At 74.7% G+C, this 55,967-nt stretch carries 51 protein-coding genes and 1 pseudogene; 33 read left to right on the top strand and 19 right to left on the bottom strand.

Going from position 1 to position 55,967, the window contains the following annotated elements; translation table 11 throughout:
* Nucleotides 1-14 precede the first annotated feature (14 nt).
* The 4 genes from AQJ30_RS03430 (at nt 15) to AQJ30_RS03415 (ending at nt 2,190) form a co-directional block, all read left to right on the top strand.
* Nucleotides 15-326, top strand: coding sequence for a TraR/DksA family transcriptional regulator (locus AQJ30_RS03430; protein WP_067228365.1), 312 nt, complete (start codon nt 15-17; stop codon nt 324-326).
* 81 nt (nt 327-407) lie between these two features.
* The gene (locus AQJ30_RS39095) at nt 408-779 is read left to right on the top strand and encodes a TraR/DksA family transcriptional regulator (RefSeq protein ID WP_245726784.1); all 372 of its coding nucleotides are present in this window, start codon (nt 408-410) and stop codon (nt 777-779) included.
* On the top strand, nt 776-1,594 hold the full coding sequence (locus tag AQJ30_RS03420; RefSeq protein ID WP_067228362.1) for a rod shape-determining protein: 819 nt from the start codon (nt 776-778) through the stop codon (nt 1,592-1,594). The genes AQJ30_RS39095 and AQJ30_RS03420 overlap by 4 nt, the downstream gene beginning before the upstream one ends.
* Before the next feature lie 8 nt (nt 1,595-1,602).
* On the top strand, nt 1,603-2,190 hold the full coding sequence (locus AQJ30_RS03415; protein WP_067228360.1) for an Rv1733c family protein: 588 nt from the start codon (nt 1,603-1,605) through the stop codon (nt 2,188-2,190).
* Between the two features lie 10 nt (nt 2,191-2,200).
* Here AQJ30_RS03415 and AQJ30_RS03410 read toward each other — a convergent pair whose 3' ends face one another.
* On the bottom strand, nt 2,201-2,839 hold the full coding sequence (locus AQJ30_RS03410; protein WP_067228358.1) for an HD domain-containing protein: 639 nt from the start codon (nt 2,837-2,839) through the stop codon (nt 2,201-2,203).
* A 220-nt stretch (nt 2,840-3,059) separates the two neighbouring features.
* On the bottom strand, nt 3,060-4,049 hold the full coding sequence (locus tag AQJ30_RS03405; protein WP_067228356.1) for a GlxA family transcriptional regulator: 990 nt from the start codon (nt 4,047-4,049) through the stop codon (nt 3,060-3,062).
* Between the two features lie 70 nt (nt 4,050-4,119).
* Here AQJ30_RS03405 and AQJ30_RS03400 point away from each other — a divergent pair, with 70 nt between their 5' ends.
* A complete protein-coding gene (locus AQJ30_RS03400) occupies nt 4,120-4,560 on the top strand; it encodes an OsmC family protein (RefSeq protein ID WP_067228354.1) in 441 nt (146 codons plus the stop codon).
* 55 nt (nt 4,561-4,615) lie between these two features.
* Nucleotides 4,616-5,545: an amidohydrolase family protein gene (locus tag AQJ30_RS03395; protein WP_067228968.1), complete on the top strand. Its 930-nt coding sequence runs from the start codon at nt 4,616-4,618 to the stop codon at nt 5,543-5,545.
* A 54-nt stretch (nt 5,546-5,599) separates the two neighbouring features.
* On the opposite strand, the gene AQJ30_RS03390 is transcribed toward AQJ30_RS03395, so the two are convergent.
* The 4 genes from AQJ30_RS03390 to AQJ30_RS03380 all read right to left on the bottom strand — a co-directional run bounded on the left by AQJ30_RS03390 (nt 5,600) and on the right by AQJ30_RS03380 (nt 9,460).
* Nucleotides 5,600-7,312, bottom strand: coding sequence for a SpoIIE family protein phosphatase (locus AQJ30_RS03390; protein ID WP_067228353.1), 1,713 nt, complete (start codon nt 7,310-7,312; stop codon nt 5,600-5,602).
* 184 nt (nt 7,313-7,496) lie between these two features.
* The gene (locus AQJ30_RS03385) at nt 7,497-8,168 is read right to left on the bottom strand and encodes a DUF2278 family protein (protein ID WP_067228351.1); all 672 of its coding nucleotides are present in this window, start codon (nt 8,166-8,168) and stop codon (nt 7,497-7,499) included.
* 179 nt (nt 8,169-8,347) lie between these two features.
* The gene (locus tag AQJ30_RS38640; protein WP_168218056.1) at nt 8,348-8,494 is read right to left on the bottom strand and encodes a hypothetical protein; all 147 of its coding nucleotides are present in this window, start codon (nt 8,492-8,494) and stop codon (nt 8,348-8,350) included.
* 111 nt (nt 8,495-8,605) lie between these two features.
* The gene (locus AQJ30_RS03380) at nt 8,606-9,460 is read right to left on the bottom strand and encodes an MBL fold metallo-hydrolase (RefSeq protein WP_067228349.1); all 855 of its coding nucleotides are present in this window, start codon (nt 9,458-9,460) and stop codon (nt 8,606-8,608) included.
* Nucleotides 9,461-9,749: 289 nt separating this feature from the next.
* Here AQJ30_RS03380 and ctaD point away from each other — a divergent pair, with 289 nt between their 5' ends.
* From ctaD to AQJ30_RS03320, 12 genes are all read left to right on the top strand, one after another.
* A complete protein-coding gene (gene ctaD / locus AQJ30_RS03375; RefSeq protein WP_067228348.1) occupies nt 9,750-11,462 on the top strand; it encodes an aa3-type cytochrome oxidase subunit I in 1,713 nt (570 codons plus the stop codon).
* Nucleotides 11,459-11,812: a cytochrome C oxidase subunit I gene (locus AQJ30_RS03370; protein WP_174867738.1), complete on the top strand. Its 354-nt coding sequence runs from the start codon at nt 11,459-11,461 to the stop codon at nt 11,810-11,812. The genes ctaD and AQJ30_RS03370 overlap by 4 nt, the downstream gene beginning before the upstream one ends.
* Nucleotides 11,813-12,156: 344 nt before the next feature.
* A complete protein-coding gene (locus tag AQJ30_RS03365; RefSeq protein WP_067228346.1) occupies nt 12,157-13,377 on the top strand; it encodes an MFS transporter in 1,221 nt (406 codons plus the stop codon).
* A gap of 384 nt (nt 13,378-13,761) precedes the next feature.
* Nucleotides 13,762-17,481: a non-ribosomal peptide synthetase gene (locus AQJ30_RS03360; protein ID WP_245726782.1), complete on the top strand. Its 3,720-nt coding sequence runs from the start codon at nt 13,762-13,764 to the stop codon at nt 17,479-17,481.
* Nucleotides 17,478-18,773: an ATP-grasp domain-containing protein gene (locus AQJ30_RS03355; RefSeq protein ID WP_067228342.1), complete on the top strand. Its 1,296-nt coding sequence runs from the start codon at nt 17,478-17,480 to the stop codon at nt 18,771-18,773. Before AQJ30_RS03360 ends, AQJ30_RS03355 begins: the two co-directional genes overlap by 4 nt.
* Nucleotides 18,770-19,717 carry a peptidase gene (locus tag AQJ30_RS03350; RefSeq protein ID WP_067228341.1) on the top strand — a complete coding sequence of 316 codons (948 nt, stop codon included), beginning with the start codon at nt 18,770-18,772 and terminating at the stop codon, nt 19,715-19,717. The genes AQJ30_RS03355 and AQJ30_RS03350 overlap by 4 nt, the downstream gene beginning before the upstream one ends.
* A 2-nt stretch (nt 19,718-19,719) precedes the next feature.
* Nucleotides 19,720-21,513 carry an asparagine synthase (glutamine-hydrolyzing) gene (gene asnB / locus AQJ30_RS03345; RefSeq protein ID WP_067228339.1) on the top strand — a complete coding sequence of 598 codons (1,794 nt, stop codon included), beginning with the start codon at nt 19,720-19,722 and terminating at the stop codon, nt 21,511-21,513.
* 27 nt (nt 21,514-21,540) lie between these two features.
* Nucleotides 21,541-22,374 (top strand): hypothetical protein, encoded by an 834-nt coding sequence (locus AQJ30_RS03340; protein WP_067228337.1) that lies wholly within the window; start codon nt 21,541-21,543, stop codon nt 22,372-22,374.
* A gap of 9 nt (nt 22,375-22,383) precedes the next feature.
* The gene (locus AQJ30_RS03335; RefSeq protein ID WP_067228336.1) at nt 22,384-23,268 is read left to right on the top strand and encodes an aminotransferase class IV; all 885 of its coding nucleotides are present in this window, start codon (nt 22,384-22,386) and stop codon (nt 23,266-23,268) included.
* A gap of 46 nt (nt 23,269-23,314) precedes the next feature.
* Entirely contained in the window at nt 23,315-24,262 is a 948-nt protein-coding gene (locus tag AQJ30_RS03330; RefSeq protein WP_067228334.1) for an AEC family transporter, read from the top strand.
* Nucleotides 24,263-24,313: 51 nt separating this feature from the next.
* On the top strand, nt 24,314-25,285 hold the full coding sequence (locus AQJ30_RS03325; RefSeq protein ID WP_067228332.1) for a TauD/TfdA dioxygenase family protein: 972 nt from the start codon (nt 24,314-24,316) through the stop codon (nt 25,283-25,285).
* 140 nt (nt 25,286-25,425) lie between these two features.
* Nucleotides 25,426-26,802: a cryptochrome/photolyase family protein gene (locus AQJ30_RS03320; RefSeq protein ID WP_067228331.1), complete on the top strand. Its 1,377-nt coding sequence runs from the start codon at nt 25,426-25,428 to the stop codon at nt 26,800-26,802.
* A 55-nt stretch (nt 26,803-26,857) separates the two neighbouring features.
* Here the strand turns inward: AQJ30_RS03320 and AQJ30_RS03315 are convergent, their stop codons facing one another.
* From AQJ30_RS03315 to AQJ30_RS03305, 3 genes are read right to left on the bottom strand one after another with little or no spacing between them, the layout of a single operon-like run.
* Nucleotides 26,858-28,456 (bottom strand): FAD-dependent oxidoreductase, encoded by a 1,599-nt coding sequence (locus AQJ30_RS03315; RefSeq protein ID WP_067228329.1) that lies wholly within the window; start codon nt 28,454-28,456, stop codon nt 26,858-26,860.
* The gene (locus AQJ30_RS03310) at nt 28,453-29,202 is read right to left on the bottom strand and encodes a class I SAM-dependent methyltransferase (protein WP_067228327.1); all 750 of its coding nucleotides are present in this window, start codon (nt 29,200-29,202) and stop codon (nt 28,453-28,455) included. Before AQJ30_RS03310 ends, AQJ30_RS03315 begins: the two co-directional genes overlap by 4 nt.
* Nucleotides 29,203-29,219: 17 nt before the next feature.
* A complete protein-coding gene (locus AQJ30_RS03305) occupies nt 29,220-30,416 on the bottom strand; it encodes a lycopene cyclase family protein (protein ID WP_067228325.1) in 1,197 nt (398 codons plus the stop codon).
* A gap of 324 nt (nt 30,417-30,740) precedes the next feature.
* On the opposite strand from AQJ30_RS03305, the gene AQJ30_RS03300 reads away from it, so the two are divergent.
* From AQJ30_RS03300 to AQJ30_RS03285, 4 genes are read left to right on the top strand one after another with little or no spacing between them, the layout of a single operon-like run.
* Nucleotides 30,741-32,126, top strand: coding sequence for a polyprenyl synthetase family protein (locus AQJ30_RS03300; RefSeq protein ID WP_079083758.1), 1,386 nt, complete (start codon nt 30,741-30,743; stop codon nt 32,124-32,126).
* A complete protein-coding gene (crtI, locus tag AQJ30_RS03295) occupies nt 32,123-33,664 on the top strand; it encodes a phytoene desaturase family protein (protein WP_067228324.1) in 1,542 nt (513 codons plus the stop codon). Before AQJ30_RS03300 ends, crtI begins: the two co-directional genes overlap by 4 nt.
* Entirely contained in the window at nt 33,661-34,665 is a 1,005-nt protein-coding gene (locus AQJ30_RS03290) for a phytoene/squalene synthase family protein (RefSeq protein ID WP_067228322.1), read from the top strand. Before crtI ends, AQJ30_RS03290 begins: the two co-directional genes overlap by 4 nt.
* Complete coding sequence (locus tag AQJ30_RS03285; protein ID WP_067228320.1) at nt 34,662-35,666, top strand: DUF5914 domain-containing protein; 1,005 nt, start codon at nt 34,662-34,664, stop codon at nt 35,664-35,666. Before AQJ30_RS03290 ends, AQJ30_RS03285 begins: the two co-directional genes overlap by 4 nt.
* Nucleotides 35,667-35,846: 180 nt before the next feature.
* Here the strand turns inward: AQJ30_RS03285 and AQJ30_RS03280 are convergent, their stop codons facing one another.
* Entirely contained in the window at nt 35,847-36,971 is a 1,125-nt protein-coding gene (locus AQJ30_RS03280; RefSeq protein WP_067228318.1) for a MerR family transcriptional regulator, read from the bottom strand.
* Between the two features lie 146 nt (nt 36,972-37,117).
* Here AQJ30_RS03280 and AQJ30_RS03275 point away from each other — a divergent pair, with 146 nt between their 5' ends.
* The 3 genes from AQJ30_RS03275 (at nt 37,118) to AQJ30_RS03265 (ending at nt 39,167) form a co-directional block, all read left to right on the top strand.
* The gene (locus AQJ30_RS03275) at nt 37,118-37,639 is read left to right on the top strand and encodes a sigma-70 family RNA polymerase sigma factor (protein WP_067228317.1); all 522 of its coding nucleotides are present in this window, start codon (nt 37,118-37,120) and stop codon (nt 37,637-37,639) included.
* Between the two features lie 175 nt (nt 37,640-37,814).
* Entirely contained in the window at nt 37,815-38,342 is a 528-nt protein-coding gene (locus AQJ30_RS03270; protein ID WP_391881033.1) for a hypothetical protein, read from the top strand.
* A gap of 156 nt (nt 38,343-38,498) precedes the next feature.
* Nucleotides 38,499-39,167 (top strand): DUF4232 domain-containing protein, encoded by a 669-nt coding sequence (locus AQJ30_RS03265; protein ID WP_067228315.1) that lies wholly within the window; start codon nt 38,499-38,501, stop codon nt 39,165-39,167.
* On the opposite strand, the gene AQJ30_RS03260 is transcribed toward AQJ30_RS03265, so the two are convergent.
* Complete coding sequence (locus AQJ30_RS03260; RefSeq protein WP_067228313.1) at nt 39,164-40,078, bottom strand: oxygenase MpaB family protein; 915 nt, start codon at nt 40,076-40,078, stop codon at nt 39,164-39,166. The genes AQJ30_RS03265 and AQJ30_RS03260 overlap by 4 nt on opposite strands.
* 178 nt (nt 40,079-40,256) lie before the next feature.
* Here AQJ30_RS03260 and AQJ30_RS03255 point away from each other — a divergent pair, with 178 nt between their 5' ends.
* Nucleotides 40,257-40,670, top strand: a complete 414-nt coding sequence (locus AQJ30_RS03255) for an SRPBCC family protein (RefSeq protein WP_067228311.1) — start codon at nt 40,257-40,259, stop codon at nt 40,668-40,670.
* 10 nt (nt 40,671-40,680) lie between these two features.
* Complete coding sequence (locus AQJ30_RS03250; RefSeq protein WP_067228961.1) at nt 40,681-40,998, top strand: hypothetical protein; 318 nt, start codon at nt 40,681-40,683, stop codon at nt 40,996-40,998.
* 27 nt (nt 40,999-41,025) lie between these two features.
* Here AQJ30_RS03250 and AQJ30_RS03245 read toward each other — a convergent pair whose 3' ends face one another.
* Entirely contained in the window at nt 41,026-43,143 is a 2,118-nt protein-coding gene (locus AQJ30_RS03245) for a SpoIIE family protein phosphatase (RefSeq protein WP_067228310.1), read from the bottom strand.
* Between the two features lie 312 nt (nt 43,144-43,455).
* On the opposite strand from AQJ30_RS03245, the gene AQJ30_RS03240 reads away from it, so the two are divergent.
* The 5 genes from AQJ30_RS03240 to AQJ30_RS03220 are packed head-to-tail and all read left to right on the top strand — an operon-like array spanning nt 43,456 to nt 47,562.
* Nucleotides 43,456-43,641, top strand: coding sequence for a hypothetical protein (locus AQJ30_RS03240; RefSeq protein ID WP_067228308.1), 186 nt, complete (start codon nt 43,456-43,458; stop codon nt 43,639-43,641).
* A gap of 21 nt (nt 43,642-43,662) precedes the next feature.
* Complete coding sequence (locus AQJ30_RS03235; RefSeq protein ID WP_067228306.1) at nt 43,663-44,385, top strand: hypothetical protein; 723 nt, start codon at nt 43,663-43,665, stop codon at nt 44,383-44,385.
* 53 nt (nt 44,386-44,438) lie between these two features.
* Entirely contained in the window at nt 44,439-45,563 is a 1,125-nt protein-coding gene (locus tag AQJ30_RS03230; RefSeq protein WP_245726811.1) for a DUF6895 family protein, read from the top strand.
* On the top strand, nt 45,560-46,480 hold the full coding sequence (locus tag AQJ30_RS03225) for a DUF6895 family protein (protein WP_067228303.1): 921 nt from the start codon (nt 45,560-45,562) through the stop codon (nt 46,478-46,480). The genes AQJ30_RS03230 and AQJ30_RS03225 overlap by 4 nt, the downstream gene beginning before the upstream one ends.
* On the top strand, nt 46,477-47,562 hold the full coding sequence (locus AQJ30_RS03220) for a serine hydrolase domain-containing protein (protein WP_067228302.1): 1,086 nt from the start codon (nt 46,477-46,479) through the stop codon (nt 47,560-47,562). Before AQJ30_RS03225 ends, AQJ30_RS03220 begins: the two co-directional genes overlap by 4 nt.
* Before the next feature lie 138 nt (nt 47,563-47,700).
* On the opposite strand, the gene AQJ30_RS03215 is transcribed toward AQJ30_RS03220, so the two are convergent.
* From AQJ30_RS03215 to AQJ30_RS03185, 7 genes are all read right to left on the bottom strand, one after another.
* Nucleotides 47,701-49,083: an alpha-lytic protease prodomain-containing protein gene (locus AQJ30_RS03215; protein WP_067228300.1), complete on the bottom strand. Its 1,383-nt coding sequence runs from the start codon at nt 49,081-49,083 to the stop codon at nt 47,701-47,703.
* Nucleotides 49,084-49,325: 242 nt separating this feature from the next.
* Nucleotides 49,326-49,697 (bottom strand): peptidase inhibitor family I36 protein, encoded by a 372-nt coding sequence (locus tag AQJ30_RS03210; protein ID WP_067228297.1) that lies wholly within the window; start codon nt 49,695-49,697, stop codon nt 49,326-49,328.
* Between the two features lie 49 nt (nt 49,698-49,746).
* The gene (locus AQJ30_RS03205) at nt 49,747-50,679 is read right to left on the bottom strand and encodes a hypothetical protein (protein ID WP_067228296.1); all 933 of its coding nucleotides are present in this window, start codon (nt 50,677-50,679) and stop codon (nt 49,747-49,749) included.
* A gap of 186 nt (nt 50,680-50,865) precedes the next feature.
* Nucleotides 50,866-52,635: an nSTAND1 domain-containing NTPase gene (locus tag AQJ30_RS03200; RefSeq protein WP_067228294.1), complete on the bottom strand. Its 1,770-nt coding sequence runs from the start codon at nt 52,633-52,635 to the stop codon at nt 50,866-50,868.
* Between the two features lie 362 nt (nt 52,636-52,997).
* Nucleotides 52,998-53,996, bottom strand: a complete 999-nt coding sequence (gap, locus tag AQJ30_RS03195) for a type I glyceraldehyde-3-phosphate dehydrogenase (RefSeq protein ID WP_067228292.1) — start codon at nt 53,994-53,996, stop codon at nt 52,998-53,000.
* A 188-nt stretch (nt 53,997-54,184) separates the two neighbouring features.
* A complete protein-coding gene (locus AQJ30_RS03190; protein WP_067228290.1) occupies nt 54,185-55,147 on the bottom strand; it encodes a GlxA family transcriptional regulator in 963 nt (320 codons plus the stop codon).
* Nucleotides 55,148-55,156: 9 nt separating this feature from the next.
* Nucleotides 55,157-55,612 (bottom strand): MarR family winged helix-turn-helix transcriptional regulator, encoded by a 456-nt coding sequence (locus tag AQJ30_RS03185; RefSeq protein ID WP_211278917.1) that lies wholly within the window; start codon nt 55,610-55,612, stop codon nt 55,157-55,159.
* Between the two features lie 173 nt (nt 55,613-55,785).
* Here AQJ30_RS03185 and AQJ30_RS39090 point away from each other — a divergent pair.
* A pseudogene (locus AQJ30_RS39090) lies at nt 55,786-55,967 on the top strand (esterase); the annotation flags it as partial.

The raw sequence follows: 55,967 nt of genomic DNA, 5'->3' as shown, positions 1-55,967 counted from the left end.
GAAGAGGACCGACCATGACGCTCGATGCCACCCGCGCCGAACCCCACCCGCACCACGCCCGGCAGCGCCTCGAACACGCCCGTACCGCGCGCCTGGCGCAGTTGCGGGCCCTCGACGAGGCGGAACCGAACGCCGACGACCACCTGCTGACCGCGCAGCGGACTGCGATGGAGCAGGTGCTCCAGGAGATCGACCTGGCGTTCGCCCGGATCGACGACGGCACGTACGGGACGTGCGCGGGGTGCGCCAGGCCGATCCCCGCGGAGCGGCTGGAGATCCTGCCGTACACCCGCCACTGCGTCGCCTGCCGACGCCTCGCCGCCTGACCGCCCCTTGACCGCCGCCGCACCGGCCGTCTCCGGCCCCTGTCCGACCCCTCCTCCGCCCTGCCCTGAAGGGGTGCAGTGATGATCCACCACACCGTCGACCACCGCTCCACGCACCTGTCGGCCGAGGACCTCGCCGCGCTGCGCGAGAACCTGCACGAGCAGCGCCGGTTCCGCCAGGAGCAACTGGGCCGCCTGGCCCGGCCCGTCACCCCGCGGCCCGGGCCATGGGGCACGGGGCAGGCCGCCGCGCAGGTCGAGGTGCGGGTCGAACTCGCCGCCTCGGCCCGCATGGTCCTCACCGACGTCGAGGCGGCCCTGCGGCGCATGGCCGAGGGCTCCTACGGCGGCTGCCACCTGTGCCGGCGCCCGGTCGAGCGGGAGCGCCTGATGATCGTGCCGCAGGCCCGCTACTGCGCCCGCTGCCAGCAGGTCAAGGAGACGGCCCCGTGACCGGTGACGCGCTCCTCCCCCACCCGGCGGGACGGCACCGACCGTGCTCCACGGGCCGGCGGTGCCGCGGCGTGGCCCTGGACCTGGGCAGTGCCCGCACGCGGGCGTGGATCGCCGGCCGGGGTGTCGTGGTGGACGTGCCCACGGTGGCCTTCGCCGAGGACGGCGCGCTGTACCCGGTGCGGCGGGGTGCCAGCGTCGACGTCGCCGGGTGTGCGCGGATGCTGGGGCGCGCCCTCGGCCACCACCTGCCCCACGGTGCCCGGCCGCTGGTCGTCGTGGCGGCGCCCGCGCTGGACGCCGTGGCCTTCCGGACGCGGGTGCGGGCCGTGGTCGGGGCGCTGGGGGCGGGGAACATGCTGACGGTGCCCGGCGCCCGGGCCGTCGCCCTGGCCGCCGGCGCCGACCTGTCCCGGCCGCTGCTGGTCGTGGACGTGGGCGCGCACCTGATGGAGGTGGTGCTGCTGTGCGAGGGGGCCGTCACCGACGCCCGCCGCGTGGCCCTGGGCACCGGCGACCTCGGCGACACGGTCACGGCGCAGCAGGTCGCCGAGGCGGTGGCCACGATGCTGACGGCGATGCTGCGCCAGGACCGCGGCTCGCTGTGCGCCGAGGCCGTGGGGCGCGGGCTCCTGCTGGCCGGCGGGGGCGCCCTGCGCCCCGAGATCACGTACCGGCTCACCGGGCGGCTGCCCGCACCGGTGCGGATCGTCCCGGCGCCGCACACGGCGGCGGTGCGGGGCGCGGCGAAGCTGCTGGAGGCGGCGCACACCCACCCGTCGGCGGCGGGTCCGGTGCCTCCGGTGGCGCGGTAGGGGGACGGATGTCCGGCGGTACGGTCCTGTTCCGGCGGCTGCGGCGCAATCCCCTGCGCCGCCGCACCGACCTGTTCCGGGCGTGGCTCGGCCTCGGCCTGGTCCTGGCCGCGCTGGCGGCCACGCCCGCCGCCCTGTTCTGGGCCGGTGACACCGCCCACCGCCACTACGCCCGCACCGCGCAGCAGCAGGCGGCCACCCGGCACGACACGCACGCCGTGCTGCTGGAGGACGCCCGCAGGCACCCGGAGCCGGGGTCCGCCGAGGAGCGGAGGACCCGCTACCCGGTCAAGGTCGGCTTCACCGATGCCGGGGGCGTCGCGCGGACGGCCACGACCGACGTCCGGCCCGGGCTGACGAGGGGCAGCACGGTCCACGTCTGGGCGGGCCCGGACGGGGAGCTCACCGGGCCTCCGCTGGACGCCGGCCAGGTCCGCAGCCGGGCGATGGGCTGGGCCGTCCTCGGCGCCCTCGCCGTCCAGGGGGCGGCGGCGGCCGCGTACGGCGTCGCGGCGCGCGTCCTGGAGCGCCGCGACCTCGCCGCGTGGGACGCGGCGTGGAGGGAGACGGCGCCGCGTTGGACGACGTCGCCCTGAGCAGCAGGGCTCACTCGGGCCAGGCCGAGTTCCGGATGACGTCGACGAAGTCGGTCCGGCGGAAGCCCGGGACGAAGTGCTCCAGGACGTCGGCGTTCACCGTGCCGAACGTGGTGTGCGGGCGGTGCCGGAACCCGTCGGTGAACGCCTGGAGGATCTGCCGCTTGAAGTCGGGACGGGGGTGGGCCGCGGTGACCTCGTCGATCCGGTCCCGCGGGATCCTGCCCAGGTGGAGGCCGAGCACGTCCGTCTCCACGCCCGCCGTGGTCGCGGCGATCTCGGGAGCCAGCTTGTAGGGCACCTCGGGGGTGGTGTGCAGGGCGACGGCCGTCCACACGGTGTCGGCGTCGCCCTCGGAGCACCCGTGGTCCAGCAGGAACGCGCGGGCCTGGTCGGCGCCGTCCATCTCGAAGCGCTGGTCGTCGCTGCGGTACGGGGGCACCAGACCGGTGTCGTGGAACAGCGCGGCCACGTACAGCAGTTCGGGGTCCGGGGCGAGGCCCAGCGCCTGCGCCTGGAGGCTGCCGAACAGGTACACACGGCGGGAGTGGTGGAAGATCAGGGGCGGGGTGGTCTCGCGGACCAGCTCGGTCGCGGCCCGCGCCAGTGCGCTGTCCGGAACGGCCACACCGGCGATCTTCTCGCTCATGACGGTCTCCTCGGGGGGTGCTGAACGGCTGCCTTCGGTGCCTCCACCCTCCCGTCGCCGGCCGTCCGGGGCCGCGCCGTGACGGCCAGGAAGCCCACGGAAACGGCCATGGACGCCGGGCGGTGGGCGACCGTCCGACCGTCGGCCCCGAGCGCCGAGCCCCGAGCGCCGCCGAGCGCCGAGCTCCGAACCCCGTGAGCCCCGAGCCGCGACGCGCCGGTCAGCGCGGCGGAGCGGGGGTGCGGGAGCCCGTGCCGGTGGTCGCGAAGCGGTGCTGGTACTTGGTCGGGGAGATGCCGAGGTGACGGGCGAAGGCCCGGCGGAGGCTCTCGTAGCTGGGGAAGCCCGCCCGGGCGGCGGCCTCGGTGGCGTTGTGCCCGGAGTCGAGGAGGGCCTTGGCGATGTCGAAGCGGAGCAGTTCGACGTACTTCATCGGGGTGGTGCCGAGCTCCGCGCGGAACATGCGGGTCAGGTGCCGCGGGCTGACCCGCACGGCCGCGGCCAGGGTGTCCAGGCTGTGCTCCCCCGTCGGGTCCGCCTGGACGGCGTCCTGGACGAGCCGCAGGACGGGGGTGCGCGGGGCCGGGCCCTGCAGTGAGGGCGAGAACTGGGACTGGCCGCCGGGCCGTTGCATGTAGACGACGAGGGACCGGGCGACGCGGCGGGTGAGGTCCGGTCCGTGGTCCTCCTCCAGGAGGGCGAGGGCGAGGTCGATGCCCGCGGTGACGCCGGCGGAGGTGTAGGTCGTGCCGTCCCGGACGAAGAGGGCGTCCGGTTCGACCCGGGCCCGGGGGTGGCGGCGGGCCAGAAGCGCCGTGTGCTGCCAGTGCGTCGTGGCGCGCCTGCCGTCGAGCAGGCCCGCGGCGCCCAGCAGGAAGGCGCCGGTGCAGATGGCCGCGACCCGGCCGGACCGGGCGGCGAGGTCCGCGGTGGCCGCGGTGAGTTCGGGCTCGACGGGCGCCTCGGGCAGCCGGTCGCCCCCCACCACCAGGAGGGTGTCGAAGGCGGGCGCGTCGGCCACGTCGGCGTCGACGGGGACGCGCATGCCGATCGACGAGGACACGGGCTTCCCGCCGATCGAGACGACCGTCAGGCGGTAGTCGGCCCCGTACCGGTTGGCCTCGCTGAAGACTTCTGCGGGGCCGGTGAGGTCCAGCATCTTCAGGCCGTCGAACGCCAGTACGCCGACGCTGTGTGTCCTGGCCGTCATGTGCTCACCCCGCTGTGGTCCGCGCGCTGCCTCAGCTCCCATCTTCCTCCCTGGGCATTACTGTCTCGGCATGACCGACACCTCCCTGCGCTCCGTCACGGTCGAGCGCACCAGCACCGGCCACTTCGTCGCGACGAACGCCCGCGGCGGCACGATCGCCTTCGGCGCCGCCTCCGGACCGGACGCGGAGAGCGAGTTCACCCCGGTCGAGCTGCTGCTCGCCGCGCTCGGGGGCTGCACGGCGGTCGACGTGGACGTGGCCACGAGCCGGCACGCCGAGCCGGACGCGTTCCGCGTGACGGTGACCGGCCACAAGATCTCCGACGAGCTGGGCAACCGGCTCACCGACCTGCGGGTCTCCTTCCACGTGGCGTTCCCCGACGGCGAGGGCGCCGAGCGGGCCCGGGCGATCCTGCCGAGGGCGGTGAAGAGCTCCCACGACCGGCTCTGCACGGTCAGCCGCACGGTGGAGACGGGCACCCCGGTCGCCACGGAGATCGAAGGAGCCTGAACCTCCACGACCGGGGACTGGACCGGCCGCCTCCCCCCGGCCGATCGTGGACGCCATGAGCGATCACCGCGGCGCCCCCGCCGACCAGGCCGGTCCCCTGGGGCCCGGCACCCCCGAAGCCGACGGGGTACGCCGGTTCTGGACCCGGCTCGGGCTGCCCGGCCTGGTCGACGTGCACACGCACTTCATGCCCGACCGCGTGCTGCGCAAGGTCTGGGCCTACTTCGACGCGCTCGGCCCGCTCACCGGCGGCATCGAGTGGCCGATCACCTACCGGGCCGAGGAGGAACAACGGGCGGCGCTGTTGCGGGACTTCGGCGTCCGCGCCTTCACGGCCATGCTGTACCCGCACAAGCCCGGCATGGCCCGCTGGCTGAACGACTGGGCCGTCGACTTCGCCCGCCGCACCCCCGGCTGCCTGCACACCGCCACCCTGTTCCCCGAACCGGACGTGCGGGCGTACGTCGGTGAGGCCGTGGAGGCGGGCGCCCGGGTGTTCAAGGCCCACGTGCAGGTGGGCGCGTACGACCCGGCCGACGACCTCCTCGACGGCGCCTGGGGCCTGCTGGCCGAGGCCGGCGTCCCGGTGGTGATCCACTGCGGCTCCGGGCCGGCCCCCGGCAAGCACACCGGACCCGGGCCGGTCGCCCGCGTCCTGGCCCGCCACCCGCGGCTGCGCCTGATCGTGGCGCACATGGGGATGCCCGAGTACGAGGACTTCCTGGACCTCGCCGAACGGTACGAGCAGGTGCGGCTGGACACGACGATGACGTTCACCGACTTCGCCGACCGGCTGGCCCCGTTCCCCCACCGCGCCCTGCCCCGGCTCGCCGACCTCGCCGACCGCGTCCTGCTCGGCACGGACTTCCCGAACATCCCCTACCCGTACCTCCACCAGCTCCAGGCACTGGAGCGCCTGGACCTGGGCGACGCCTGGCTCCGCGCGGTGTGCCACGACAACGGGGCGCGCCTGTTCGGCGTCTGAGGTGTCGGGCGCCCGGCGGACGGCCGCTGCCTCATGCGCCCGCGCCCCGTCGGCTCACGGGGTGCGCAGGGCCAGGAGGGCCACGTCGTCGTCGTTGCGGGGGGAGCGGACCCGGCGCAGGAGGTGGTCGGTGAAGGCGGGGAGGGGGCGGTGGATCAGGGCCGCGGCGTGCTTGCGGAGGAGCTGCATGCCGGTGTCCAGGGTGCGGCCCGTCGCCTCGATGAGGCCGTCGGTGTAGAGGATCAGGGTCGAGCCGGGCGGGAGGGCCACCGTGGCGTCGGGGCGGCCCTTGCCGACGCCGGTGCCCAGCAGGATGCCGTGGCCGTCCGTGAGGTACGTGGTGACGCCGTCCCGGCTGACCAGCAGGGGCGGCGGGTGGCCGGCGTTCGTCCAGGACAGCCGCCAGGTGCCGTCGTCCGCCTGCTGGAGCCGGCCGTAGATGAGGGTGGCCATCGAGACGTCGGTGATGTGCTGGATCGCTGCGTCCAGGCGCTCGACGATGCGGCTGGGCGGCTCCTGCTGCGCCCAGGCGTAGGCGCGGAGCATGTTGCGCACCTGCGCCATGCCGGCCGCGGCCTCCAGGTCGTGGCCGACGACGTCGCCGATGGCCAGGGCGGTGGACCCGTCGGCCAGCGGGAAGGCGTCGTACCAGTCGCCGCCGACCTGTGAGGCGTCGGGCGCGGGCAGGTAGCGGACCGTCATCTGCAGGTCGGGGACGCCCGGCATCTGGGGCAGCAGGTGGTTCTGCATGGTCTCGGCGACCTTGCGCTGGCGCTGGTAGAGGCGCGCGTTGTCGAGCGCCAGACCGGCCCGCCGGGCGATGTCCTCCAGCAGCGGCAGGTCGTCGGTGGTGAACTCCACCGGGTTCTCGGTCCGGCCCAACGTCAGGGCGCCCAGCACCTCCCGGCTGCTGCGGATCGGGGCGATGGCCGCGGAGTGCATGCCCGTGTGGTCGAACAGGCGCCGCTGCTCGACGGCGATGCCGGAGTCGGGCTCCCGCTGGTAGGTCCGGGGCGCGGCCAGGGTGGAGGCCGCCCCGCGCAGCGCACGGGACAGCGGCATCGGGGACTGCGCCGGCACCGGCGGCATGGGGCCCTTGAGTTCCTCCAGCTCCACCAGGTCGTCGCCCTCGGCGTGGACCACGGTGTGCCGCCACACCTCGTCGCGCTCGGTGATCAGGTCGACGACGACCCAGTCCGCCAGCCGGGGAACGACCAGCTCGACGAGTCTGCGCACGGCCTCGTCCACGTCGAGGGTGGAGGTCAGCCGGCCGGTGGTCTCGGCCAGCAGCGCCAGCCGCTCCAGTTCCGACAGCGCTATGGTCCGCGGCCCGTCGGGTCCGCTCTCCTCGGCCGGTGAATCCGCGGTGTGGAAGACGACGAGCGTGGCCGACCCCTCGCCCCCGATGTCGTACGGCGTGATCATCCAGGACACCGGCAGCACGGTGCCGTCGCCGGCCAGGAAGTAGGAGTGCCGGGCCTGCGCCGCGCGCCCGGCGTGGAACGCCTTCCGCATCGCGCACTGGCTGTGCGGCAGCGGGTGGCCGTGGGCGTCGCAGTGCAGCAGGTCGTGCGCGTCGTGGCCGAGGAGTTCCGCCGCGGACCGGCCGAGGAGCCCCTCCGCGGCCGCGTTGACCGCCAGGATGCAGCCCAGCTCGTCCACCACGTACGCGCCCGACCGGATCGCGTCCAGGGCACGGGTGAGACCGGCGGGCAGCACGGAGCCGCCCGACGGCGGGGCGGTCTCGGTTCCCTCCGGGCCTGACATGGCTCGGCCTCCTCCTGTCTCCGGCCGGCGCACCCGGCCCACTGCCGGGGGAGGTCGCCGTGCCGTTCCTCGCTCGTCGTCCGGCCGCTGCCGAAACCGAACGCTGACGGGTTCCCCGTTTGCGCCCGGACAACGCGTGGGGCAGCGGTGACCCGGGGGACGGCCGTCACGGGGACCGACCCTCTCAGGCGAGCGGGTGTCCCGCGCCGTCCGTGTGACCGGCCTGGCTGGAGAACCTGGTGAGGAAGACGTCGTAGCGGCCGTCGGGACGGTGGGTGACGATCGCGCCATCCTGCCAGACGCCGTTCTCCGGCCACCACTGGGAGCCCGCCGGGTCCCCCTGGTTCTGGTGCACGTTGTGCAGGCCGACGTCGCCGCGGGGCCGGTTGTCGAACGGCTCCCCGAAGACCAGGATGCGCTGCCCGAGGACGAGGACGCCCTCCAGCGCGGTCGCCGCGTCGAGGTTGCTGCCCGCGTGCCAGGGCCGGGAGCCGAACAGGTCGAGCAGGTCGGTCAGCCAGGACGGCGGGCGCCGCTCGAACAGGACGCCGGAGTGGTCCACCAGCGCCGGGTGGCGCAGGAGGTCGAGGGCGCCGGAGTCCGGCCCGCGGTCCAGTTCGTGGTAGCCCGGGGGCAGGGACACGGCCGGTTCGAGGGCGGCGGCGTCCAGGGTGAACGTCTTGAAGCGCACGCCCACGGCGGACTGGTGGCTGTCGACGTCGACGGCACAGTGGTAGCGGCCGTCGGGCGCGTCCACCTCCAGCTTCACGTGGAACCAGCGGCCCTGGTCGTCGGGCTCGTCGCGGCGGTGTCCGTACAGGGTCCCCGCGAGCACGCCGTAGTGGTCGAAAGGCATGGCGCCAGTGAACCACCGCGGCCACGCGGCGTCGCGCGGTGGTGACGGACCGTACGGGTCAGGCGGGGCCGAGACCGACGCCACCGACGCCGAGGGCGCCTGATCGTCGGGGAGCGGCGGTCCGGACGCGGAGCGGGGTGCCGCCGCGCGGTGGGACCGGCGGCGGCACCCCGTTCACGTCAGCGGCGGGTGCGCAGCTTGCCCAGGAGCTGCTGGGCCTGGGCGCGGCGGCGCGGGTCGGCCGCGGTACGGCGTACCTGGTCGATCGTGCGCCGCCCCTGCGGGCTCTTCGCGAAGCGCTTGATCCTTTCGAGCACTGCGGACACGCGTCACTCCTTCCCCTCTGGGACACCCGGCTTCGCGCCGGGCGCCGTGGGGTCCTGGTACCCGGAGACGGCCGGTCCAGCCCTGCCAGGTGGTCGGTCGGCGGCCGCTGCTCACGCCATGGCGACCGCCCCGTCGGCCACCGTCAGGCGGGCCCGGCCGCCGTGCGGGCAGTGCACGATCCGGTCGCCGAGCCCCAGCCGCTCCGCCTCGGCCAGGAAGTCCGACAGCGGCGACCGCATCACCGTGTAGTCGTGGTAGTGGACGGGCAGCACGGCCCGGGGAGCCAGCCGGCGGGACAGCTCCGCGCCCTGCGCCCCGTCCATGGTGACGAGGAACCCGCCCGGCAGGGTGGTGCCGCCCAGGTGCAGCACGGCCAGGTCGGCGGCCGGGAAGCGCCGGGCGATCTCGTCGAGCCCGTCGTGGACGAGTGTGTCGCCCGAAAGGTACAGCCGCAGCCGGGGCGGCCGGCCCACCGAGCCGAACTCCAGCATGCTGCCCATGACCGGCGGCAGCAGCCCGCGCAGCACCCGCTGGCCGGCGTGCCGCCCGGGCAGGGCCGTGATCCGGGCCTGGACACCGCCGTGCTCCAGGGTCAGGCCCTGCCAGGTCCGCAGGCCGGCCGTGCGCGCGAAGCCCTGGAACACCTTGAGGCGGCGCGCGGCGTGCGGCGTCGTCACGACCGGGGTCGCGTGGTCGAGGTGCCGGCGGGCCTGCCGGTCCCAGTGGTCGCCGTGCAGGTGGGACAGCACGATCCCGTCGAGGCGGGGCAGGTCCTGGGGCGCGAGGGCCGGCTCGGTCAGGCGCCGGCTCACCAGGCCGTAGCCGAGGTGGGCGTACTGGCCGCGGTGCAGGAAGTTGGGGTCGGTGAGCAGGGTCAGCGGACCGTAGCGCAGCAGGACGGTCGCGTTGCCGATGAAGTGGACGTCGAGCCCGTCGTCCGCGGGACCGACCGGGGTTCCTGACATGGTCGCCCGCCCTTCGCTGGTCGCAGGGTCGGGGGGCCCGGGTCCGCGGCGCGGGCGAGCGGGCGCCCCTGGTGCGGGCCGGGGTACCCGGACCGGGGCGGGTCAGTCCTCGCGGGGGCCGGTCCGACGGGCCGCCAGGGGCACCGGGTAGGCCACTCGGGTGACCGCCTCAGCCGATCGGCCGCGTGTCGAACGCTGCGGGAGTCGGCCGTCGTTGCACATCGCGAAGATGGCCAGTGACCGGCGCCATGGCGCCGGCATACCGCGAGCACCGAAAGACACACGACCTGTGAGCATTCTCAACGACCCGCACGGGCCGGCCCCCGCCACCTACGAGAGCGAGCTGCCGGTCAAGGCCCGCAAGCCCGGCAGCGTGGTGGTGAAGTGGCTGACCACCACCGACCACAAGACCATCGGGACGCTCTACCTCACCACGTCGTTCGCGTTCTTCCTGCTGGGTGGCGTGCTGGCGCTGGTCATGCGCGCCGAGCTGGCGCGGCCGGGCATCCAGATCATCTCGAACGAGCAGTACAACCAGGCGTTCACGATGCACGGCACGATCATGCTGCTGATGTTCGCGACGCCGCTGTTCGCCGGCTTCACCAACTGGATCATGCCGCTGCAGATCGGCGCGCCCGACGTGGCGTTCCCGCGGCTGAACATGTTCGCCTACTGGCTCTACCTGTTCGGCTCGCTCATCGCGGTCGGCGGGTTCCTGACCCCGAACGGTGCGGCCGACTTCGGCTGGTTCGCCTACTCGCCCCTGTCGAGCGCCGAGCGCACGGTGGGCGTCGGGGGCGACCTGTGGGTGATGGGCCTGGCCTTCTCGGGCTTCGGGACGATCCTCGGCGCGGTCAACTTCATCACCACGATCATCTGCATGCGCGCACCCGGCATGACGATGTTCCGGATGCCGATCTTCACCTGGAACGTCCTGCTGACGGCCGTGCTGGTGCTGCTGGCCTTCCCGGTCCTGGCGGCCGCGCTGTTCGCCCTGATGGCGGACCGGAAGTTCGGGGCGCACATCTACGACGCGGCCAACGGCGGCCCGTTGCTGTGGCAGCACCTGTTCTGGTTCTTCGGCCATCCGGAGGTGTACATCATCGCCCTCCCGTTCTTCGGCATCGTCACCGAGATCATCCCGGTCTTCTCCCGCAAGCCGATCTTCGGCTACATGGGCCTGGTGGCGGCCACCATCGCGATCGCCGGCCTGTCGGTCACCGTGTGGGCGCACCACATGTACGTCACCGGCGGCGTGTTGCTGCCGTTCTTCTCCTTCATGACGTTCCTCATCGCGGTGCCCACCGGGGTGAAGTTCTTCAACTGGATCGGCACGATGTGGAAGGGCTCGCTGTCCTTCGAGACGCCGATGCTGTGGGTCGCGGGCTTCCTGGTGACGTTCCTCTTCGGCGGTCTGACCGGTGTCATCCTGGCCTCGCCGCCGATGGACTTCCACGTGTCGGACTCCTACTTCGTGGTGGCGCACTTCCACTACGTCGTCTTCGGCACGGTCGTCTTCGCGATGTTCGCGGGCTTCCACTTCTGGTGGCCGAAGTTCACCGGCAAGCTGCTCGACGAGCGCCTGGGGAAGATCACGTTCTGGACGCTGTTCGTCGGCTTCCACGGCACGTTCCTGGTGCAGCACTGGCTGGGCGCCGAGGGCATGCCGCGCCGGTACGCCGACTACCTGGCGGCCGACGGCTTCACCACGCTCAACACGATCTCGACGATCGCCTCCTTCCTGCTCGGCCTGTCGATGCTCCCGTTCCTCTACAACGTGTGGAAGACGGCCAAGTACGGCAAGCCGGTCGGCGTCGACGACCCCTGGGGCTACGGCCGCTCGCTGGAGTGGGCGACCTCCTGCCCGCCGCCGCGGCACAACTTCGCCACCCTGCCGCGCATCCGCAGCGAGTCCCCGGCGTTCGACCTGCACCACCCCGACATCGCGATGGCCGAGGCCGCGGCGCACGGACCCCGGCAGGCCGACACGAGGACGCCGTGAACGGCCTGCCGGGACAGGCGGCCGACAGCCAGCCGGGCGACCTCGCCAACGAGGTCGAGGGGTACCTCCTGTGGCAGGCCCGGGTGGCGGAGGCCGAGACCCGCGCCCGGGCCTTCGCCGAGCAGCTCGACTGGCTGACGACCGGCCAGCGGGAGCAGATCGAACAGCACTACGTGACCGACAGCCTCCAGCGGGCCCGGGACGACCTGGAGCGCGTCGTGGCCCGGTGCCACTCGCTGCGGGCCGAGTACGAGCACCGGTACCGCACGCTGCGGCGGCGCTGTGTCGCCTGGGTACTGGCGGTCTGTGCCGGCCTGACCACGGTGACGGGTCTCTACCTGCTGCTGTGACCCGCGCGGGCGGCCCGACGGCGAGCCGGTTCCTCGATCACTTCAGCAGGTCGACCACCAGCTCGCTGTTTGTCATCGCAGCAGACTAATCCGTTTTCCCCTTCTCTTTGCCAGGAAGCGCACTTCACAGGTGGGAAATATTCCACTGTGATCGGCATCACATGTGAGTTTTCTGGACACGGCACCGGCACGCCGATTCGATGGACCCCGCGAGGCCGACGATCTCGGCCTCGGATTACGGGGGCAATACCCGAATCTTGTCGTTGGCAATGGCGCTGAACGAGAGGTAGGGGCGTGCCAGAGATCCTGACGTGCGCAAAAGAAAAAACCAGTACGGCGGACGCATGCTGAGCCGACTGCTTCCACCGAAGGGACCCGCTCGGCTCCTCTCCGGCATCACACTGGTGCACACCCTGGGTCAGGGCCTGTGGATGGCGCTCAACGCCATCTACGCCATGACCGTCCTGCACCTGACACCCGGTCAGTTCAGCGTCGGCGTGGGCGTGGCCGCAGGCGTGGCGTTAGCCGTGAGCACACCGACCGGACACCTGGCCGACCGCCTCGGCCCCCGCTCGGTGCAGATCTGGTCGTTCCTCGCCCTCGGGCCGCTCACCGCCGCCCTCCTCGCCGTGCACGGCTTTGGCATGTACCTGCTGGTGGTGTCCGTGCAGGCCCTGGCGTACAGCGCCAGCCGCAGCGCCCGCATGGCCGTGGTGGCCGGCCTCGTCCCGCCCGAGCAGCGCGTCGCCGTGCGCGCCCACCTGCGTGCCACCAGCAACGTCAGCGTCTCCCTCGGCGCCGTCCTCGCAGGCGTCCTGCTCGCCGTGGACTCCGGCCCGGCCTACCGGGCCGCCGTCGTCTTCAACGCCTCCACGTACCTGCTGACCGGCCTGTTGTCGTTGCTGCTCCCGGTCGTCGAGCCGCAACCGGCCCGCAGCGGACCCGCCCTGATCGTGCTGCGGGACCGGCCGTACCTGACGTTCGTGGTCCTGGACGGTCTGCTGTCCATGCACAACGTGCTGCTCGAGGTCGTCCTGCCGATCTGGGTGCTGCACCACACGGCCGCACCCCGCTGGATGATCGCCGCGATCCTGATCACCAACACCGTGGCCGTGGTCCTGTTGCAGGTGAGGGCGGCGCGCGGCACCGACGAGCCCTCCTCGGCGGCCCGGGCCTCCCGCTCGGGCGCCCTGTGCCTGGCACTGGCCTGCGGGGTCTTCGCCTTCAGCGGCCGGCCCTCCTTGTTGCTCGCCTCGGTCCTGCTGATCGCCGGCGCCCTGGCCCACGTCCTCGGCGAGATCCGGCAGTCCGCGGGCAGCTGGGGCATGTCGTTCGGACTGGCCCCCGACCATGCGCAGGGCCAGTACCAGGGCACCTACGCGATGGGCTCCGACCTGGGCAAGCTGATCGCTCCCGCGCTGCTGACCTGGCTCGCCGTCGAGCACGGCACGCTCGGCTGGCTCGTGATGGCCGCGGGCTTCGCCCTGGTGGGGGCCGCCATGCCGGCCGTCGCCGCGTGGGCCGTACGCGGCAGGCGCCTCGAGCCGGGACCCGTGGCCGTCTGAGCGTGCAGTTGTTCCCGTGATCAGTGCTGCTCGTATTCAGCGGCCGACGGGATGGATGTACCCGGGAATCAGCATTCGTGCGGGCGGCGTGAATACGCATGCCCTCGTCGCTAGATAATTCGCCGCGCCGATCTTCCATCATCACGGAAAAGGACGGGGCGAAAGTCCCTGGACATCAGTTTTTCGTAAGGCGAGAACGCAAGGCAAGAAAATACCTCGGCGTCCCGACGCCGATTTCACCCGTTGTTCGAACGTGACGTAAGGAAAAGGCTGATGGTGGACATATCTGCCGCCTCGTCCACCGTGATTCCGCCGGATGAGGCCCCTGCCCTGCACCTCCCCCTCCGGGACGGCGCGCGTCCTCGGGCAGGGACGCGGACGCCGATGACGCACACGTGGACCCACGACCGTCCCGAAGAGCTCACCGCACTCGCCGACCGGGGCGGCATCGAGGTCCCGGACCTCCTGCACGCGGCGTTCGCGGTGCTCCTGCACCGCCACAGCGGCCAGGACGACTTCGTGGTGGCGCGGGTGGGCGGGACGGACGGCGCACCCCTGGAGCGCCCCGTGGGCGTACGGACGTCGTTCCCGCCGGACGCCACCCTGTGCTCCCTGGCGGCTGCCTGGGCGGCCGGGTACCGGGACGCGGCCGCCGACGGCACGCCCGCGCCCACCGGGTCGGGCAGCGGCCTGCTCGTGGGCTGCGTCGACCACGACGGCACCGGCAGCGCACCGGACGGCTTCGCGCTGCTGTTGGAGAGCGTCCGAACCGGCGCGGGCCTGCGCCTCACCCTGCACCACGACCGTCACCTCTTCGCGCCCGAGTTCGTCTCCCGGCTGGCCGCGGGTCTCGACACCCTGCTCGAGGACGCCGTCCGCCACCCCGGTGCCGCGGCGGTCGACCTGCGCGTGCTCTCCGAAGCCGAGGTCCGCCACCTCGTCGACGAGGTCAACGACACGGCGCTCCCCTACGCCGCCGACACCCCCGTGCACGCCCTGGTCGAGGCCCAGGCCGCCCGGACGCCCGGAGCGCCGGCCGTCGAGTGGCGGGGCACGACCCTGACCTACCGCCAACTGGACGCGGAGGCCAACCGGCTGGCCCGCGCCCTCGCCGCCGCGGGGGTCGGCCCGGGCTCCCGGGTCGGGGTGTCCCTGCCCCGCAGCCACCGCCTGGTCGTGCTGCTCCTCGCCGTCCACAAGGCCGGGTGCGCCTACGTCCCCCTGGACCCTGCCTACCCCGCCGACCGGCTGCGGACCATCGCCGGGACCGCCGACCTGGCCACCGTCGTGCACGGGGACACGGTCGCACCCGGCTGGCTCGAGGACACCGGTGCGTCCGGGCTCCGGTTCACGGAACTGTGGGAGGAGGCGTCCGGCGCGGACACCGCTCCCCTCGACCTCGCCGTCCCCGCGACCGCCGCCACCCACCTGATCCACACCTCCGGCTCGACCGGCCGGCCCAAGGGCGTGGTGATCAGCCACCGCAACGTGGCCGCCCTGCTGGCCTGGGCCCGGCGGACGTACCACGACGACGAGGTCGCCCGGGTCCTGTTCTCCACCTCGCTCAACTTCGACCTCTCGGTCTACGAGCTGTGGGCACCGCTCACCCGTGGCGGCTGTGTGGTCGTCGTGGACAACGTCCTGTCGCTCACCGAGGAGGAGGGGCTGCGGCCCACGCTGATCAACACCGTGCCGAGCGCGGCCAACGTGCTGCTCCAGCGGGGGGCGGTGCCGCCCTCGACCCGGGTGCTCAACGTGGCCGGCGAGCCCCTGTCCAAGGAACTCGTCAACGCCGCCTTCGAGAAGACCGGCATCGCACGCCTGTTCAACCTGTACGGCCCGTCCGAGGACACCACGTACTCCACCGCGAAGTGCTTCACCGGCCCGACCGCCACCGCCCCCACCATCGGCCGGCCGATCCACAACACCGTGGTCTTCCTGCTGGACGCCCACGGACGGCTGGTGCCGAAGGGCAGCACCGGTGAACTCCACCTGGGCGGCCACGGTGTGGCCGCCGGATACTTCAACGACCCGGAGCGCACCGCCGCCGCGTTCGTGCCCGCCCCCGCCCACCTCGCCGGGCACACCGACGGGCGGCTCTACCGCACGGGGGACCTGGCCTGCTGGACCGAGGACGGTGAACTGCGCTTCCTGGGCCGCAGGGACCACCAGGTGAAGGTGCGCGGCTTCCGGATCGAACTGGGCGAGATCGAGGCGGTCCTGCGCGAGGCCGTCGGGCTGCGCGACGTCGCCGCGCTCGCCGTGCCCGTCGGCGACGACACCCGGCTGGTGTGCTACGTGGCCCGGGACGGCGGCACGGTGTCGGTCGCGGCCATGACCGCACGGCTGCGCGCCGCACTCCCCCACTACATGCAGCCCGCCAAGATCCTCGTGGAGGACCGGCTGCCCCAGCTGCCCAACGGAAAGGTCGACCGCAAAGCTCTCGCCGCGCGGGACGTGGACTGGGGCCTGCGGACCGTGGCCGGAGCCCCGGGCGGTGACCCGGACCGGACCGCGGTCGCCGGGATCTGGGCCGACCTGCTCGGCATCCCGTCCCCCACCCCGGACCTGGACTTCTTCTCCGTCGGCGGCCACTCCCTGCTGGCCAACCTGCTCGCGGCCCGGCTCTCCGACGCGGCGGGCCGCACGGTCCGGGTGGCCGAGGTGTACGAGCACCGCACACTCGCCGCCCAGAGCGGACTGCTGTCCCGCAAGCGTGCCCAGACCCCTCGCACGACACCCGGCGCCACCGCCGCCACCGCGGACACCCTGCGCGACCTGGCGCGGACCCTGCGGGAGTCGGGCCTCGGCCACGGGTTGCCCGGCGCCGGGATGGCCGTCCACCTCGACGGCACGACCGCGTTCACCTACTACGGCGTGGTGGACGAGCGCACCGGGGACCCCTATGGCGCGCACACCCGCCAGCGCGTCACCTGTCTCACCAAGCCGATGCTCGCCTTCGTCGCCCTGCGCCTGGTCGACCGTGGCCTGGTGGGCCTGGACGAGCCGCTGCACGCGCTGCTCCCGGAGGCGTTCCGGCGCCGCGACGGCCGTACCGTCGAGGTCACCCTGCGCCAGCTGCTGTCCCACACCAGCGGGGTGGACGACTCCTACGAGGTCTGGCACGACACCGACCTCCCCGGCCTCGCCGCCTACATCGACACGCTCAGCGCGTACGGCCAGTTGTTCGAGCCGGGTGAGGTGTTCGCGTACTCCGCGGTCGGCACCTCCATCGTCGCGGCACTGATCGAGAAGCTGCTCGGCGTCCCCTGGCGCCGCGCCGTCAACGAGCTGATGCTCGGCCCGCTCGGGATCCGGGAGATCCCCGAGACCCTCGGCGAGCACGGCCACTACGGGGGCACCGTCTCGGACGGCTTCCTGTGGGACGAGGGCGCCCAGCGCTACCTGCGCCACGATCCGCCCCGGCAGACGGTCGCCGACGACGCGGCCGGCTCGTTCTCGGTCTGCCTCACCGTCGAGGACGTGGCGCGGATCGCCGCGCTCGCCCTGAACGACGGGGTGACCGGCGACGGCGAACGGCTGCTGTCGGCCGCGCTCGCCCAGGAGATGCGCACCCCGCAGATCCCCGTCCCGGGGCACCACTTCATGCACGCCTGGGGTCTGGGCTGGCTGATGTTCGGACCGACCGCCTTCGGCTTCAACTCCAACGGCAGCGGCCACCACAACTTCGTCCAGGTCTTCCCCGAGAACGGGTCCTTCCTGGTGCTGCTCGCCAACGCCTACCCGGCGTTCGGCCTCTACGAGGACCTCCTGCGCGGGCTCACCGGGGCCGGACTGATCCGCACGGGCCGGCCGTTCACCATGGCCCTCGGCGACTGCGTGGGCACGTACGCCTCCGACGGCTACCTGCTGCGGGTCGCGCCCGGCCGGGAGCACCTGCGCTACGCCTACTCCGAGCGACAGCCCGACGGCGCCTGGCGGCAGCTGGACGAGGGCGACCTCGTCCTGTCCGGCGCCGGCGGGTTCAGCTCCATGTCGGAGAGGAACGTCCTGGCCGGCTCCATCTCCTTCATCCCGGCGCCCGGCACCGACAGCCCGGCCTACGTCCGCATCGGACAGCGCTTCGCGAGGAGGACGGCATGACGACGGCGGCCACCCACCGGGAGGACGGATACGCCCCGCAGCACGTGGTGTTCGTGACCTGGAAGGCCGGCAACGCCCCGGCGTTCGAGGCGGCCAAGCGGCTCGGCCACCACGTCACCCTCATCCGCTCGCTGCGGATGGAGCAGTCGCAGAACATCGACTTCGAGTCCTCGCCCTACGCCAAGTACGTCGACCGGGTGCACGTCCTCCAGGACGCGACGGACATCGAAGCACTGCGGCGCCGCATCCACGCCGTCCACGCGGAGCGGCCCGTCGACGGCTTCGTCGCCACCGTCGACGCACTCGTCGTGCCGGTCGCGGTGATCGCGGAGGAGATCGGCGTGCCGTTCACCGACGCGCGCGCCGCCGAGGCGGCCAAGCAGAAGGACCGCTGCCGCGACGTCCTGGCCGCGGCGGGCCTGGACAGCACCCGGCACGCGGTCGTCACCGGCTTCGACGAGGCCGCCGCGTTCGCCGCCCGCACCGGCTACCCCGTGGTCGTCAAGCCCGCCCGGGGGTCGGGCAGCGAGGGCGCCCACGTCGTGGCGGACCCCGGGGAACTGCGGGCGGTCCTCGCCGCGGCACCGGCCGCCGGGGCCTACCGGACCGGCATCCTGGTCGAGGAGTACCTGAGCGGGCGCTTCGTCTCCGCCGAGATCGGCCTGGCCCACGGCAGGTTCCTGCGCCTCGCGGTCAGCGAGCGCTCCACGTGGGACCGGCACGAGGCCCTGGAGACGGGAACCACCATCCCGGCCGGCATCACTCCCGCCGAACACGACCGCGTCATGGAGTACGCCGAGGCGGTCGTCGGCGCGATGGGCCTCCGGCTCGGCATCTTCCACGTGGAGATCATGCTCGGTACCGACGGCCGACCACGGCTGATCGAACTCAACCCGAGGATCATGGGTTCCTGCCTGCCCAACCTGTTCCGGCTCGCCGGCGGCGGCGACATCTTCGACCTGCTCGTCCGCATCCACCTCGACGAGCGGATCGAGCGCGGCCCCACCGAGTTCACCCGCTACGCGACGGTCCGGTGGTTCGGTGCCGTGGACGCCGTACCCCGGCCGCGGCAGGTGCCCGACCTCGGCTGGGCCGCGGCCGAGTACGGCGCCGACCTGCACGCCCTCACCGTCCGGTTCCCCGACGGCGACACGATCCCGCCCTGCCGCGGCAACCTCGGCAACTTCGGGGAGGTGCAGGTCGTGCACGCCGACCGCGCCACCTCGATACGGATCGCCGAGGACATCGTCCGGCGCACGGCCGAGCTGCTCGGCATGGAGGTCACGCGATGACGCACACGACCGCTTTCTACGAGCGGACGCGCACCCAGCTCGCCCGGCTCGGGCTGCCGGACGGGGACGCGCACGGCCCCGCCGGCTCGAGCGGACGGTTCGCCGACGGCGGCCACTACCGGATCGAGGTGCCCACGGTGAACTCCGTGCAGGCCGCCGAGACCCTGCTCGCCGAGAGCCGCCGCCGGGGCTTCGCCATCAACCGCATCACCGAGACGCGCGGCATGTACCGGCACACCGCCCGGGCGATCAGCGAGTACGTCGCCCTCGGTGAGGAGTACGGCGCCCAGATCCTGATGTCCGTCGGCCCGCGAGCCGGGTACGACATCGGCGCCAGCGTGCAGACGCCGGAGGGTGCGCGGATCGGCTACCGGCTGCGCGGCCAGGAGCAGGTCGTGCGCGCCGTCGAGGACGTCAAGCGCGGCATCGACCTCGGGGTACGCGGGTTCGTCGTCTACGACGAAGGGCTGCTGTGGGTGCTGGGCCGGCTGCGCAACGCCGGTGACCTGCCCATGGACATCCACCTGAAGGTCTCCGCCCACTGCGGTCAGGGCAATCCGGCCGCCGCGCAGCTGCTGGAGATGCTCGGCGCGAACAGCTTCAACCCCGTGCGCGACCTCACCCTGCCGATGATCGCCGCGCTGCGCCAGGCCGTGGCCATCCCGCTCGACTGCCACGTGGACAACCCCCGCACGTCCGGTGGTTTCGTCCGCACCTACGAGGCGCCCGACATCGTGCGGGTGGCCGCGCCCGTCTACCTCAAGACCGGCAACAGCGCACTCGACGGTCACGGCACCAGCCCCACCCCGGCCCAGCTCGAGGACATCCTGCGGCAGGTCGAGATCGTCACCGAGTTCCTCGGCCGCCACTACCCGGCCGCACGGCAGAGCGCGGTGGACTGCGCCCGGGAACCCGTCGGCGCCCTCACGCGGACGGAGGCCTGACCGTGTGCCGCATCTACGGCTCCTTCGGCGGGGCGACGATCAGCCCGCGGGTGTGGGACGACGTCGCGGGCACGATGCGCGAGGGCGGACCCGACGAGATGACCCGCCGCTCCGGTGACGGCTGGACGCTGGGCAACAACCGGCTCGCGATCCAGGGCGTCGCCGACGGCCACCAGCCCTTCGAGCGCCCGGGGTTGTCCTGCGTCTTCAACGGCGAGATCTACAACCACCGGGCACTGCGCGCGGAGTTGGCCGCCCGGGGCTACTCCTTCAGCGGCGACTGCGACGGTGACGTCCTGCTGCCGCTCTACGAGGTCCACGGGGACGCCTTCGTCAGCCGGCTGGAGGGCATGTTCGCCGTCGCGGTGGTCGACCGCCGCGAGGAACCGTGCCTGAAGCTGTTCACCGACCACGCCGGCATGAAGTCGCTCTACTACTACCTCTCCGGCAACGGCAGCCGGCTGTGCTTCGCCTCGGAGCTGCGGGCGCTCGGCCGACTGCCCGACTTCCCCGACACGATCGACCCGCTCGCCGTGGACCGGTACCTCGGCGGCCGCGCGGTCTGGGGCCCCGGCACCGTCTACACCCGGGTGCGGACCCTGAAGCCGGGGTCGGTGCTGCGCTTCGCGGACGGGCGCCTCAAGGTCGCCCAGACACCCCTGGCCGAGGACCCCGTCGACCCGCTCGACGGGGAACCGACCGTCGCCGCGGCGGGGGCCCGGCTCGACGAGATCCTCCGGGACGAGATGAGCCGCATGCTCGACGCGGACGTCCCGGTGTGCGTCATCACCAGCGGCGGTCTCGATTCCGGTTACACCACCGCGCTCGCCGCCGACCTGGTGCCCGACCTCGCCTCCTTCAACATCGCCTACCGGGGTGAATGGCCGTCGGACGAACGGCACTTCGCCGAGGAGGTCGCCCGGCACTGCGGGACCCGGCACCACCAGGTCCTGCTCGACCCGGCAGCCTTCCCGGCCCTGGTCGAGCGGTTCGTCCGCCACCTCGACCAGCCCAACAACGCCCCGCACAGCCTCAGCACCTTCGCCCTGTTCGAGGCCGTGCACCAGGCCGGGTTCAAGGTCGCGCTGACCGGCGACGGCGCCGACGAACTCTTCGCCGGGTACGCCCGGTTCGACAAGGCCACCCAGGACGGCTCCCTCACCTGGCACCGCGCCTACCAGGACGCCCTGGCCGCCGTACACCGAACGGCCCTGGAGCGCCTGTACACCCCCGAGTACCTCCGGCTCGTCGAGGAGGCCGGCGGGTTCTTCGGCGACGGCATCGGCGACGACCTCGACGAGCGGGTGCGGTCCGGGCAGCACGGCAAGCTCGAGACGCTGCTGCGGTACGACCAGTTCGAGCGGTTCCCGTACTACATCCTGCGCCGCGTCGACCACCTCGGCATGGCCCACTCGGTGGAGGCCCGCATCCCGTTCCTCCAGCCGTCCGTGATCCGGCTGGCCCACTCGCTGCCGGCCCACGTCAAGGTGGCCGACGGCATCGTGAAGGCGCCCGTCGCCGAGGCCGCCCGCCGCTGGGTGCCGCGCAGCGTCGTCGAGCGTCCCAAACAGCCCTTCACCCTGCCCATCACCGCCATGATCAAGCCCGGGGAGGCGCTGTACGGCATGATCGGCGACCTCCTCCTCGCGCCCGGCGCCCGCTGCCACGACTACGTCCGCGCCCGCGCCGTCCACGACCTGTTCCGCACCCAGACCGAGACGCCGACGGCCGACGCCGCCGAGACGCTCTGGTCGCTCCTGGTGCTGGAGACCTGGCTCTCCGCACGCGCTTCCTGACCACTCCACCCCAGAGAAGAGGCACCCGTGACCGACACCCGCGAAGACGCGCCCGCGATCACCTCACTGCTGGCCGGCGTCACCGAGGACGACATCCGCCGCGACCCGTTCCCGCACGTCGTGATCCGTGACGCCCTGCCGGCGGAGCTGTACGACGCGCTGGCGAAGTCCATGCCGACGGCCGAGTACATAGGCGAGCGGATCGGCAAGCCGATCACCTCCAACGAGCGCTACAACTACATGTCCGAGGCGATCCTGGGCGACGCGGCCATGGCGCAGGTCTGGAAGGACTTCGTCACCCGGCACGCGTCGCCGGAGTTCTACCAGGAGTTCCTCGACCTCTTCCAGGAGGACCTGCTCGCCAACCTGCCGGACGCCGAGCAGGGCATCGGACGCCCGCTGCGCGAGCTGCGGGTGGGGCGGCGCAACCGGGACGGCTTCGAGACCCACGACATCCTCATGGACTGCACCGCCGTCATCAACTCGGCGGTGACCGGCAGGCCTTCGTCGTACCGGGGCCCGCACGTCGACAAGCCGTACAAGCTGTTCGGCGGCCTGTTCTACATGCGTCTCCCGGAGGACGACGCCACCGGCGGTGACCTGGTGCTGTACCGGTACCGCACGGAGGCCCACAAGTTCCACACCAGCGCGTCCGAGTACGGGGACAACCGCTTCGACATCGACCCGAAGTACGTCGAGGAGGTCACCACGGTGCCGTACGAGAGCAACACGCTGGTGATGTACCCCATCAACCCCCTGGCGCTGCACGGCGTGTCGGTGCGGGCCGTCACCCCGCACCAGCGGCGTTTCGTCGCCCTCGTGGGCGACCTGCAGAACCCGCTGTTCGACCTGGCGATCTGAGGGTCCGTCATGATTCCCTTCGACCAGCGGACCGGCACGATCTGGTACGACGGCGCGGCGGTCGACTGGCCCGACGCCACCCTGCACGTCCTCAGCCACGGCCTGCACTACGCCTCCAGCGTCTTCGAGGGCCTCCGCGTCTACGGCGGGGTCCCGTTCATGCCGGCCGAGCACGTCGCACGGCTGCGTGCGTCGGCCCGCATCCTGGACTTCGACCTCGAGTACGACGACGAGACCCTGCGCACCGCCACGCTCGACGTGGTGCGGCGGGCCCGGATCACCGAGGGCTACGTCCGGATGAACGCCTGGCGCGGGTCGGAGGTCATCCAGACCGCCGCCCTGAAGACGTCCGTGCACACCTCGATCGCCGCGTGGGAACTGCCCAGCGGCTACTACGCGGCGGCGGACGCGGTGGACAAGGGCATAGCGCTGACCATCGGGCGCTACCGCAGGCCCGCGCCGGACTCCGCGCCCGTGAAGAGCAAGGCGGCCGGCAACTACATGATCGGCACGGTGTGCAAGAACGAGGCGCTGCGGGCCGGTTTCGACGACGCCCTGCTCCTGGACGACCGCGGCGACTTCGTCGAGGCCACAGGCGCCCACCTGTTCTTCACCAAGGACGGCGCCCTGTACACGCCGACGACCCGGTGCACGATCGACGGCATCACCCGCGCCTGTGTACTGGCGCTGGCCGAGCGGGAGGGCATCGCCTGCACGGAGGCCGACCTGGCGCCCTCCTTCGCGGGCGAGGCGGACGGCGCGTTCGTCTGCGGCACGGCCTGCGAGATCCTGCCCGTGTCGCGGATCGACGCACAGCGTTACGACGTCGGCGGCAACCGGGTCGTCAGGACACTGATCAGCGGTTACCGGCGCCTCGTCACGAGCGCACGGTAGGGAACGGGGCTCCCTCCACGGGCGCCATGACAGCAAGGGCACATGCATGGGAGCGGTCGAGGCGCTGGAGAAGCTCGCGCCGGTGATTCTCGCCTTCGGGTGCGGGGTGGTCCTCGCGAGACGGAAGGTGGTGCCGGCCGAGAGCTCCAAGGCCTTCGCGGACTACGCCTTCCTCTTCGCGGTCCCGTGCTACCTGTTCGGCAACATCTACTCCAGCGACCTCGGCGCCCTGTTCAACTGGCGGGCGATCACCGGGTACGCGACGGCGGCAGGTCTCGCGGTGGTCCTCGTCGGCTCGCTGGCGTGGGCCTGCGGCGTCCGCGAGCCGCGCGGCATCGCGCTGCGCGTCATGGCGGCCGTCCAGGTGAACACGGCCTACTTCGCCGTCCCCGTGTTCATCATGCTGTTCGGGAACGCGGCACCGATCTTCCCCGTGCTCCTCTTCCAGGTGTGCGTGCTGTCCCTCGTCGTCATCGCGGTGATGGAACTGGGGCGGGCGGACCGCACCCGCAGCCGGGGCCGGCAACTCGGAGCGGCCGTGGGTGCGTCCCTGCTGACGCCGCTGGTCATCGCCTGCAACGCGGGCATCCTGCTCAACCTGCTGTCCGTGCGGCTGCCGCACACCGTCCTGGACAGCTTCGCCTTCGTCGGCGACAGCGCCTCCCCGGTGGCGCTGTTCGCCCTCGGACTGCACCTGGGCGGGGCGGGGCTGTCCGTACGGGGCACCACCCTGGAGGAGGCGGGCATCATCGCCTTCAAGTGCGTGGTCTTCCCCCTGCTGGCGTTCGCCGTGGCCCGCTACGGCTTCGGGGTGCGCGGCGACTGGCTCCGCTACCTGGTCCTGATCGCGGCGATGCCGGCCCCGCAGAACCTGTTCATCTTCGCCCAGCGCTACGAGGTGGGCATCGACATGTCCGCCGCACTCGTGATCAAGAGCTCGGTGGCGGCGCTGGTCCTGCTGCCCCTGCTCGTGCAGTGGGCGCAGCGGGCCTGACGCCCTCTCCGCACCCGTCAAGCACTCCAACGACCCTCGAAAGGCACCGGCATGCCCACAACCCTGAAGCCCCCGCAGAGCGACAGGCTCACCGTCCGGCGGGTGGCCGGCCGGATCGGCGCCGAGATCTCCGGCGTCGACCTCCGCGCGGACCTGGACGACGCCACCGTGGCGGAGATCCGCCGGGCCGTCCTGACCCACCGGGTGGTCTTCTTCCGCGGCCAGGACATCGACCACGCCCAGCACATCGCCTTCGGCCGCCGCTTCGGCGCGCTCACCCGCCGCCCCGGCACCAAGCACGGCGTCCATCCCGAGGGCCACCCCGAGATCCTCACCGTCGACCCCAGGGCCGACACCGAGCGCTACGGCGCGAACTTCGAGGAGGACTACCGCCGCAAGTGGCTCTCCCCGATCGCCGGCTGGCACAGCGACCTCACCCAGGCCGTCAATCCGCCGGACCTGTCCATCCTGCGGGCGGAGCGGACGCCGGAGTTCGGCGGCGACACCCAGTGGACCAACACGGTCGCCGCCTACGAGGGACTGTCCCCCGCCCTGCGGGAGTTCGTCGACGGACTCACCGCGGAACACGCCTTCTTCTCGGCGGTGCACCTGCGCCATTCGGACGAGCGGGACCGCGGCATCCTCCGGATGTACTGCGACGACCCGCAGGTCGCGGTCCACCCCGTCGTGCGGGTCCACCCGGAGACCGGCGAGCGGGCCCTCTTCGTCAGCCCCGGCTCGACCACCCGCGTCACGGGCTTCTCCGAGCTGGAGAGCCGGCACCTCCTGGAGCTGCTGTTCCAGCACCTGACGAGCGCCGAGTACACCGTCCGCTTCCGCTGGGAGCCCGGCAGCATCGCCTTCTGGGACAACCGCAGCACCTGCCACTTCGCGCCCACGGACTTCGCCCACCTCGACGTCGACCGGGTGATGCACCGCGTCACCGTCCTCGGCGAGCCCGCCCAGGGCCCCGACGGGTTCGTCTCCCGGCTCGTCGCGGGGGATCCCCTGCGGGCCTGGTAGCCGACCGGGCGGCCCGGGAAGCGGGCGTCCGGGTGACGTGACGGACCCGTACGGGCCGACCGCATCCGTGGGCGGCGTGACGGGGGAAGTATCCGCCGTCCTCATCGGACAGCGCCGTCACCCGGAGGAGAGTCGAAGCCATGCACGTCTCGGTCGTCCTGTTCACCGCCGATCTGCGGCTGCACGACCATCCGCCGATGCGGGCCGCGCTGGACGCCTCGGACGCGGTGGTGCCGCTCTTCGTGCGCGACCGCGCCGTGACGGCGGCCGGCTTCGACCCGCCCAACCGGCGCGCGTTCCTCGCCGACTGCCTGGCCGACCTGGACGCCTCGCTGCGCGAGCGCGGCGGGCGGCTCGTGGTGCGCTCGGGCGACCTGGTCGAGGAGGTGTGCCGGGTGGTGACCGAGGCCGACGCCGACGAGATCCACATGGCCGCCGGCCACACCGCCTTCGCCGCCCGCCGCGAGGAGCGGCTGCGGCGGGCGCTGGAGGCGGACGGCCGCCGCCTGTTCGTGCACGACGCCGTCACCGTGGCGGTGCCGCCGGGCACGGTGACGCCCGCCTCCGCGGACCACTTCGCCGTGTTCACGCCGTACTTCCGCCAGTGGGACCGGCTGGTGCTGCGCCCGGTCGCCCCGCCCCCGCGCCGGGTGAGTGTGCCCGGGCACGTGACGGGCGAACCTCTGCCCGCCCGCGGTGACGTCGGCGGTGTCTCGCCCGCCCTCGCGGCGGGCGGGGAGGCCGCGGGCCGCCGGCGGATGACGGCCTACTGGCGCAAGGGGCTGGACGCCTACGACGACACGCGGGACGACCTGGCCGCCGACACCACCTCGCGGTTCTCCCCGCACCTGCACTTCGGCACGCTGTCCGCGGTGGAGCTGGTCCACCGCGCCCGCAAGCAGGGCGGCCCCGGGGCCGACGCCCTCGTCCGGCAGCTCGCCTGGCGCGACTTCCACCGCCAGGTGCTGGCCGCCCGTCCGGGCGCGGCCCGCGCGGACTACCGCACCAAGCGGGACAGCTGGCGTTCGCGGCGCACCGCCGCGGCGGACATCGAGGCGTGGGAGACGGGCCGGACCGGCTATCCGGTGATCGACGCCGCGATGCGGCAGCTGCGCCACGAGGGCTGGATGCACAACCGGGCCCGGCTGCTCACCGCGAGCTTCCTCGCCAAGACCCTGTACGTCGACTGGCGCATCGGCGCCGCCCACTTCCTGCACTGGCTGGTCGACGGGGACGTGGCCAACAACCAGCTCAACTGGCAGTGGGTGGCCGGCACGGGCACCGACACCCGGCCCAACCGGGTCCTCAACCCCCTCACCCAGGCCAAGAAGTACGACCCCGACGGCACGTACGTGCGCCGGTGGGTGCCGGAGCTGGCCGGGGTCGACGCCCCGGCCGTCCACGAGCCGTGGAAGCTGGCCGGCCCGGACCGGGCCGCGCTGGACTACCCGGAACCGGTGGTGGAGCTGTCGGCGGGGCTGTACCGGTTCCGGCAGGCCCGCGAGCGGGCGCGCTGAGGCGCCGGACCGAGCGGGGCGGGCGCCGGTCCGGCGCCCGCCCCGCTCGGTCGTCTCACGCCCCGCCCGCCGCGCGGGCCGCCCACCGCAGCGCCGCCGTGCGGCCGCCGTCCGGCACGGTCCACAGCGGGTGCCCGCGCAGTCCCCAGCCGTCCAGGAGGGCGTTGGCGGCGAGGAAGCCGCTGGTGGCCGCCCGTTCCATGAGCGCCACCGGCAGGCCGGTGCGGACGGCGTCGCCGGCCAGGACGAGGCCCGGGGTCGGGGTGCGCACGGCCGGCCGGTCGGCGTAGCCGCCGACGGGGAACAGCGGGCAGTCCGCGCGCCACTCGTGGCGGACGTCCACCACCCGGGCGGGGCCCGTCTCGGGGTAGACGCGGTGCAGTTCGCCGACGAGCTCCTTCTGCCGGGCCTCCCGGTCGCCGGCGTCGGGCAGGGCGTAGGCGTGCAGTTCGAGGACCGAGCCGCCGGTGCGGGCGGCCCAGCGGGCGGCCTCGCCCTCCCAGCGGTCCAGGACGCTGACGTTGTCCAGGGGGCCGTAGCCGCTGGTGCCGAGGAAGCCGGGCCGGTCGACGCGGACCGGCCGGTCCAGCCACAGGCGGGTGACGAGGAACGGCGGCGCGGTGCGCAGCCGGGCCAGGCGCTCGCGCCACGCCGGGTCACCGAGGCCGTCGGAGCGGTGCACGAGGTCGCGCAGGGCGCCCGGGTCCAGGGCGAGGACGACGGCGTCGTGGTGGTCCTCGGCGGTGCGGGTGGCCACGGTGAAGCCCGCGGACCCGGCTCCGGGGCGGTCCGGTGTGACGGCCTCGACCGGGCTGGACGTCAGCAGGCGCGCCCCGAGGCCGGTCAGGTGGGCGGCCAGCGGGTCCCACAGGGCCTGCGGGAAGGGCTCGGTCGGCACGTCGAACAGCAGGCCCTCGGCCGAGCCGAGGAAGTAGATGTGGAACATCAGCGCCATCTCGGCGGCCGACAGCAGGCGCGGGTCGGCGAAGAAGCTCCGCGAGAAGACCTCGAAGGCCAGGTGCCGTGCCGCCGGGGGGAAGCGGATCGCCTCCAGGAAGTCGTGCGCGCTGGTCGCGTCCAGCTGTTCGTACACGCCCGGCACGCGCACGTCGAGCAGGGGCAGCGCCGCGCGGGCGTTCATCCGGGCCAGGTCGCGCAGCCCGAACGACGGGCTCAGCGCGACGAAGCCGAGGGCGCTCAGCGGCGGGGTGCGGGGCACGTGCCGGAAGCTGTCCTGTCCGCCGGCGGAGTGCCGCAGGGGGTAGTCGGGCAGGCCCCTCAGGCGGGAGAGGCCGGGGTCGGTGCGGCGCAGCAGGGCGCGCAGGTTGTAGTACTGACGGAAGAACGCGTGGAAGCCCCGGCTCATGGTGGCCGTGCTGCCGTCGGCGAGCCGGGTCGGCCAGCCCGCCAGCCGGCCGCCGAGCACCGCCTCGCTCTCGTACAGCGTGACGCGTACGCCGCGCTCGGCCAGCGCGGTGGCGGCCGTGAGCCCGGCGATGCCACCGCCGACGACGGCGACGCTCGGGGCGGTCGAGGGGTCGGCGCGGTCGGCGCCGGGTGCGGCGGGCAGCAGCCGTGCCAGCCGGTCGCGGCCCGGGCGGGAGGGGCCGGGGCGGGAGGGCAGGGGGCGCGAGGGCTCGGGGTGGGAGGTCATCGCGGGTCGGCTCCCGTCCGGAGGGTGTCGTGGCCACGGGCGGCGCGGCGCGCCACCACGGTGTGGGTGATCCCGGCCTGCCAGCCCGGCAGGGGCAGCACGCGCACCCGTTCGAACCCGGCCGCCGTCACCCGGCGGGCGAGGGCGCCCGCGGTGTCGAAGGCGAGCACGCTGTGCCACAGGTGCCGGTAGAGCGGGCCGTCGCCGAGCAGGGTGGCGACGGGCAGGACCAGTCCGCCGCACACCGCGTTCCACACCGCCTTGTGCGCGGGGTGCCCGCTGAGCGCGTACTCGTGCACGGCGAGCCGGCCGTGCGGTGCGAGCAGGCGGTGGGCGGCGGTCAGCACGGCGTCCGGGTCGGCGGTGTTGCGCAGCAGGTACGCGGCGAAGACGGCGTCGAACGGGCCGCTGACGCCCGCCTCCGCGAGGCGCTCCACGGGGGCGTGGACGAAGCGCACGGACGCCGACCACGGGCGGAGCGCGGCACGGCGCAGCATGCCCTCGCTCGCGTCGACCGCGGTGATCTGCGCGCCGGGCAGGACGGCGGCCAGCGCGGCGGTGGACGCCCCGGTGCCGCAGCCGAGGTCGAGGACGCGCAACTTCGTGCCGCGCCGCGGCAGACCGAGCCGCCGGACGGAGCGGCGCAGGTGGGCGTGGTAGCCGGGGTTGGCCGCCACGAGGGTGTCGTAGCTGCGGGCGGCGTGGTCGAAGGCGTCGGCGAGACGCGCGTCGCGCAGGAGCGGCATGGGTGAGGGCTCCGGGGTCAGGCGGCCGGACGGGGCCGGCGCGGGGTGAAGGGCAGGCGGAGGGCGGAGGTGAGCATCGCGGCGGTGGGCACGTGCGCGCCGACGGCGAGGTCCTCGGGCAGGCTGGTGGCGCCGTCGAGGAAGCGCAGCAGCCGCTCCGGCGGCACGCGCGCGAAGAGCCTGCTGAAGAAGGCGGGACCGTCGACCCGCCCGCTGTCCAGGGCGTGCAGGAGGATGGCGTCCATCAGCCGGGCCCGCGCGGAGTGCGGGCGGGGCGGCAGCGGCCGGCGGCCGGCGTGCAGGGCGTCGGCCACGGCACGGGTCTGCCGCTGCACGGCGCTGAAGGTGTACCCGGTCGAGGGGCGGGTGGCCCCGGCCGAGGCGCCGATGCGGAAGACGTGCGGGGCGCACTCCCGGGGGAAGGCGGCGTCCGTCATGGGGATCACGCCGTGCTCGGTGGCGCTCACCCGGTAGTCGTCCAGCCCGACCACGTCCTCCACGTACCGGCGCAGGACGCGGTCGTACTGCCCGCCGGGCAGGACCTGCCGGGAGAACTCCGTGTACTCGACCAGCGCCTCGCGCGGGCCGACCGGCAGCACGTAGCCGAAGCTCAGCCCGTGGGCCGGCTGCGGGGTGCGGAAGTCCATCAGCTCCACCGCGTCCGGGTCGAAGACCGGCGTCCGGGTCCGGACGAACCAGCCGCGGAAGTGCTGGAGCAGCGTGGTGCGCGCGGGCGGCAGGGACGCCAGGGGGCGGGAGTCGAAGACCCAGCGGGCGCGGACCGTGACGCGGCCGCCGTCGGGCAGCCGCCCGTGCACCCGGGCGCCGTCCGGCAGCGGTTCGACCTGCCCGACGGCCGCCTCCACGCGCCGTGTCCGGCCGCTGACCGCGATCTCGTCGGCGACCAGCGTCTCGAACGCGTCGGACGACAGCATCTTGTACGTCAAGGGCGCGATCGCCCGGGTGACGGCCGTGCCGTCGGGGGCGCGCACGCGCAGGTGGTCCCAGCGGGCGGTCAGCGCCTCGTCGTACGGGCCCACGCCCCGCTCCCAGAAGCACCAGGTGCGCGGCGCGGTGCGCGTCGGGCCGGGCGGGGCGGCCAGCAGCACGGTGTCCAGGGGGCGCGCCCCTACGGGGGGCCGTGCCAGGCCGAGCACGAGCGACAGTCCCGCCGCGCCCGCCCCGACCACGGCGACGTCGGTCTCCAGATCCACGCCCGCAGCTCCCTCGCCCAGCTCTCGCCCCCGCCGACGGCGGGCTTCCCGGATACGGCTCCCCGGCCGGCGCCGTCCCGTGCGGGGGCGTCGTGCCGTCCAGTGTTTCCGGCCGACCATGCCGCACGGATGCACCGCGGGGCGTGTCGTGCGGCCGTCCGGCGGGTGGAACGGCCCGCCCGGCGGCACCGCTTGTGCCCGAACGGCGCATCCGGTCACCCCTCCCGCGCGGAATGACTCGTACGACACGGCGTTGCGGACCTCCCGCACACGACAGCCGTACCCGGACCACGGACACACCCACCACGGGCGAGAGGATCCGCGATGCGTTTCACCCAGGCGACCGTCCGGCACACGGCGCGGCCGGACGAACCGCCCGGTGCCGGAGACACTCCGCAGCAGGCCCGCGAGCGGGCGCACCCGTCCCCCTCGTACTCCGCGCCGAGCGGCGCGGGCGGGCCCTTCGGGGGCCAGGACCTCCTCGACGGCCTCCTGTCCGACGACCCGGCGGCCGTGGACGCGGACGTGGCCGGCGCGGTCGGCGCGACCCTCGCCCGGCTGCTCGCCACCCGGGTGGACGACGCCCGGACGTTGGATCCGCTGTTCGCCCGGGACGTCGCCGAGCGCGTCGCGGACTTCACCCTGCGCGGCGGGCGCCGGCTGCGGCCGCGGCTGCTGTGGTGGTCGCTGCGCGCCTGCGGCGGCGGGGACCGGGCGCAGGTGCGGGCGGCGCTGCGCGCCGCGGCGGCCCTCGAACTGCTCCAGACGTGCGCGCTGGTCCACGACGACGTGATGGACGCGGCGGCCGTGCGACGGGGCAGGCCCGCGCTGCACGCGGCCGTCGCCGCGCAGTACGGCGACGGCGCGCCCGCCACCGCCCGAAGGCTCGGGGAGTCCGCCGCCGTGCTGGCCGGCGACCTGGCCCTGGCCTGGGCCGACGACACGGTGACGGAGCTGCTGGCGGACGGCGCGGACCTGCCCCCGGGCGCGGCGCGGCGCGCGCACGAGGTGTGGCGCACCACGCGGACCGAGATGGTCGCCGGGCAGTACCTGGACGTGCAGGGGCAGGCGACCGCCCGGCACACCGTCGCCCGCGCCGTGCGCGCCGCCTGCCTGAAGAGCGCGCTGTACACGGTCGAGCGGCCCCTGGAGCTGGGAGCCGTCCTCGCGGGCGCCGAGGCGTCCGTCGCCCGGGCGCTGTGCCGGGCCGGGCGCTGCGCCGGGCTCGCCTTCCAGCTGCGGGACGACCTGGACGACCTGTTCGCCGACCCGGGCGTGACGGGCAAGCCGTCCGGCGGCGACGTGCGGGAGGGCAAGCCGACGTACCTGATGGCCCTCACCCGGGCGCGGGCCGTCGGCACCGGGGACCGGCACGCGCTGGAGGTGCTGGACGCCGCCGTGGGCCGGGCCGACCTGACCGGGGCCGGGCTGGACCAGGTGCGGGAGGTGGTGGTCGCCACCGGGGCGCGGGACGCCGTGGAGACGCGGATCACGCGGCTGTCCCGGAGGGCTCTGCGGCACGTCGCCCTGGCGGAGCTGCCGCAGCCGCGGGCGGCGGCCGCCCTGCGCGACCTGCTGGGCGAGATCAGCGGGCCGAGGGACGGGGCGGCGGCCCCGGGACACCGCCCGGCGCACGCGCCGTCACCGCCCGCCGGAGCCGCCGCAGCCGCGAGCTCCCTTCCCGTCGCCGTGGCGGAGGTGGCTCGATGACCCGCACCGTCCAGGGACCCACCGATCACGTCGTGGTCGTCGGCGCGGGTCTGGCGGGGCTGTCGGCCGCCCTCCACCTGCTCGGCGCGGGCCGCCGGGTGACCGTCGTGGAGCGGGACGCGCTGCCCGGCGGCCGGGCCGGCCGGCTCGTGCGCGGCGGCTACTCCATCGACACCGGGCCGACCGTGCTGACCATGCCGGAGATCGCCGACGAGGCGTTCGCCGCGGTCGGCACCGCGCTGCGCGACCACGTCGATCTGATCCCGCTCGACCCGGCCTACCGGGCCCGGTTCGCCGACGGCACATGGCTCGACGTGCACACCGACGGCGACGCCATGGCCGAGGAGGTCACCCGGTTCGCCGGGCCCGCGGAGGCGGCCGGCTACCGGCGGCTGCGCGAGCGGCTCACCCGGCTGTACCGGGCGGAGCGCGGCCGGTTCCTCGACGCGGACTTCGACTCGCCGTGGCAGCTGCTCACCCCGGACCTCGCCCGGCTGGCCGCCCTCGGCGGCTTCGGCCGCTGGGAGTCCGGGGTCGGCAAGTACCTCAAGGACGAGCGGCTGCGCCGGGTGTTCACCTTCCAGGCGCTGTACGCGGGCGTGCCGCCCGAGCGCGCCCTGGCCGCGTACATGGTGATCGCGTACATGGACACCGTCGCCGGGGTGTACTTCCCGCGCGGCGGGATGCACGCCCTGCCGCAGGCGATGGCCGACGTGGCGGCCGCGGCCGGCGCGACCTTCCACCACGGGCAGACGGTGACCCGGCTGGAGCGCTCGGGCGGGCGGATCAGCGCCGTGGTCACCGACGACCTGCGCATCCCCTGCGACGCCGTGGTCCTCACCCCCGACCTGCCGGTGACCTACCGGCTCCTGGGCCGCACCCCGCGCCGCCCGCTGGGGCTGCGGCACGCGCCCTCGGCCGTGATCCTGCACGCGGGCTGCGACCGCACCTGGCCCGAACTGGCCCACCACACCATCTCGTTCGGCCACGAGTGGCGGCGCACCTTCGACCAGCTGACCCGCACCGGGGAGCTGATGAGCGACCCCTCGCTGCTCATCACCCGGCCCACCGCCACCGACCCGTCGCTGGCCCCGCCCGGCCGGCACCTGCACTACGTCCTCGCGCCCTGCCCGCACACCGGGATCGGTCCCGGGGCGGCGCAGTGGCAGGACCTCGGACCGCGCTACCGCGACAGCCTGCTGCGCGAGCTGGACGGGCGCGGGCTGACCGGCATCGCCGAGTCGATCGAGGAGGAGTGCCTGGTGACCCCCGCCGACTGGACGGGACAGGGCCTCGCCGCGGGGACGCCGTTCTCCGCCGCCCACACGTTCGCCCAGACCGGGCCGTTCCGCCCGCGCAACCTCGTGCGCGGCACCGAGAACGCCGTCCTGGCCGGCTGCGGAACCACCCCGGGCGTCGGCGTACCGCCGGTGCTGTGGTCCGGGAAGCTGGCCGCCGCCCGCATCACCGGGGCGGGCCGCACGGCCGCGGCCCGGCGCCCGCGCACGATTCCCCTCGCCGAAGGAGCCCGGTCGTGACGACCCGAGAACTGGACGCCGCGGGCGTCACCGACCCCGAGCTGCGCGCCGCCTACCTGCGCAGCCGCGAGCTCAACGCCCGCCACGGGCGGACCTACTTCCTCGCCACCCGGCTGCTCACCCCGGACCGGCGCCCCGCCGTGCACGCGCTGTACGGCTTCGCCCGCTGGGCCGACGACATCGTGGATGCGCTCGACGGAGCGCCCGACGACGAGCGGGCCCGCGCCCTGGACCGGCTGGGCGACGACCTCGCCCGCACCCTCGCCCACGACGGGCCCGGCCCGCGCGAGGCCCACCCGGTGGCCCGCGCGCTGGCCGACACCGCCCGCCGCCACGCGATCGACCACGACCTGTTCACCGACTTCCTGGCCTCCATGCGCAGCGACCTGACGGTCGGCTCGTACGCCACCTACGACGACCTGCGCGGCTACATGCACGGCTCCGCGGCGGTGATCGGCCTGCAGATGCTGCCGGTGCTGGGCACGGTGACGCCCCGCGAGGAGGCCGCGCCCCACGCGGCCGAGCTGGGCGTCGCCTTCCAGCTGACCAACTTCCTGCGGGACGTGGGCGAGGACCTCGACCGCGGCCGGGTCTACGTGCCCGAGGACCTGCTGGCCGCGCACGGCGTCGACCGCGGGCGGCTGCGGCACTGCCGCGACACCGGCCGCACCGACGACCGGGTCACCTCCGCACTGCGGGAGTTCGCGTCCGTGACCCGGGCCGCGTACCGGCGTGCCGCGCCGGGCATCGCCATGCTCAGCCCGGTGTCGCGGCCGTGCATCCGCACGGCGTTCGTCCTGTACGGGGGCATCCTCGACGCCGTCGCCGCCGACGGGTACGCCGTCCTGCACCGGCGCTCGGTGGTGCCGCGCCGGCGCAGGGCCCTGGTCGCGGCCGACGGGCTGGTCCGGGTGGCCGCGGCCCGTCTGACCGACCGCCGCTCCCCCGGCGCCCCCGTGCAGGCGGCTCCGGCGGACCGTTCGTACCAGGAGGTGGCATGAGTCCCCGGCCCGGACGGTACCGGCCCCCGGTGCGGCTGCGGCGCTCGCCGGTGCGCTGGGAGCGGCAGCAGCCGACCTGGCGGGACGCCAAGCCCGCGCTGATCGCGCAGGCCCTGAAGCGGGCGCAGGCCCGGCCCACCGGCAACTGGTACGTCGTCGGCGCCTCCCGCGACCTGCGCGCGGACCGGCCGCTCGGCCGCACGGTCGCCGGGCGGGAGATGGTGCTGTGGCGGGACGCCGAGGGGCGGCCGGTCGCGGGGCCCGGTGCCTGCCCGCACCTGGGCGCCCCGCTGCGGGACAGCCCGGTGCGCTGCGGCACCCTGGTGTGCCACTGGCACGGACTGGCCCTGGACGGGCGCCCGTTCGCCGGGTGGGAACCCTGGCCGGTCCACGACGACGGGGTGCTGCTCTGGGTGCGCCTGGACGGGAGCGGCGGTGAGGCACCGACCGACGCGCCCCTGGTGCCGACCCGCCCGGCGGCGGCCGACGCGCTGTCCGCCGTGTACACCACGGTGGGCGTGTGCGAGCCGGAGGACGTGGTGGCCAACCGCCTCGACCCCTGGCACGGGGCCTGGTTCCACCCGTACTCGTTCGTCGACCTGACCGTGGTGCGGGCACCGGGCCGCACCGACGAGGTCGACTCCTTCACGGTGGACGTGTCCTTCAAGGTCGCCGGCCGGCTCGTCGTCCCGGTGCGCGCCGAGTTCACCGCCCCGGGCCCGCGCACGGTGCTGATGACGATCACGGAGGGCGAGGGCCGGGGCTCGGTGGTGGAGACCCACGCCACCCCGCTCGGGCGCGACGCCCGGGGCCGGCCGCGCACGGCGGTGGTGGAGGCCGTGGTCGCCGGTTCCGAGCGGCGCGGGTTCGCGGCGGCCCGGCGCGCGGCTCCGGCGCTGCGGCCCTTCATCCGCGCGGCAGCCGCCCGGCTGTGGCGCGACGACCTGGCGTACGCGGAACGGCGCTGGGAGCTGCGCTCCACGGGGCGCTTCCCGGGGTGAGCGGGGCGTTTCCGGGGCCGGGCGCGACGCGTTCGGGCTGAGCGGGGCGCTTCCCGGGCCGGGCGGGGCGCTTCCCGGGCCGGGCGGGGCGCGTTCGGGCTGAGCGCGCCGCTTCCCGGGCCGGGCCGGCGCTTGCCCGGCTGAGCAGAGCGCTTGCCGGGCTGGGCGGGGCCGGCCCGCTCAGTGGCCGCGGGCGGGGAGCCGCGCGCCGTCCTCGCAGAGGCGACCGAGCGTGTCCACCGCCTCGCGCAGCCCCGAGCAGCGCGGGAAGCCGGCCGACGCCCGCCGGTCCCAGCCGGGGCCGGCGGGCAGCACCGTGGGCCGCCTGCGGGCGCCCGCGGTGCCCCACTCCAGGCCGGCCACGTGCCGGGCCAGCGGGAGCGATGCGGTGGAGCGGGTCTGCGCCCACAGCACCACGGCGGCCGGGCCGGTGCGCCGCACGCACGCCAGCAGGGCCTCCGTCGGCACCGCGGCGCCCAGGGTCCGCGTCGGCAGTCCCCGCTCTGCCAGGGCCGCGGTCAGCACCTCCAGCGGCAGCGAGTGCTGCTCGCCCGGCGTGCAGGCCAGCACGACCGGCGCCGCCCCCGGCACCGGGTCGCGGCGCGGGAAGAGGAAGGGCACGCCGCGCAGGGTGCTGGAGATGTGCCAGGACAGCAGGTGCTCGACCTCCACGTACCGGTCGCCGGACGACTCCCACTTGCGGCCGACCGCGCGCAGCGTCGGCACCATCACCTCCTCCCAGGCCACCACCAGGCCGTGCCGGTCGACCGCGTCGAGCAGGCGCTGCTCCAGCTCCGGCGCGTCCAGGCGCACCGCGGCCCGGGCGAGGCCCCGGCACTCCTGCCGGACGTCACCGCCGAGCGGCAGCCCGCCACCGGCACCGCCGCGCCGGGCGGGGATCCGGAGGCCGGGTTCGGGCCGGGGGTCGGTGGGCGCGGCGCCGGGTCCGGCGTCGGCATCGCCCTCACCATCGGCCGGGGGCGTGGGCTCCTGGGGGGACAGCGGGAGGGATGCGGACGCGGGGTCGACCGGCGGGGCGGTCGGGTGGTGGCGCAGGCGGGCCACCCGGGCCGCCTCGGCGGGGGGCGCCCCGGCCGACGTCAGGCGGCACATCTCCTCCACCATGGCGATGTCCACGGGACTCCAGCGGCGGTGCCGGCCCTCCGCGCGCACCGCGGGACCGAGGCCGTAGCGGCGGTCCCAGGACCGCAGGGTGGTCGGCGAGACACCGACCCGCCGGGCGACCGCGCCCGTGGTCAGCCCCGCCGCGTCGGCCGTGTCCTCCCGCTCGCCCGTGACGGCCATCGCGGTCTCCCTCCTCAGGTCCTCGCACTCGTTCCAGCTTATACGACGCACAATCGCTGCAAGTTGTTCACGGCTGCCGCGCGACCCAGGCTGGACGGCACACCGGGGGCGGGGGCCCGACCGGTGTTCGCAGAGGAGGCGTCGCCATGGACCGCTTGACCGACGACTGGTCCGAGCTGCACCGGCGGTGGGCGGGGCTCGTGTACGGGCTGGCCCGGCAGTCCCTCGGGGACCCGCGGGACGCGGAGGACGTGACCCAGCAGGTGTTCGCCGCCGCCTGGCGCGGCCGTGCCGGGTACGCCCCGGAGCGTGGGTCGTTCGCCGCCTGGCTGGTCGGCATCACGCGCCGCACGGTGGCGGACGCGCTGGCCGCCCGGACGCGCCGGGCCGAACTGACCGCGGCGGCGGCCCGGTTGCCGGCGGCGCGGCACGCCTCGGCCGGGGGCGACCCCGAGGCGGCGCTCGACCGCGTGGTCGTCGGGCGGGCCCTGGACCGGCTCAGCGCACCGCAGCAGCAGGTGCTGCGGCTGGCCTTCTACCAGGACCTGACCCAGACGCAGATCGCCCGGGTCACGGGCTGGCCGCTGGGCACCGTCAAGAGCCACGCGCGCCGCGGCCTGGAGCGCCTGCGCGACTCCCTCCGGGAGGACGACCTGCGCGCGGCGTGAGACGAGCGGAATCGATGCGAGCGCCCGACGCGCTGCGGCCGGTGCACGAATCGCTCTTCAGAACCCATGGCCGCCGTACTATGGCGGACGCGCGTAGAACTCGGGCATCATCGTCGCGCACCACCTGCACGGTCGCCCCACAGGTCGCTTGACTCACCGCAGGGAGGATCCCCCCGTGAAGACCCTCTTGAAGGGCGTGCGCAGCGTCCGGACCCGATCGGTCCTGACCGCTCTCGCCCTCGTCGTCGCACCCGGTGCCGTCGTGATCGGCGGAGCCGGCGAGGCGTTCGCCGTCACCAAGATCAGTCACGCCACCGCGACCTCGATGTTCCGCGAGGTCGGCATCACCTGGTCCTCGTCCGGCAACTGCTCGGACCGCTACAACTCCACCTGTACGTCGTTCGAGCAGTTGAACCTCGCCACCGCCCAGGGCGCCCAGACCCTCAAGCGGGCCACCGGGTGCGCCCTGAACATCACCGGCGGGACCGAGACCGGCCACGCCTCGGGGACGTACTCGCACTGGAACGGCTACAAGCTCGACTACGGCAAGTCCACCTGCGTCACGAACTACATCAAGAACACCTTCACCTACATCGGGGTGCGCGGGGACGGCGCCCCGCAGTGGCAGTCCGGCTCGGGCAACGTCTACGCCGACGAGGGCAACCATTGGGACGTCCTGTACTACAACTGCGGCGGCTGCTGACCCGGGGCCGCCGCGGTCGGTGACGACGGCGGCGGCCACGGGCGCCGAACGGTGATGGAGTCGGCGAGATCCTGTCACCGGGCTGTGAAGAACCCGGAGGACGCTGGTGCCCAGTCCGGCGCGAACACGCGCCGCTCGCCTCGGGGGAAGCACACCATGAGCACCGTACGCACCGCCGCCGCCGTCGTCCTCGCCGCCGTCTCCGCGTTCGCCCTGTCCGCCTGCGGTCCGTCCGAGGACGGCGCCGCGGACACGGGGAGCACCGCACCGTCCGCCGGTGCGACGGCGTCCGGGACGCCGTCGAAGCCCGCCGCCCCGCCGAAGGCACCGTCGAGCTCCGCCAAGCCTCCGGCTTCTTCGGCGTCGTCGGCCGCCCCGGGCTCCTCGGCGTCGGCGACGGGTGCCGACTACGACGTCTTCCCGTGCAGCACGTACGACGTGACGTTCACCGCGAACCTCGCGGAGCCCACCACCAGCAGCTACCTGCTGAAGATCACCAACAAGAGCGGCAAGGCGTGCCGGGCCCTCGGCCACCCCGTCGTGACGTTCGGCGCCCTGGACGGGCAGGCCACGCAGCGCGGCGAAGCGCCCGGCATCGAGGACGCGCTGCGGCTCGAGCCGGGCGAGTCGGCCTACGCCGGCCTCCTGGGCGGCGCCCACGACGGCACCGGCAAGACGGTGGACTCGATCGCGCTGACCATGGACACCGAGTCCGACCTGGAGCAGAAGCCGCTGACCGCCTCCACGCCGGGCCTGTACGTCTCCCCCGCCGTGAACTCTGTGACCCCCTGGGTGGACAACGCGGAGGACGCCCTCAGCCTCTAGGGGGTGTCTCCAGCTACCCGGCTCCCGGTCTCCCCCGCGGCCACGGCCGCGCGCGTCGGCGAGAGCGCCCAGCGCAGGCCCGCGGTCACGGCCGTGCCGAGGGGGCGGACGCACAGGTCCTCCGCGACGGGCAGCCGGGGCAGCCGCAGCTCGCGGGAGGCCCAGTCGGGCAGCAGGGAGACCGCGCCGGCGGCGAGGGCGCCGTAGGGCAGGCGGGCGACGAGGGGCACCGGCGGGTTGAGGAGGAGGTAGCGGGCCGTGCTGCGCGCCTCGGCCGTCGCCCGCAGTTCGCCGCGGTAGGCGGCCAGGCGCTCGGTGAGCCCGGTCCGGTCGGTCGGCGGGTCCGGGACGCCGAGCTCGCGGGCGATGCGCGCCATGTCGGCGACGTAGCCGTCGCAGCCCTCGTCGTCCAGGGGGTGCGCGCCGTAGGCCTGGTGGGCGCGCAGGAACGTGTCGACCTCGGCGACGTGGACCCAGCACAGCAGGTGCGGGTCGGACGCGGCGTAGGGCAGGCCGTCGGGGGTGGTGCCCCGGACCGTCCCGTGCACCGCGCTGACCCGCTCGCAGGCGGCCCGTGCGCTGTCGGCGGTGCCGTACGTCGTGACGGCGAGGAAGGTACTGGTGCGCTGCAGCCGCCCCCACGGGTCGCCGCGGAAGCCGGAGTGGGCGGCCACCGCCGCCATGGCGAGGGGGTGCAGCGACTGGAGCAGCAGCGCGGACAGGCCGCCGATGAACATGGACGCGTCCCCGTGGACCCGTCGGACGGGACGGTCGGGGCCGAACCAGCGCGGGCCGGGGGTGCCGTGGATGCGGGCGCGGTTGCGGGGGCCGTCCGGGCCGGCCACCCGGGTGAAGATCGCGGCGCCGATCCGGTCGCGCACGGTCGACGCGCCCGGCGGCAGGAGATTCATGAGCGCTGCGGCCTCTCTTCCCGACATTCCCCGTCGTACCGTCTGCCCCGCCGCCCCCGGCCCGACACCTGGCGGCGGGCGGCGGGCGGCACGTGGCGGGGCGTGGAGAGAAGATTGCCTCCGGCCCACTCGGGCACGCGTCCGCTGTACGTCTCCCCGATCCGAGGACGGTGACGCGATGAGCGAGTACGAGCGCTCCCGCACGATGCCCGCCCAGCCCGAGCAGGTCTTCGACCAGGCGGCCCAGGTCGAGCAGATGGACACCTGGCTGCCCGACGCGCTGCACGTACGGGCCGAGGACCCGCCCTCCGTCACGGTGCACGAGGACCGCACGGACGAGGACACCTCCGCCACCCTGCGCTCCCGGCCCGACCAGATGCGGATCGAGTGGGGCACCCGTGAGCGGGGCGGCTACACCGGGTGGCTCCAGGTCGCCGGGGTGGACAGCGGCGCCAGCGAGGTGATCGTGCACCTGTCGTTCTTCGACGACGCCCACGACCCCGGCGAGGACGCCGTGCGGGACGCCCTGGACACCAGCCTGCGACGCCTGGAGGAACAGGTGCGGCTGCGGGTCGACGGCGCGGCCGGGTGAGGTGCGGACCGTGAGGAGCAAGGGACGCGGCACGTCGTACGCCGTCGCCGCCTCCGGGCAGTGGACGGACGAGGAGGAGGGCCGCCGCCGGCTGCCCGCCGGGGAGGTGCACGCGTGGGAGCCGGGGCGCAACGAGACGGTCTGCGGGCTGTCGCTGAGCCGTTCCCGGCTGATCCGCTTCGCGGGCGTCACCTGGACGGACACGTTCCCCGAGTCGGGCGGCGCGGCGGACCGGGTGCAGCGCCAGTGCCCGCGGTGCGCCTCGGTCGCGGGGCGCCGCGGGAGCGACGCGCGGCCGGCCTGGCACCGGACGAACCCCCGGCCGTGACCTCGGGAGGGCTGACCGGTGTGCCGGTCAGCCCTCCCGGTGCAGCAGCAGGAGCGCGATGTCGTCGGTGCGCTGGGCGGTCGTGCTGGTCCGGCTCAGCAGGACGTCGACCAGCCCGTCCAGGTCCCCGTCGTCGGCGTCGGCGAGGTGGCGGGCGAGTTCCGTGATGGAGTCCTCCAGGTCGGTGCCCGGCGCCTCCACGAGGCCGTCGGTGTAGAAGACGAGGGTCGCGCCCGGGACGAGCGCGAGGTCGGTGACGGGGAAGTCCGCGACCGGGTCGATGCCCAGCAGCGGCCCCGGTCGCAGGGGCACGGCCCGCGCGGTGCCGTCGGGAAGGCGCAGCACGGGCGGCGGGTGGCCGGCGCCGGCGAGCGCGACGCGTCCCCGGGCCACGTCGACGTGGGCGTAGAGACAGCTGGTGAACAGGTCGGAACCGAGGTCGGTGAGCAGCCGGTTGGTGCGGAAGAGGACCTGGTCGGGTGCGGTGCCGGCGGCCGCGTGGGCGTGGACGGCGGTGCGGACCTGCCCCATGAGCGCGGCGGCGGCGACGTTGTGGCCCTGCACGTCGCCGATCACGGCCGCGGCGGCGCCGTCGGCGAGCCGGATCAGGTCGTAGAAGTCGCCGCCGATGTCCATGCCGCGGGTGGCGGGCAGGTAGCGGGCGGCGACCCGCAGGCCGCCGAACTTCGGCAGCGCCCGGGGCAGGAGTGCCTCCTGCAGGCCGTGGGCGAGCGCGTGCTTGGTGTCGTACAGGCGGGCCCGGTCCAGCGCTTGGGCGACCAGGCCCGCCAACGAGGTCATGACGGCGCGTTCCTCGGCCGGGAACTCGTGCGGCCGGTCGTAGGAGAGCACGCAGATGCCGACGGGCCGGCCGGAGATCCTCAGCGGGAGGAAGGCCCAGGCCCGCTTGCCGCTGACCTGCGGGGCGTCGGGGTAGATGCGCCGCATCTCCTCCGCGTTGCGGAAGAAGGCCGGGATACCGCTGGCCAGGGCGCGGCCGGCCGGGGTGAAGGTGGTGTCCAGGGGCAGTCCGTCGAGCCGTTCCACGGAGCGCGCGCCGTAGCCGCGGTGCCCCATGATGCGCAGCCGGCCGGCGTCCACGGACGACAGCACCAGGCCCTGGGCGTCGAACGCGGGCATGATCTGGTCGGCGACCAGGTCGATGACGTCCTGGACGCCCACCACCTCGGTCAGGGCGGCCGCCAGGTGCGTCAGCTGGTACAGCCGGCCCGCACGGGCCGGGGTGACCGTACGGGCGGACCTCAGGGGCGGCGCGGGGACGGGCGGTTGCCCGGTGCCGCTGGGCACGATCCGGACGCTGATACCGCTGGCGTCCGGGTAGAGGTGGAAGTCCAGCCACTGGCCCGGCGGGCGGCAGGCGGTGAACGACACGGGTTCCCGGCTGAGCACCGCCGCCCGGTAGCGGTCCTCGTAGGTGGGGTCGTCGAGCCAGCGCAGGGACTGCCAGGGCAGCGTGCCCAGCAGTTGCTCGGCCCCGAGGCCCAGGAGGTCCGCGGCCCCGGAGGTGAGGTAGGTGAAGCGGCCCTCCAGGTCGAGGGCGCAGCTGCCGCCGGGCAGCCGTTCGGCGAAGTCGGCCGCCGCCAGCTCCGGGTTCACCGACTGCCGTTCGTCGGTGACGGGCACGACCCGGGGTCCGCCGTCGCACACCGGGGTCCGGCCGCGCTCCAGGGCCTCCTCGAGCAGGCGGGCCAGGCGGCGGCAGCTGGACACGATGTTGCCGTGCTCGCGGGCGGTCATGTACGGCGGGCGGGTGGCCGGCCACATCAGCAGCAGCGTCCCCCAGCGCCGCACGCCGGTGACCGGGGCGGCCGCCATGGCGAGGGGGTACGGCAGGGCCAGCGCGGTCCGCGGGTACCGGCGCGCCAGCTCCTCCTGGTCGCCCACCCAGATCAGCCGGTCCTCCCGCACCGCGTGGGCCACCGGGGCCGGCGAGGTCAGGCGCACCCGCGCCCAGGGCAGGGCGAACTCGACCGGGGCCCCGCAGAGGGCGTCGATGCACAGCAACTCCGCGTCCGGGGAGAGCAGGTACAGGGCGCCGATGGACGCTCCGGTGCGGCGGACCGTCTCCGCGAGAGCGGCGTCCAGTTCCGCGTTCCCGCCGGACGGGTCGGCCGCGCCGGTCACGGGAGGCCTCCGCCCGGACGGCCGGGGGCCGCGCGGCACCGCCTGCGGTCGCGCGCCGCTGCCCTGCCGTACCCGGCATCGTTCATACGGCGACGCTACGCCTGTGCGGGGGCACGGGCACACCGTCGTCGCCGCGCACGCTTCCACCCGTTGATTTCCGCACCGCGCAGCAATGACGGCGAGCAGCAATAACACCGTGCGGACATTGAACAAGTAATTTCCGGCAATTCCGAATTCTCTGCATTATCCGGACGTAATCGGACACTAAAGAGGTGAGCCCAACCGCAGCTCAATTACAGGGAGATGGTTGGTATGGCTTCCGCAGAGAAGACCGTCGAAGAAGTCCGCATCCGCGACGTCGACCTCGAGGCGGTACTCGACCCCGCCGAGGCGGACGGCGTCTACCGGGACAGCAGGGAATGCGCCGCGCTCGCCGTCGTGTCCGGCGGGGGCTCCGCACTCCTCTCGCCCCCGACACCGCGCCCGAAGAAGGGCTGACCGGCTGACGGGAGCGACCCCATGAAGCAGTCAGGTACCTCCGCCCTCCTGCAGGGCGCGGTGCAGGACCTCGCTTCGGGAGTGGCCTCCGCCCTGCGGGGCGGGGGCCACCCCTCGCGCGAGCCCCTGGACGCACCGCTCCGGCCGACGGGCGACCTCGACCTCGCGGCGGCCCGGGTCCTCGGGGCCGACCTGCTCCTGCCGGGCGTCCTGGACCACACACCGCCGCCCGGCGCCCGCGAACTCGACCTGGCGCGGCGGGCGTTCGACGCCTACCCGCCGCCCGCGACGGCCGCGCCCACCGTGGCGTGGAGCCACTGGGCCCTCGGCCGCGCGCTGCACCGGGTGACCGGACCGTCCGGGACCGCCCCGGCGCCGGGGCGGGTGCCGGAGCCCGGCCCGGAACCCGACGCCTCCTGGCTGACCGGTGCGCCCTGGCCGTCGCTCACCCACCACCTCGCGGTCCTGGCCCCGCTGGCCCTGCCCGTAGAGGACTGCGCGCTCACCCGGGTCGCCCGGGGCCGCACCCTGGACGTCGCCCGGGGCTTCGTGCGCGCGGTCCGGCGCCGGGACTGGTACCAGGCGGCCGGCGCGGGCCGCTGGCTCACGGTGCTGCCGGACGTGCCGCACACCCTCGGCCTGCCGGGCGGACTGGACTTCGTCGAGCTCATGGGCGGCGGCGACTCCCGCGTGCTGCTCCAGGTGCGCGCCGCGCGGCTGATCGGCAGCGGGGTGACCGTGTGACCGCGGCGGACGTACGGCGCACCGCCACGGCGGACGCACGGGAGACGGCAGCGGTGGACAAGGGCCCGGCCGCACCGCCGGACGTCCGGCGGACCGTCAGGGCCGTCCAGGAGGCCGCACTCGGGTGGCTCTCCCGCAACCGCGCCCACTTCGCGCTCGGCGACGACGCCCTGGCGCGGGACGGACGGGTGGACGGCAGCTGGAAGCCGCTGGGCGAACTGGCCCAGGTGTGCGCGACCCTGTCGGTCCGCACGCCGGCGTCCGACCCGCTCCACGCGTGCGTGCGCGACCTGCTCGCCTTCGCCTGGCGGCAGACCGGGGAGGGCGCGCTGTTCCTGGAGGTGCAGCGGGCGGAGCCGTTCGCCACGTACCCGCTGGAGGTGTACGCCGCCTTCGCCTCGGCCGGACTGCGCCACCCCGGATACGAACGGGCGGCCGCCACCGTGGCCGCGACCCGTGGCTGGCGGCTCACCGAGCAGCTCCCGACCCGCCGCCTGGGCGTGCTGTGCGCCGAGCGGCAGATCGGGCTGCGCCGGGACGACAACGAGCCGGAGCTCCTCGCGCGGACCTGGCTGGGCGGGCTGCCGGAGCCCTGGACGTTCGAGCGGGCCTCCGGCTACGCGCTCACCCACGTCGTGTTCCACCTGACCGACTGGGGCCGCGGCGGCCCGGGGCTGCCCCCCGCGCTGGCCGACCACTTGGCGCACTGGGTGCCCGCGTGGCTCGTGACGTGCCTGGAGGGCGGTCTGTGGGACCTCGCCTGCGAGGTGGCGGCCGTGGCGGCGGGCGTGCCGGCGGCCGGGACCGACGCCACGTTCGAGGCGGAGCTGGCCGGGGCCTGGGCACGGATCGCCGCCGTGCAGTTCGCCTCCGGGGCCCTGCCCGAGGAGGACGGCCGGTTCGCGGCGGAGGTCCCGCGCGAGGAGACCGTCCCCCGGCGCGACGGCGCGCCGGCATCCGGCGAGTCCGGCTTCCGCCTCTGCTACCACTCCACCCTCATGGCCGCCTTCGCCGCCGGGCTGACCCTCGCCCGCTGGGACGATCCACGCGGCGCGCAGCCCCCGTCGTCCCCGGCGCCGGGAGCGCACCACGGGGGCATGCCGCTGACACACCGCGCCCGGCGGGACGCGCCGGTGGGGACGCGGACGCCGCACAGGACGACGGGAGGGACCGGATGACCGACACACGGCTCGTGCACACGGTGGGCGCGCGCGCCCTGGAGTGGCTGTGGGCCCACCGGGACGGGTTCCGGCTGGAGCCCGACGTGGACCCCGAGGTCGGGTTCCTGGAGCGGTTCAAGCCGGTCGGCGAACTGGGCGTGATCTGCTCGGTGCTGTTCCGCGAGGGCGTCGCCGGGTCGCGCCAGGCCCGGCTCGCGCGCGGCCTGCTGGACCACGCCTGGCGGGAGGTCCTGGACGGCGGCCGGATGCTGCTGCGCGGCCAGCACAAGGAACCGCTCTCGCCGATCCCCTGGGAGGTGTACCTGCCGTTCAAGGAGCTGGGGTACGACCTGCCCGACCTGGAGCGCCACGCCCTGCTCAACCACCGTCTGGACAGCTGGGCCGCCCTGGAGACGAAGCCGAACCGACGGCTCGGCCTGTCCGCGTTCCAGCGCCGGTCGGGACTCACCCCGCGCCCCCACGAGCAGGAGGCGCTGGCGGCGACCTGGCTGGCGCGCACCCCCGAACCGTGGACGGTGGAGGGGCACATCGCCTACGACGTGACGCACACCGTCTTCCACCTCACCCGCTGGGGCGAGGACCCGGACGGGCTGCCCGCCCGCCTCGCCGACTACCTGGCGGCCTGGCTGCCCGTGTGGCTGGACGACTGGCGCGACCTGCGCCACTGGGACCTGCTGGGCGAACTGCTCGTCGTCGACGCCTGTCTGCCCCGGCCCACGTTCGACGAGGCCGCCTGGGAGGCGTTCGCCGGGGCGCAGCAGCCGGACGGCGCGATGCCCGCGGTGCGCGGCCTGCCCGCGACGGACGACGCCCAGGAGCTGTTCGACGTCGTGTACCACCCCACGCTGGTCGCCGCCTTCGCCTCCACGCTGGCCACGTCCCGGGCCCTGAGCGACCTGGCGCACGCGTCATGAGCGGCCGCTCGGTGCTGTGGCCGGGCCAGGACCACGACCCGGACCCCGTGCCGCCGCCCGGCGACCGCGCCGTACCCGACGAGGGAGCGCTCGCGGAGCGGCTGACGGAGGCCGTGGGCGCGGCCGACGCCCCCGACGTCGTGTTCGCCCTGTCGCGCGACGGGCGACGGCTGGTGCGGTGCGGCGGCACCGCCCCTCCCCCGGCGCTGCCCCGGCAGGACCTGCGCTACGAGATCGGGTCGGCCACCAAGTCGTTCACCGGACTGCTGCTGACCGAGCTGATCCGGCGCGGGGTCCTCACCGGCGGCGAGCGGGCCGCGGTCCTGCTGTCGCCCGAGAACGTCGCGCAGGCGTCCCGCGCCACGCCGGCGCACCTGGTCACGCACACCGCGGGACTGCCCGGCCTGCCGGGGGACTTCTACCGCAGGGGCCTGACCGCCTGGACCACCAACCCCTACGCCCGCTACCCGGCCGAGCGGGTCGTCGACGCGTTCCTGCGGTACCGACCGCGGCGCGAGCCCGGGACGCACTGGCACTACTCCAACTTCGGGTTCGCCGTCCTCGGCCACGTGCTGGGCGCGGCCACCGGGGTGCCCTGGGAGGAGCTGGTCGTCGAGCACCTCCTCGGCCCGCTGGGCCTGACCGGCACCTCGCTGCGCCCCGGGGACACGGACCTCGACGCCACGGGCCGGCGCAAGGACGGGGTGACGCCGACGCCCGCCTTCGACCCGGGCGGCTTCCAGGCGGCCGGCGCGGTGCGCTCCACCCCGCACGACCTGCTCACGTTCCTGGAGGCCCACCTGCGGCCCGGGGACACGCCGCTCGCGGGGGCGCTGCGGTCGGTGCGCCGGCCGGTGTTGCGGCGCGGCCGGGGGCACCTGGAGGAGCACACGGTGAGCTGGTTCCGGCATCCGACCGGGGGCGGGCCGTTGTACTTCCACAGCGGCGCGACCCTCGGCCAGCAGGCGTTCCTGGGCTTCCGGCCGGACGCCAGGACGGCCCTGGTGGCGGTGTGCACGCGCCGGTACCGCGCCCGCGACCCGTTCGTCGCCACGGCGTACGGGCTGCTGGCGGACCTGTGAGCGGACCCGTGCGGCAGGCGGCCCCCCGACCGGCCCCCGACGTGCCGGTGCGCCCGGGCGCGCAGGCGGTGCCACCGCGCGCCCGGGCCGTGCCGACGTCCCGTCAGAACGCTACCGAGGGGCCGTGCCGACGCCTCGTCAGAGACGCTGCCAGAGGGCCGGGGTGACGTCCGGCGCCCAGACGTTCTGCGCCTGGTGGGTCTGCAGGCAGCGGTAGCGGACCTGGCCGTGGGTCACCGTGGTGCCCACCCGGTACACCCGGCCGGAGCTCCAGCCGTCGGCCACGCCGCTGTTGTCGGTCGGCACGGCGGTCGTCTCACCGGTGGTCTTCAGGGTGAGGCCGAAGGCGTCGAGGATCGGGTTGACCGGCTGGAAGAACGTGGTGCCGCCGGCCGTGCAGTCGCCCGAGCCGCCCGAGGTGACGCCCTGCGCCTCGGACCCGCTGATGTACGAGCCGCCGGAGTCGCCGGGCTCGGCGCACACGTCGGTCTGGGTGAGCCCGTTGACGGTGCCCTCGGCGTAGTTGACGGTCGTGTCGCGCTGCTGGATGGTGCCGCAGTGCCAGCCGGTGGTGGAGCCGGAGCGGCACACCGCCGCACCGACGACCGCTTCGACGGAGCCCTCGACCGGCACCAGTGCCCCGCCGTCGCCCTTGACGTTCGGGGTGGCCGTCCAGTTGGCGTTCGTGGCGATCCAGGACATGTCCTCGCCGGGGAACGTGGAGGCCTGGAAGACGCCCTGGTCGGTCTCGTCGAAGCCCTTGGTCGTGGAGCCGGCCTGTCCGCAGTGCCCGGCGCTGACGAAGCCCTGCTGGTCGGCCTTGCTGATGGAGAAGCCGATGGAGCACCGCGCCTGGTCGTCGATGTAGTAGGCGTCGCCGCCGACGATGTCCGCGAACAGGCGGGGGCGCTGCGCGGACACGCGGACGGCGGTGTGGTCGCCCGGGGCGCCGGCCGCCTTGACGAACGCGGCGGCGGCCGCGCGGGTGGTGGCCTGGACGACGACGCGGTTGGAGCGGACGTCGACGTACCACACGGGCGTGGCGGAGGCGTCGACGCGCCGGGCGGCCGTGTCGAGCTGCTTCTGGACCGCGCGCAGCTGGTCCAGGTTCCAGCGCACGACGACGGCCTTGGCGCCCTGCGCCTGGATGGCGGGCACGTCGGCGCGGTCGGTGGTCGCCACGGTGAGCTCGGCCGACGTCGCGCCCTTGACCCAGGCGCCGGCGAATCGCTTGCCCAGGGCGTTGTGCAGGACGCCGGCCCGGGTGCCGGCCTCGGCCTCGTTCACCAGGCGGGCGCTCGCCTGGCGGGGCGTCAGGCGCAGGTCGCGCTGCATGGCGCGCAGCACCTCGGCCGACGGGGTGTCGGCGCCGACGGTCCGGGCGGCGGTGGGCAGGGGGCCGCGGTCGTGCGGCGGTGCGGCCGGCTCGGCCGACGCGGAAGGGTGGAGCGCGGTGAACGCGAGCGTACCGAGTGCCGCCAGGGCGGCTCTGTGGGCGACCGCACGACGTCTGCCTGCCATTCGGCGTACCTCCTTGGGGTGCGGTGAGCGGTTCGTCAGGCCACAGGCCTAGCCCCGCGGGAGCGGGCGATGACGGGGCGCGCACCGTTTTGGTTCCTTCGGGGTACGCCGGGCAGGGCATGTGCAGTAGTTCGCGCGGGGGCGTGCCCGGCGGGCCGCGCGGGTGGCGCCGGGCGCGGCGGAGCGGGCCGCCGGAACGGGTGTCCGACGGCCCGGTCGCCTGCGCGCGGTGGATCAGCCGGTCAGCAGGAGGCGGTCCACTGGTGCGAGGAGTAGTCGTTGTCGTCCATGCTCCAGTCGTAGTAGTCGCCGCGGGCGACGCAGAGGTCCTGGTTGACGTAGTTCACGTCCATGTAGACGCGGACGTCGTCGTACGCGGCCGGCGTGCCGTTGTTGTAGAGGGAGTCGGCCCGGTCGCCCCAGCCGTCGTCGTGCCAGTTGGGGTCGTTGCCGACCCATCCCATCCGGGCGCCGGAGTAGTTGTCGTCGTCCCAGACGCAGAACTGGCCCTGGGGGCAGTCGCCGAGGGCGGCGGACGCGGTGGAGGCGGGGAGCAGCACGCCGGCCGCCGCCAGTGCCGCCGCCGCGACCGTTCCGAGAAGGGCTCGTCGCATGGTCGGTTCTCCTTCGTGAGGGTGTGCGGTGAGGGTGGTGCCAGGTCCGTCAGGGCGTGGGGGCGGGAGTGCGGAGGACGGTGGCCGCCTCCGGCAGCGCCGCCCGCTCCAGGCGGACCAGCTCGTCGAGTTCCTCGCGGAACCGGTCGCGGACGCGGGGGCGCCAGTACGCCTCCCGCTGCCGCAGGGTGCGGGCCAGGCCGGAGGACCGGGCACAGGTCGCCTCGACGACGGCCGTGCGGACCTCCTGTGCGTGTGCCTCGGCCGGGGTGCTGCCCGGGGTGCGCCGGTCGAGTTCCGCGCGCAGCGCGCCGGGCGAGGCGACGTCGTGCCCGTGGGTGCGGGCGCACCGGCTCCAGGCGGCGACCCCGGCCTCGAAGTCGTCGTCGTCGCGCACGTGCTGGCGGACGAGGACGTCGATGTTGTCCGAGATCCTCCGGGCGGGGAACCAGCGTGCGAGGTCCCCGTAGAGGGTCTTGCGGGCGGAGGCGAGGCAGCCGCGGTCGCTGGTGCTGAGCCGGCGGCCGCCCGGCAGCTGCACCGACACCTGGCGGCCCGTGCCGTAGAGGGCGCGCGTCCAGTCGGCCGAGGGGCGCGCCGGGGCGGCCCGCCCCGTCCGGGTGGGGGTGGCGCGGTCCCCGTCGGGGGCGGTGCCGGTGGCCGGGGTGAAGGCGTCGCCGTAGCCGTACTTCTCGGCCCACGCGACGTCGGTCACGAGGTACGGGAAGCTGCGTCCGGGGCCCCGGTCGTCGGCGGCGCGGTCGTCGGGGGGCGTCTCCCGGTAGGTCCAGCCCTGGTCGTGCATGCAGCGGTGGACCAGGCGTTCCTCCGCGCGTTGCAGGGTCGCCTTCTGGGCGGCCGACAGCGGGGCTCCCGCCGGAGCGGGGTCGGCGGGCGCGGTCGGGGTGGCGGCGCAGGCGCCCAGCAGCAGGACGGCCGCCGTGACGGCCGTGGTGCCCAGTGCGCGCTTGGTGCGGCCCATGGTCGGTGCTCCTTCACGGGTGTCGAAGGCGGAATGGAGGCCGGAGGGGTGTCGGAACGGCGCTCGCCCCCGGCCGGCGGCGGGACCGGCCGGCCGGGGTGCGGTGGTTCCAGCGAAGGGGGCCGGTGAGTTGTCCGAAAGCCCGCTCGACGGGGCCTGGACAACCCGACAATGCGTCGGCGCCGGTCAGAGGGGTTGTCGCGTTCTGGCGACCGTGTTGTCCGGGGCGGGGCGGACCGGCACCCCGTGGGCTGCGCGGGAGGGGACGCCGGCCACGGTGCCGGCCCCGCCCCGGCGGCCGTGCGTCGTGTCGTGGTCGGTGAGCAGGGCGTGCAGGGCCAGGGCGCCGGCCAGCGCGGCCAGGACGCTCGCGACGGCCACGAGCAGGGCCACGGCCCACCGTCGGCGGCGCTCGGCCGCGCGCGAGGCGCTCAGGAAGGCGCGCTCGCGGGTGCTGAGGTCGTCCGGGTGCCGTCGCGCCCAGGAACGGGCGGTGGCCAGGCGCGCGCCCCGGTACAGCGCGCCCGGGTGTCGCCCCGACGCGCACCAGTGGGCGGTGGCCCCGGTCAGGCGGCGGTGGGTGCGCAGGCCGTCGCGGTCGTCGGCCAGCCAGTGGCGCAGCCTCGGCCAGGCGGTGACCAGGGCCGGGTGCGCGGGCTCGACCGTGTCCTCGCCGAGGACGACGACGCGGGCGGCGGCCAGCGCGCCGAGGAGCCGGTCGAGCTCGTCGCGCGGTGCCAGGCCGCGCAGTTCGTCCCGGTCGACACGGCGCGGAGTGTCGTCGGTGCCGTCGCCCGGGGCGGTCAGGCGGAGGAACAGGGCGCGCAGCAGCCGCCGTTCGTCCGGTGGGGCGGCGTCGTACGCCCGGTCGGCTCCCGCGGTCACCGTGGCGCCGGCGTCCCCGGCGGCGCGGTGGGCGGACAGCCGGAGCACGTCGTCGGTGCGCCGCGCCCAGGTGCGGCGCAGGGCCGCCGACAGCAGCGCCGGGGCGCCGGGTCGCCCGGCCAGGTCCGTCACCAGGGCGTCCAGCAGGGCGGGTTCGACGGTGAGCCCGGCCGCCTCGGCGGGGCCCACGACGGCGCGGCGCACCTCCTCGGCGCCCATCGGCTCCAGCGGCAGCCGGGCCGCGCCCTCGGCCAAGGCGTCCGGCAGGCGGGCGCCGGACCGCAGGACGACGACGACCCGCAGGCGGTCGTCACCGGCCCGCGTGGCCTGGGCGAGCTGGGCCAGGAAGGCGTCGCGCTCAGCGGCGGGGACACTGCGGGCGAAGACGTCGTCCAGCGCGTCGACGGTCAGCAGCACCCGGGTGCCCGGCGGCCGCCTCCGCAGCAGCCCGCCCAGCGCCCGCTGCAGCGCCCCGGGGTCACGGCTGAACTCCTCGCGGAGCGCCCCGGATTGCGCGTCGTCACTCAACGCCGCGACCGCTCGCACGAGTTCGGCGAGCGGGTCGGGGGACGGGGTGAGAGCGAGGTGGTGCCAGTCCGGGCCGAGGGCGGGCAGCAGGCCCGCGTGCAGCAGGGAGGTCCTGCCGCTGCCGGAGGGGCCGGTCAGCACCACCGGGCCGGGCGCCTCCCCCGCGGTCACCATCCCGACCAGCCGGCGGAGCGGCTCCTCGCGGCCGAAGAAGTACGGCGCGTCGTCCGCGGTGCAGGGCCGCGGCCCCGGGTATGGGCACCGCGGTGCGGCGGGCCGCGCCGGTTGCGGCCTCTCCCGGGCGTGCCGCGCCTCCGCCCGGCCGCGGGCGGCCGCGGCGTGCCAGCGGGCCGCCCACTCCTCGCGGTCGCCGCCGCACGCCTCGGCGAGGGCCACCGCGACGTCGAGGGTGGGCAGCCGGCTGCCCTTCGTCGCCTCCGCCAGGGTGCTGGCGGCGTAGTGGGCGCGCCGGGCCAGCTCCCGGTAGCTGGGCGCGCCCGCGTGGGTGCGCAACTGCCGCAGCTCCCACGCGAACCGGGCCACCGGCCCGGCCTGGGGGTCCAGTGCGCGCTCCGGCCGTCCCGCGCGCCGTCCCCGTGGTCCCCGTTCGTGTCCTGTCACTCGTGAGCCTCGCTCCCCGTGTCACCGGGGGCGGGTCGGTCATCCCCGCCCGACCGGTCCGACTCGCCGCGGGGGTGCCGGGCGGTCGGCCGCCCGGACCGGCCCGACGGCCGTTCCCCCACGGGACGGCCGGCCGGGCGCGCCGGTATGCCCGTACGACGGCCCTGTCGGTGGCGTGCGGGCGACGGCGGGCGGGACAGGCCGTGGACGCGACACGGCTCCGCTCCCGGACGGGGAACGGAGCCGTGGTCACCTCACGGGCGGCGCGCAGCCGCCGTCGTCGCTCAGCCGGCGGCGAGGAGCTCCAGCGTGTCGATGACGCGGTGGGAAAAGCCCCACTCGTTGTCGTACCAGGCGACGACCTTGACGTGGCGGCCGTCGACGCGGGTGAGGGCCGAGTCGAAGATGGAGGAGGCGGGGTTGCCCGTGATGTCGGACGACACCAGCGGGTCCTCGGAGTACTCGAGGACACCGGCGAGCGGCCCCTCGGCCGCGGCGCGGTAGGCCGCCAGCACGTCCTCGCGGGTCACGTCGCGCGAGACGGTCGTGTTGAGCTCGACGATCGAACCGACCGGGACCGGCACGCGGATCGAGTCGCCGGACAGCTTGCCGTCGAGGTTCGGCAGCACCAGGCCGATCGCCTTGGCGGCGCCGGTCGTGGTCGGCACGATGTTGACACCGGCGGCGCGGGCACGGCGCGGGTCGCGGTGCGGGCCGTCCTGGAGGTTCTGCTCCTGGGTGTAGGCGTGCACCGTCGTCATGAACCCGTGCTCGATGCCCGCCAGTTCGTCGAGCACCGCGGCGAGCGGGGCCAGCGCGTTGGTGGTGCAGGAGGCGTTGGAGACGATCGTGTGCACGTCCGGGTCGTAGGCGTCGGTGTTCACGCCGTACGCGAGCGTGACGTCGGCGCCGTCCGACGGCGCGCTGACGAGCACCTTGCGCGCGCCGGCGTCGAGGTGGGCGCGCGCGGCCTTGGCGGCGGTGAAGCGGCCGGTGGCCTCGAGCACCAGGTCGACCTCCAGCTCGGCCCAGGGCAGCTGGGCCGGCTCGCGCTCGGCGAGGACACGGATGCGGCGGCCGTCGACGACGAGGGCGTCCCCGTCGACCGTGACCGGGCGGCCCAGGCGTCCGGCGGTGGAGTCGAAGGCCAGCAGCCGGGCGAGGGCGGCGGGCTCGGTGAGGTCGTTGACCGCGACGACCTCCAGGGTGCTGTCGCGCTCCAGCAGGGCGCGCAGCACGTTGCGTCCGATGCGGCCGAATCCGTTGATGGCGATACGCGTCATGAGTGTGGTGTCCCTTCGGTTCCCCACCAGGTTCGCGCGGGCCGCGCGGACGGGCCAGCGGCGCGATCGCCATGGTTCGCAAGGATCGCGCCAGGGGTGGCGGGCAGTCGGCGGCGCGGGTACCGACGGGTGGCCGGCCGGTGTCCTGCGCGGGTGGGACGTGCTGGTCGGAGCCGTCGGGGCGGGGCCTACTCGCCCCGGGTGAAGGTGCTGCGGTACTCGCTGGGCGTGGTGCCGAGGATGCGCCGGAAGTGCAGGCGCAGGTTGGCCCCGGTGCCGAGGCCGACGTCGGTGGCGATCTGCTCGACGCCGAGCTGCGAGCGCTCCAGCAGCTCGCGGGCCGCGTCGATGCGGGCGCGCATCACCCACTGCATGGGGGTGTAGCCGGTGTCCTCCACGAAGCGCCGGGAGAACGTGCGCGGTGAGACCGCCGCGTGCTCGGCCAGCGCCTCCAGGGTGAGGGGTTCGCCGAGGCGGCGCAGGGCCCACTCGCGGGTCGCGGCGAACCGTTCGCCGAGCGGTTCGGGCACGCTGCGCGGCACGTACTGGGCCTGGCCGCCGCTGCGGTAGGGGGCCGCGACCAGGCGCCGGGCGGCGTGGTTGGAGGCGGCGACGCCCAGGTCGCCGCGCAGGATGTGCAGGCACAGGTCGATGCCCGAGGCGGCACCGGCCGACGTCAGCACGCTGCCCTCGTCGACGAACAGCACGTTCTCGTCGACCTGGACGCGCGGGTGCTTCGCCGCGAGGGCCCGGGTGTAGTGCCAGTGGGTCGTGGCGCGCCGGCCGTCGAGGAGGCCGGTGGCGGCGAGGGTGAAGGCGCCGGTGGAGATGGCGGCGAGGCGGGCGCCGCGCCGGTGGGCGGCGCACAGGGCGTCGACCACGGCCGGCGGCGGGTCGTCGCGGTCGGGGAAGCGGTGGCCGGGGATGAAGACGACGTCGGCCCAGGCGAGCGCGTCCAGGCCGTGGGCCACGTGGTAGGCGAGGCCGTCGCCGCCGGTCACCAGGCCGGGCGCGGCGCCGCAGACGCGGACCTCGTACGGCATGCTCGCGCGGGTCGTGAACACCTGGGCGGGAATGCCGACGTCCAGGGGTTTGGCACCGTCGAGGACGAGGACGGCGACGCGGCGGAGGCGGGGGGACGGCGCGGGCATCGGAGCGGGTCAGCGGGTGGTGACGTTCTCGGTGAGCAGCCGCAGCAACTGCTTGGCGGAGGCGTCCTGTTCGCGGGTCAGGCCCATGGCGTCGCCGATGGCGAGCGGCACGGCACGGGCGCGTTCGCGCAGTGCGGCACCGGCGTCGGTGAGCCGGATGGCGACGGACCGCTCGTCGTCGCTGCGGCGCTCCCGGCGCAGCAGGCCGTGCGCCTCGAGGCGCTTGAGCAGCGGCGAGAGGGTGCTGGACTCCAGCTGCAGGGCGGCGCCCAGCTCGCGCACGGAGATCTCGTCCTGCTCCCAGAGCACCAGCAGCACCAGGTACTGGGGGTAGGTGAGCCCCAGTTCGTCGAGCAGGGGGCGGTAGCGGGCGATGACCGCCCGGGAGGCCGCGTACAGGGCGAAGCAGAGCTGGTCGTCCAGGAGCAGCGAGCCCTCGGCCGGGTCGGGCGGCGCTGGGTTCATGGCTGGCTCCTGTTCACGGGGGTTCGCCACTCTAACGGTGGAGTGCTCCCGATTCTATCGCGCGGACTTTAGTTGCGCACGACCTAATCGCGCGCTACTTTGTTGGAGCCGCCGCTCCCGCCGGAACCCCCGTCGGCCGAGCTCGCCCGCGGCACCGATCCGAGGAGATCGCCATGACCGACAGCACCGCTCCCCGCCCCGTGCTCGAACCCGCCGCCCAGGCGTTCGCCGAGGCGACCGCCAACCCGCCGTACCTGTTCGACCTGGGACCCGTCGAGGGCCGCAAGGCGGTCGACGAGGTGCAGTCCGGCGACATCACCAAGCCGGAGGTCGACGAAGAATGGATCACCGTCGC

This window comes from Streptomyces longwoodensis (genome assembly GCF_001514125.1).
In the GTDB taxonomy this organism is placed as follows: domain Bacteria; phylum Actinomycetota; class Actinomycetes; order Streptomycetales; family Streptomycetaceae; genus Streptomyces; species Streptomyces longwoodensis.
The sequence above is the reverse complement of the archived record's forward strand: the minus strand, read 5'-3'. Positions and strand labels throughout refer to the sequence as shown.

What these genes read in the sequence shown, in the direction of transcription:
- AQJ30_RS03430 (WP_067228365.1), top strand. Translation starts at nt 15, where the DNA reads ATGACGCTCGATGCCACCCGCGCCGAACCCCACCCGCACCACGCCCGG.
- AQJ30_RS39095 (WP_245726784.1), top strand. Translation starts at nt 408, where the DNA reads ATGATCCACCACACCGTCGACCACCGCTCCACGCACCTGTCGGCCGAG.
- AQJ30_RS03415 (WP_067228360.1), top strand. Translation starts at nt 1,603, where the DNA reads ATGTCCGGCGGTACGGTCCTGTTCCGGCGGCTGCGGCGCAATCCCCTG.
- AQJ30_RS03410 (WP_067228358.1), bottom strand. Translation starts at nt 2,839, where the DNA reads ATGAGCGAGAAGATCGCCGGTGTGGCCGTTCCGGACAGCGCACTGGCG.
- AQJ30_RS03405 (WP_067228356.1), bottom strand. Translation starts at nt 4,049, where the DNA reads ATGACGGCCAGGACACACAGCGTCGGCGTACTGGCGTTCGACGGCCTG.
- AQJ30_RS03400 (WP_067228354.1), top strand. Translation starts at nt 4,120, where the DNA reads ATGACCGACACCTCCCTGCGCTCCGTCACGGTCGAGCGCACCAGCACC.
- AQJ30_RS03395 (WP_067228968.1), top strand. Translation starts at nt 4,616, where the DNA reads ATGAGCGATCACCGCGGCGCCCCCGCCGACCAGGCCGGTCCCCTGGGG.
- AQJ30_RS03390 (WP_067228353.1), bottom strand. Translation starts at nt 7,312, where the DNA reads ATGTCAGGCCCGGAGGGAACCGAGACCGCCCCGCCGTCGGGCGGCTCC.
- AQJ30_RS03385 (WP_067228351.1), bottom strand. Translation starts at nt 8,168, where the DNA reads ATGCCTTTCGACCACTACGGCGTGCTCGCGGGGACCCTGTACGGACAC.
- AQJ30_RS03380 (WP_067228349.1), bottom strand. Translation starts at nt 9,460, where the DNA reads ATGTCAGGAACCCCGGTCGGTCCCGCGGACGACGGGCTCGACGTCCAC.
- AQJ30_RS03365 (WP_067228346.1), top strand. Translation starts at nt 12,157, where the DNA reads ATGCTGAGCCGACTGCTTCCACCGAAGGGACCCGCTCGGCTCCTCTCC.
- AQJ30_RS03360 (WP_245726782.1), top strand. Translation starts at nt 13,762, where the DNA reads ATGACGCACACGTGGACCCACGACCGTCCCGAAGAGCTCACCGCACTC.
- AQJ30_RS03355 (WP_067228342.1), top strand. Translation starts at nt 17,478, where the DNA reads ATGACGACGGCGGCCACCCACCGGGAGGACGGATACGCCCCGCAGCAC.
- AQJ30_RS03350 (WP_067228341.1), top strand. Translation starts at nt 18,770, where the DNA reads ATGACGCACACGACCGCTTTCTACGAGCGGACGCGCACCCAGCTCGCC.
- AQJ30_RS03335 (WP_067228336.1), top strand. Translation starts at nt 22,384, where the DNA reads ATGATTCCCTTCGACCAGCGGACCGGCACGATCTGGTACGACGGCGCG.
- AQJ30_RS03330 (WP_067228334.1), top strand. Translation starts at nt 23,315, where the DNA reads ATGGGAGCGGTCGAGGCGCTGGAGAAGCTCGCGCCGGTGATTCTCGCC.
- AQJ30_RS03325 (WP_067228332.1), top strand. Translation starts at nt 24,314, where the DNA reads ATGCCCACAACCCTGAAGCCCCCGCAGAGCGACAGGCTCACCGTCCGG.
- AQJ30_RS03320 (WP_067228331.1), top strand. Translation starts at nt 25,426, where the DNA reads ATGCACGTCTCGGTCGTCCTGTTCACCGCCGATCTGCGGCTGCACGAC.
- AQJ30_RS03315 (WP_067228329.1), bottom strand. Translation starts at nt 28,456, where the DNA reads ATGACCTCCCACCCCGAGCCCTCGCGCCCCCTGCCCTCCCGCCCCGGC.
- AQJ30_RS03310 (WP_067228327.1), bottom strand. Translation starts at nt 29,202, where the DNA reads ATGCCGCTCCTGCGCGACGCGCGTCTCGCCGACGCCTTCGACCACGCC.
- AQJ30_RS03300 (WP_079083758.1), top strand. Translation starts at nt 30,741, where the DNA reads ATGCGTTTCACCCAGGCGACCGTCCGGCACACGGCGCGGCCGGACGAA.
- crtI (WP_067228324.1), top strand. Translation starts at nt 32,123, where the DNA reads ATGACCCGCACCGTCCAGGGACCCACCGATCACGTCGTGGTCGTCGGC.
- AQJ30_RS03285 (WP_067228320.1), top strand. Translation starts at nt 34,662, where the DNA reads ATGAGTCCCCGGCCCGGACGGTACCGGCCCCCGGTGCGGCTGCGGCGC.
- AQJ30_RS03280 (WP_067228318.1), bottom strand. Translation starts at nt 36,971, where the DNA reads ATGGCCGTCACGGGCGAGCGGGAGGACACGGCCGACGCGGCGGGGCTG.
- AQJ30_RS03275 (WP_067228317.1), top strand. Translation starts at nt 37,118, where the DNA reads ATGGACCGCTTGACCGACGACTGGTCCGAGCTGCACCGGCGGTGGGCG.
- AQJ30_RS03265 (WP_067228315.1), top strand. Translation starts at nt 38,499, where the DNA reads ATGAGCACCGTACGCACCGCCGCCGCCGTCGTCCTCGCCGCCGTCTCC.
- AQJ30_RS03260 (WP_067228313.1), bottom strand. Translation starts at nt 40,078, where the DNA reads ATGAATCTCCTGCCGCCGGGCGCGTCGACCGTGCGCGACCGGATCGGC.
- AQJ30_RS03255 (WP_067228311.1), top strand. Translation starts at nt 40,257, where the DNA reads ATGAGCGAGTACGAGCGCTCCCGCACGATGCCCGCCCAGCCCGAGCAG.
- AQJ30_RS03240 (WP_067228308.1), top strand. Translation starts at nt 43,456, where the DNA reads ATGGCTTCCGCAGAGAAGACCGTCGAAGAAGTCCGCATCCGCGACGTC.
- AQJ30_RS03235 (WP_067228306.1), top strand. Translation starts at nt 43,663, where the DNA reads ATGAAGCAGTCAGGTACCTCCGCCCTCCTGCAGGGCGCGGTGCAGGAC.
- AQJ30_RS03225 (WP_067228303.1), top strand. Translation starts at nt 45,560, where the DNA reads ATGACCGACACACGGCTCGTGCACACGGTGGGCGCGCGCGCCCTGGAG.
- AQJ30_RS03220 (WP_067228302.1), top strand. Translation starts at nt 46,477, where the DNA reads ATGAGCGGCCGCTCGGTGCTGTGGCCGGGCCAGGACCACGACCCGGAC.
- AQJ30_RS03215 (WP_067228300.1), bottom strand. Translation starts at nt 49,083, where the DNA reads ATGGCAGGCAGACGTCGTGCGGTCGCCCACAGAGCCGCCCTGGCGGCA.
- AQJ30_RS03210 (WP_067228297.1), bottom strand. Translation starts at nt 49,697, where the DNA reads ATGCGACGAGCCCTTCTCGGAACGGTCGCGGCGGCGGCACTGGCGGCG.
- AQJ30_RS03205 (WP_067228296.1), bottom strand. Translation starts at nt 50,679, where the DNA reads ATGGGCCGCACCAAGCGCGCACTGGGCACCACGGCCGTCACGGCGGCC.
- gap (WP_067228292.1), bottom strand. Translation starts at nt 53,996, where the DNA reads ATGACGCGTATCGCCATCAACGGATTCGGCCGCATCGGACGCAACGTG.
- AQJ30_RS03190 (WP_067228290.1), bottom strand. Translation starts at nt 55,147, where the DNA reads ATGCCCGCGCCGTCCCCCCGCCTCCGCCGCGTCGCCGTCCTCGTCCTC.
- AQJ30_RS03185 (WP_211278917.1), bottom strand. Translation starts at nt 55,612, where the DNA reads ATGAACCCAGCGCCGCCCGACCCGGCCGAGGGCTCGCTGCTCCTGGAC.